The 56200-nt window shown below is 54.9% G+C and carries 57 protein-coding genes and 1 tRNA gene; 35 read left to right on the forward strand and 23 right to left on the reverse strand.

The window, feature by feature from the left end; genetic code table 11:
* Positions 1 to 210: hypothetical protein (locus tag ACESYO_RS11805; protein WP_373210135.1), on the forward strand; the 210-nt coding region annotated here is incomplete at its 5' end.
* Position 211: 1 nt separating this feature from the next.
* Here the strand turns inward: ACESYO_RS11805 and ACESYO_RS11810 are convergent.
* A complete protein-coding gene (locus ACESYO_RS11810; protein ID WP_276871916.1) occupies positions 212 to 541 on the reverse strand; it encodes a hypothetical protein in 330 nt (109 codons plus the stop codon).
* Positions 542 to 646: 105 nt separating this feature from the next.
* Positions 647 to 1231 carry a helix-turn-helix domain-containing protein gene (locus ACESYO_RS11815; RefSeq protein ID WP_276871923.1) on the reverse strand — a complete coding sequence of 195 codons (585 nt, stop codon included), beginning with the start codon at positions 1229 to 1231 and terminating at the stop codon, positions 647 to 649.
* 173 nt (positions 1232 to 1404) lie between these two features.
* Between ACESYO_RS11815 and ACESYO_RS11820 the strand changes: the two genes are divergently transcribed.
* The 6 genes from ACESYO_RS11820 to ACESYO_RS11845 all read left to right on the forward strand — a co-directional run bounded on the left by ACESYO_RS11820 (position 1405) and on the right by ACESYO_RS11845 (position 8889).
* A complete protein-coding gene (locus ACESYO_RS11820; protein ID WP_058964248.1) occupies positions 1405 to 2439 on the forward strand; it encodes an alcohol dehydrogenase in 1035 nt (344 codons plus the stop codon).
* A gap of 337 nt (positions 2440 to 2776) precedes the next feature.
* Entirely contained in the window at positions 2777 to 4531 is a 1755-nt protein-coding gene (locus ACESYO_RS11825; protein ID WP_187120501.1) for an ammonium transporter, read from the forward strand.
* A gap of 92 nt (positions 4532 to 4623) precedes the next feature.
* Positions 4624 to 5613, forward strand: coding sequence for a Gfo/Idh/MocA family protein (locus ACESYO_RS11830; protein WP_058964249.1), 990 nt, complete (start codon positions 4624 to 4626; stop codon positions 5611 to 5613).
* A gap of 147 nt (positions 5614 to 5760) precedes the next feature.
* Positions 5761 to 7269 carry a Y-family DNA polymerase gene (locus ACESYO_RS11835; RefSeq protein WP_058964250.1) on the forward strand — a complete coding sequence of 503 codons (1509 nt, stop codon included), beginning with the start codon at positions 5761 to 5763 and terminating at the stop codon, positions 7267 to 7269.
* The gene (locus ACESYO_RS11840) at positions 7266 to 7685 is read left to right on the forward strand and encodes a hypothetical protein (protein ID WP_058964251.1); all 420 of its coding nucleotides are present in this window, start codon (positions 7266 to 7268) and stop codon (positions 7683 to 7685) included. The genes ACESYO_RS11835 and ACESYO_RS11840 overlap by 4 nt, the downstream gene beginning before the upstream one ends.
* Positions 7686 to 7929: 244 nt before the next feature.
* Positions 7930 to 8889: a tocopherol cyclase family protein gene (locus ACESYO_RS11845; protein ID WP_242868378.1), complete on the forward strand. Its 960-nt coding sequence runs from the start codon at positions 7930 to 7932 to the stop codon at positions 8887 to 8889.
* An 83-nt stretch (positions 8890 to 8972) separates the two neighbouring features.
* On the opposite strand, the gene ACESYO_RS11850 is transcribed toward ACESYO_RS11845, so the two are convergent.
* Positions 8973 to 9710, reverse strand: coding sequence for a YoaK family protein (locus ACESYO_RS11850; RefSeq protein WP_058964252.1), 738 nt, complete (start codon positions 9708 to 9710; stop codon positions 8973 to 8975).
* Between the two features lie 203 nt (positions 9711 to 9913).
* On the opposite strand from ACESYO_RS11850, the gene ACESYO_RS11855 reads away from it, so the two are divergent.
* Positions 9914 to 10366 (forward strand): YaiI/YqxD family protein, encoded by a 453-nt coding sequence (locus ACESYO_RS11855; protein ID WP_373210126.1) that lies wholly within the window; start codon positions 9914 to 9916, stop codon positions 10364 to 10366.
* A 45-nt stretch (positions 10367 to 10411) separates the two neighbouring features.
* Here the strand turns inward: ACESYO_RS11855 and ACESYO_RS11860 are convergent, their stop codons facing one another.
* Positions 10412 to 11731, reverse strand: a complete 1320-nt coding sequence (locus ACESYO_RS11860; protein ID WP_373210124.1) for a permease prefix domain 1-containing protein — start codon at positions 11729 to 11731, stop codon at positions 10412 to 10414.
* Complete coding sequence (locus ACESYO_RS11865; protein WP_373210122.1) at positions 11718 to 12065, reverse strand: PadR family transcriptional regulator; 348 nt, start codon at positions 12063 to 12065, stop codon at positions 11718 to 11720. Before ACESYO_RS11865 ends, ACESYO_RS11860 begins: the two co-directional genes overlap by 14 nt.
* A gap of 174 nt (positions 12066 to 12239) precedes the next feature.
* Between ACESYO_RS11865 and ACESYO_RS11870 the strand changes: the two genes are divergently transcribed.
* The 4 genes from ACESYO_RS11870 (at position 12240) to ACESYO_RS11885 (ending at position 16222) form a co-directional block, all read left to right on the forward strand.
* Complete coding sequence (locus ACESYO_RS11870) at positions 12240 to 12671, forward strand: GNAT family N-acetyltransferase (RefSeq protein WP_373210120.1); 432 nt, start codon at positions 12240 to 12242, stop codon at positions 12669 to 12671.
* Between the two features lie 475 nt (positions 12672 to 13146).
* Positions 13147 to 15036: an alpha-amylase family protein gene (locus ACESYO_RS11875; RefSeq protein ID WP_373210117.1), complete on the forward strand. Its 1890-nt coding sequence runs from the start codon at positions 13147 to 13149 to the stop codon at positions 15034 to 15036.
* Positions 15037 to 15271: 235 nt separating this feature from the next.
* Positions 15272 to 15832 carry a DUF308 domain-containing protein gene (locus ACESYO_RS11880; protein ID WP_373210115.1) on the forward strand — a complete coding sequence of 187 codons (561 nt, stop codon included), beginning with the start codon at positions 15272 to 15274 and terminating at the stop codon, positions 15830 to 15832.
* A gap of 15 nt (positions 15833 to 15847) precedes the next feature.
* A complete protein-coding gene (locus tag ACESYO_RS11885; protein WP_291244236.1) occupies positions 15848 to 16222 on the forward strand; it encodes a desulfoferrodoxin family protein in 375 nt (124 codons plus the stop codon).
* An 85-nt stretch (positions 16223 to 16307) separates the two neighbouring features.
* Here ACESYO_RS11885 and ACESYO_RS11890 read toward each other — a convergent pair whose 3' ends face one another.
* On the reverse strand, positions 16308 to 17165 hold the full coding sequence (locus tag ACESYO_RS11890; protein ID WP_373211287.1) for a DMT family transporter: 858 nt from the start codon (positions 17163 to 17165) through the stop codon (positions 16308 to 16310).
* Positions 17166 to 17377: 212 nt separating this feature from the next.
* Here ACESYO_RS11890 and ACESYO_RS11895 point away from each other — a divergent pair, with 212 nt between their 5' ends.
* Genes ACESYO_RS11895 through ACESYO_RS11905 form a run of 3 tightly spaced genes read left to right on the forward strand, consistent with a single transcriptional unit; the run spans position 17378 to position 19244 of the window.
* Positions 17378 to 17761: a GntR family transcriptional regulator gene (locus tag ACESYO_RS11895; RefSeq protein ID WP_291244234.1), complete on the forward strand. Its 384-nt coding sequence runs from the start codon at positions 17378 to 17380 to the stop codon at positions 17759 to 17761.
* Positions 17758 to 18612 carry an ABC transporter ATP-binding protein gene (locus ACESYO_RS11900; protein WP_373210111.1) on the forward strand — a complete coding sequence of 285 codons (855 nt, stop codon included), beginning with the start codon at positions 17758 to 17760 and terminating at the stop codon, positions 18610 to 18612. The genes ACESYO_RS11895 and ACESYO_RS11900 overlap by 4 nt, the downstream gene beginning before the upstream one ends.
* Entirely contained in the window at positions 18609 to 19244 is a 636-nt protein-coding gene (locus ACESYO_RS11905; RefSeq protein ID WP_373210109.1) for an ABC-2 transporter permease, read from the forward strand. Before ACESYO_RS11900 ends, ACESYO_RS11905 begins: the two co-directional genes overlap by 4 nt.
* A 127-nt stretch (positions 19245 to 19371) precedes the next feature.
* Here the strand turns inward: ACESYO_RS11905 and ACESYO_RS11910 are convergent, their stop codons facing one another.
* Both ACESYO_RS11910 and ACESYO_RS11915 read right to left on the reverse strand, forming a co-directional pair.
* Positions 19372 to 19989: a DUF1349 domain-containing protein gene (locus ACESYO_RS11910; protein WP_373210107.1), complete on the reverse strand. Its 618-nt coding sequence runs from the start codon at positions 19987 to 19989 to the stop codon at positions 19372 to 19374.
* Positions 19986 to 20582, reverse strand: a complete 597-nt coding sequence (locus ACESYO_RS11915; protein ID WP_373210105.1) for a sugar O-acetyltransferase — start codon at positions 20580 to 20582, stop codon at positions 19986 to 19988. The genes ACESYO_RS11910 and ACESYO_RS11915 overlap by 4 nt, the downstream gene beginning before the upstream one ends.
* 200 nt (positions 20583 to 20782) lie before the next feature.
* Here ACESYO_RS11915 and ACESYO_RS11920 point away from each other — a divergent pair, with 200 nt between their 5' ends.
* The 3 genes from ACESYO_RS11920 to ACESYO_RS11930 are packed head-to-tail and all read left to right on the forward strand — an operon-like array spanning position 20783 to position 22988.
* Positions 20783 to 21226, forward strand: coding sequence for a MarR family winged helix-turn-helix transcriptional regulator (locus ACESYO_RS11920; RefSeq protein ID WP_373210104.1), 444 nt, complete (start codon positions 20783 to 20785; stop codon positions 21224 to 21226).
* A 16-nt stretch (positions 21227 to 21242) separates the two neighbouring features.
* Positions 21243 to 22031 carry a DAPG hydrolase family protein gene (locus ACESYO_RS11925; RefSeq protein WP_373210103.1) on the forward strand — a complete coding sequence of 263 codons (789 nt, stop codon included), beginning with the start codon at positions 21243 to 21245 and terminating at the stop codon, positions 22029 to 22031.
* Between the two features lie 27 nt (positions 22032 to 22058).
* Positions 22059 to 22988 carry an AEC family transporter gene (locus tag ACESYO_RS11930; protein WP_373210102.1) on the forward strand — a complete coding sequence of 310 codons (930 nt, stop codon included), beginning with the start codon at positions 22059 to 22061 and terminating at the stop codon, positions 22986 to 22988.
* Positions 22989 to 23102: 114 nt separating this feature from the next.
* Here the strand turns inward: ACESYO_RS11930 and ACESYO_RS11935 are convergent, their stop codons facing one another.
* Entirely contained in the window at positions 23103 to 23546 is a 444-nt protein-coding gene (locus ACESYO_RS11935) for a molybdenum cofactor biosynthesis protein MoaE (protein ID WP_373210101.1), read from the reverse strand.
* An 852-nt stretch (positions 23547 to 24398) separates the two neighbouring features.
* On the opposite strand from ACESYO_RS11935, the gene ACESYO_RS11940 reads away from it, so the two are divergent.
* The 6 genes from ACESYO_RS11940 (at position 24399) to mobL (ending at position 32890) form a co-directional block, all read left to right on the forward strand.
* Entirely contained in the window at positions 24399 to 25901 is a 1503-nt protein-coding gene (locus tag ACESYO_RS11940; protein WP_373210100.1) for a TIGR02677 family protein, read from the forward strand.
* On the forward strand, positions 25894 to 27015 hold the full coding sequence (locus tag ACESYO_RS11945) for a TIGR02678 family protein (RefSeq protein ID WP_373210099.1): 1122 nt from the start codon (positions 25894 to 25896) through the stop codon (positions 27013 to 27015). Before ACESYO_RS11940 ends, ACESYO_RS11945 begins: the two co-directional genes overlap by 8 nt.
* 19 nt (positions 27016 to 27034) lie before the next feature.
* Positions 27035 to 31009, forward strand: coding sequence for a TIGR02680 family protein (locus ACESYO_RS11950; RefSeq protein WP_373210098.1), 3975 nt, complete (start codon positions 27035 to 27037; stop codon positions 31007 to 31009).
* Positions 30967 to 31197, forward strand: coding sequence for a hypothetical protein (locus ACESYO_RS11955; RefSeq protein ID WP_373210097.1), 231 nt, complete (start codon positions 30967 to 30969; stop codon positions 31195 to 31197). Before ACESYO_RS11950 ends, ACESYO_RS11955 begins: the two co-directional genes overlap by 43 nt.
* A gap of 413 nt (positions 31198 to 31610) precedes the next feature.
* Complete coding sequence (locus tag ACESYO_RS11960; protein WP_373211289.1) at positions 31611 to 31751, forward strand: poly(ADP-ribose) glycohydrolase domain-containing protein; 141 nt, start codon at positions 31611 to 31613, stop codon at positions 31749 to 31751.
* 263 nt (positions 31752 to 32014) lie between these two features.
* Positions 32015 to 32890: a relaxase MobL gene (gene mobL / locus ACESYO_RS11965; protein ID WP_373210096.1), complete on the forward strand. Its 876-nt coding sequence runs from the start codon at positions 32015 to 32017 to the stop codon at positions 32888 to 32890.
* A 341-nt stretch (positions 32891 to 33231) separates the two neighbouring features.
* Here mobL and ACESYO_RS11970 read toward each other — a convergent pair whose 3' ends face one another.
* From ACESYO_RS11970 to ACESYO_RS12025, 12 genes are all read right to left on the reverse strand, one after another.
* Positions 33232 to 34212 (reverse strand): AraC family transcriptional regulator, encoded by a 981-nt coding sequence (locus ACESYO_RS11970; RefSeq protein ID WP_373210095.1) that lies wholly within the window; start codon positions 34210 to 34212, stop codon positions 33232 to 33234.
* 18 nt (positions 34213 to 34230) lie between these two features.
* The gene (locus ACESYO_RS11975; protein WP_058964299.1) at positions 34231 to 35613 is read right to left on the reverse strand and encodes an ABC transporter ATP-binding protein; all 1383 of its coding nucleotides are present in this window, start codon (positions 35611 to 35613) and stop codon (positions 34231 to 34233) included.
* On the reverse strand, positions 35607 to 36302 hold the full coding sequence (locus ACESYO_RS11980) for an energy-coupling factor transporter transmembrane component T (RefSeq protein WP_007712972.1): 696 nt from the start codon (positions 36300 to 36302) through the stop codon (positions 35607 to 35609). Before ACESYO_RS11980 ends, ACESYO_RS11975 begins: the two co-directional genes overlap by 7 nt.
* Before the next feature lies 1 nt (position 36303).
* Complete coding sequence (locus ACESYO_RS11985; protein ID WP_006572695.1) at positions 36304 to 36903, reverse strand: MptD family putative ECF transporter S component; 600 nt, start codon at positions 36901 to 36903, stop codon at positions 36304 to 36306.
* A 128-nt stretch (positions 36904 to 37031) separates the two neighbouring features.
* Positions 37032 to 37865, reverse strand: a complete 834-nt coding sequence (locus tag ACESYO_RS11990) for a class I SAM-dependent methyltransferase (RefSeq protein ID WP_058964300.1) — start codon at positions 37863 to 37865, stop codon at positions 37032 to 37034.
* Positions 37866 to 37889: 24 nt separating this feature from the next.
* On the reverse strand, positions 37890 to 38705 hold the full coding sequence (locus ACESYO_RS11995; RefSeq protein ID WP_058964301.1) for a class I SAM-dependent methyltransferase: 816 nt from the start codon (positions 38703 to 38705) through the stop codon (positions 37890 to 37892).
* A gap of 41 nt (positions 38706 to 38746) precedes the next feature.
* Positions 38747 to 39439, reverse strand: a complete 693-nt coding sequence (locus ACESYO_RS12000) for a class I SAM-dependent methyltransferase (protein ID WP_373210094.1) — start codon at positions 39437 to 39439, stop codon at positions 38747 to 38749.
* Positions 39440 to 39722: 283 nt separating this feature from the next.
* Entirely contained in the window at positions 39723 to 40238 is a 516-nt protein-coding gene (locus tag ACESYO_RS12005; protein WP_373210093.1) for a hypothetical protein, read from the reverse strand.
* Positions 40239 to 40299: 61 nt separating this feature from the next.
* Positions 40300 to 41145, reverse strand: a complete 846-nt coding sequence (locus tag ACESYO_RS12010) for a class I SAM-dependent methyltransferase (RefSeq protein ID WP_058964304.1) — start codon at positions 41143 to 41145, stop codon at positions 40300 to 40302.
* A gap of 444 nt (positions 41146 to 41589) precedes the next feature.
* Entirely contained in the window at positions 41590 to 43320 is a 1731-nt protein-coding gene (locus tag ACESYO_RS12015; protein WP_373210092.1) for an ABC transporter ATP-binding protein, read from the reverse strand.
* Positions 43317 to 45062: an ABC transporter ATP-binding protein gene (locus ACESYO_RS12020; RefSeq protein WP_373210091.1), complete on the reverse strand. Its 1746-nt coding sequence runs from the start codon at positions 45060 to 45062 to the stop codon at positions 43317 to 43319. Before ACESYO_RS12020 ends, ACESYO_RS12015 begins: the two co-directional genes overlap by 4 nt.
* Positions 45063 to 45137: 75 nt before the next feature.
* Entirely contained in the window at positions 45138 to 45767 is a 630-nt protein-coding gene (locus ACESYO_RS12025; protein WP_040412592.1) for a TetR/AcrR family transcriptional regulator, read from the reverse strand.
* A gap of 166 nt (positions 45768 to 45933) precedes the next feature.
* Here ACESYO_RS12025 and ACESYO_RS12030 point away from each other — a divergent pair, with 166 nt between their 5' ends.
* The 6 genes from ACESYO_RS12030 (at position 45934) to ACESYO_RS12055 (ending at position 51422) form a co-directional block, all read left to right on the forward strand.
* Positions 45934 to 46554 (forward strand): TetR/AcrR family transcriptional regulator, encoded by a 621-nt coding sequence (locus ACESYO_RS12030; RefSeq protein ID WP_373210090.1) that lies wholly within the window; start codon positions 45934 to 45936, stop codon positions 46552 to 46554.
* 71 nt (positions 46555 to 46625) lie between these two features.
* On the forward strand, positions 46626 to 48377 hold the full coding sequence (locus ACESYO_RS12035; RefSeq protein WP_058964308.1) for an ABC transporter ATP-binding protein: 1752 nt from the start codon (positions 46626 to 46628) through the stop codon (positions 48375 to 48377).
* Positions 48374 to 50113 carry an ABC transporter ATP-binding protein gene (locus ACESYO_RS12040; protein WP_058964309.1) on the forward strand — a complete coding sequence of 580 codons (1740 nt, stop codon included), beginning with the start codon at positions 48374 to 48376 and terminating at the stop codon, positions 50111 to 50113. Before ACESYO_RS12035 ends, ACESYO_RS12040 begins: the two co-directional genes overlap by 4 nt.
* Positions 50114 to 50302: 189 nt before the next feature.
* Complete coding sequence (locus ACESYO_RS12045; RefSeq protein WP_373210089.1) at positions 50303 to 50989, forward strand: class I SAM-dependent methyltransferase; 687 nt, start codon at positions 50303 to 50305, stop codon at positions 50987 to 50989.
* Positions 50990 to 50995: 6 nt separating this feature from the next.
* Complete coding sequence (locus ACESYO_RS12050) at positions 50996 to 51241, forward strand: heavy-metal-associated domain-containing protein (RefSeq protein ID WP_373210088.1); 246 nt, start codon at positions 50996 to 50998, stop codon at positions 51239 to 51241.
* A gap of 37 nt (positions 51242 to 51278) precedes the next feature.
* On the forward strand, positions 51279 to 51422 hold the full coding sequence (locus ACESYO_RS12055; protein WP_242868380.1) for a hypothetical protein: 144 nt from the start codon (positions 51279 to 51281) through the stop codon (positions 51420 to 51422).
* Between the two features lie 198 nt (positions 51423 to 51620).
* Here the strand turns inward: ACESYO_RS12055 and ACESYO_RS12060 are convergent, their stop codons facing one another.
* Positions 51621 to 52016 carry a metal-dependent transcriptional regulator gene (locus tag ACESYO_RS12060; RefSeq protein ID WP_040411889.1) on the reverse strand — a complete coding sequence of 132 codons (396 nt, stop codon included), beginning with the start codon at positions 52014 to 52016 and terminating at the stop codon, positions 51621 to 51623.
* A 213-nt stretch (positions 52017 to 52229) separates the two neighbouring features.
* On the opposite strand from ACESYO_RS12060, the gene ACESYO_RS12065 reads away from it, so the two are divergent.
* The 3 genes from ACESYO_RS12065 (at position 52230) to ACESYO_RS12075 (ending at position 53831) form a co-directional block, all read left to right on the forward strand.
* Positions 52230 to 52781, forward strand: a complete 552-nt coding sequence (locus tag ACESYO_RS12065) for a DUF3793 family protein (RefSeq protein WP_058964313.1) — start codon at positions 52230 to 52232, stop codon at positions 52779 to 52781.
* Positions 52782 to 52827: 46 nt separating this feature from the next.
* On the forward strand, positions 52828 to 53250 hold the full coding sequence (locus tag ACESYO_RS12070; protein ID WP_058964314.1) for a flavodoxin: 423 nt from the start codon (positions 52828 to 52830) through the stop codon (positions 53248 to 53250).
* A gap of 110 nt (positions 53251 to 53360) precedes the next feature.
* Positions 53361 to 53831: a hypothetical protein gene (locus ACESYO_RS12075; RefSeq protein WP_242868382.1), complete on the forward strand. Its 471-nt coding sequence runs from the start codon at positions 53361 to 53363 to the stop codon at positions 53829 to 53831.
* A gap of 74 nt (positions 53832 to 53905) precedes the next feature.
* Here the strand turns inward: ACESYO_RS12075 and ACESYO_RS12080 are convergent, their stop codons facing one another.
* A complete protein-coding gene (locus ACESYO_RS12080) occupies positions 53906 to 54136 on the reverse strand; it encodes a helix-turn-helix domain-containing protein (RefSeq protein ID WP_040648020.1) in 231 nt (76 codons plus the stop codon).
* Between the two features lie 608 nt (positions 54137 to 54744).
* On the opposite strand from ACESYO_RS12080, the gene ACESYO_RS12085 reads away from it, so the two are divergent.
* Together ACESYO_RS12085 and ACESYO_RS12090 are read left to right on the forward strand one after the other, a co-directional pair.
* Positions 54745 to 55833, forward strand: a complete 1089-nt coding sequence (locus ACESYO_RS12085; RefSeq protein ID WP_373210087.1) for a hypothetical protein — start codon at positions 54745 to 54747, stop codon at positions 55831 to 55833.
* Positions 55834 to 56023: 190 nt separating this feature from the next.
* Positions 56024 to 56090, forward strand: a tRNA-Pro gene (locus ACESYO_RS12090).
* Positions 56091 to 56200: the final 110 nt, after the last annotated feature.

A 56200-nucleotide genomic window follows, 5' to 3' on the forward strand; every position in this document is an offset into this window, starting at 1 on the left:
CGAACCCTCGGTGGGTTTATGGCCCACACACGATTTCCAGTCGTGCGCCTTAGACCAGCTCAGCCATCTTTCCATGTATTTTTTGCCGCGCTTAACGGCGCTTGTATATCATACCGGATTTTTCGGCGCTTGTCAACACCTGAAGTACAAATTTTCAATAAAAAATCCCGCACCGGGGAAACCAGTCCTCCCGGTGCGGGGCGCGAATGAATCAGCAGCTGCCGCAGCCGTTGTTATTGCAGCCGTCATCACAGCCGCAATTGGGATAGTACAGGTTATTGGCCACGAACTCCAGCTTATCCTTCAGAATGTTTTCCAGACCACCGATCACATTGACCATATTGGCCACCGACTCATTGACCTCCATCAGCTGGCAGAAGTCGATGTCCTCCATGGCAATGGCTTTCTGCAGCTTCTCGCCTTCTGCGTTCAGGATGTGGCTCATGGCCGTTTCCTCCAGGGCGATGCTTTCCAGCAGGTCAGTGATTGCCTGATGCATGGTGACGGGATCGGGATTGCGTGCAATACTGGGCATAGACATGGTTCATTACCTCCGTGATGTGTATTCCCCACACCTTGGTGTTGGTTATCCCACTATATGCCCTTCTCTGCTTTTCGTGAAAAGCCTTTCTCTGTGGCCGGAATGTTACAGCCTTTTGCGCATCAGCCCATGCCGGTTACAATACACATACAGGTAACCATGCCCTCTTATGTGCAGCCGGCACTGGGCGTTTCCTTCCGGGTACAGTTTGACCAGCTCTACCCGATCCCCCGACACCCACGCGACAAACGAAATAAAGTGACTTTTGCTCATGGGATGTTCCAATGTAACAAACTGCTCATCCTCCACAGCCTCTATCTGCACCGTATGCTCCCCGCTCATTTCCTCCGGCTCCAGCTGCGGCAGCGGAATACCGCAGCAGCTGATGGCTGCCTGCCCGGCGGCAGGAATCACATTGCCACAAACAGGGCAGACATAAAACACCGTGCGCTGCATGTTCGCCGCCCGGTTATTGTTGCAGATCTGATCCCCGGAAAGCAACTCCATCAGGCTTACCCCCAATGCCGCTGCAAGAGGCTCGAGCAGCGTGATATCCGGCAGACCTTTTCCGGTTTCCCATTTGGATACCGCTTTATCGCTTACATCCAGCTTTTCCGCCAATTGCGCCTGTGTGAGCTTTTTCGCTTCTCGCAGCTTTCGGATGGTGTTCCCGGTGATATATGCATTCATGTCTGTTCTCCTTTTCCTTTTGTCAGGGTTCATTATAACAAACCACTTCTGCTGCAACAACCTACGCTGCGTGGAGCTGCCGGTTTGTTGCCTTTGTATGGAAAAAAGCCGCATTCCGGTGTAAACTGATAACAGGACAAACGAATTTTCCGGCCAGAAAAGGAGTGTTTTACATGCTGGCTTATACTTATGTGCGCCCCGGCGTATTCGAACTAAAAGAAAAGCCCCGCCCGCAGCTTCAGGGCGAACGGGATGCCATTGTAAAGGTAACCCTGTGCAGCATCTGCACCAGTGACCTTCACATCAAGCACGGGTCTGTGCCCCGGGCCGTGCCTGGCATTACCGTAGGCCACGAGATGGTGGGCATCGTGGAGCAGGTGGGCTCCGCCGTGACCAGTGTACGCCCCGGCGACCGGGTGACCGTGAATGTGGAGACCTTCTGCGGCGAGTGCTTTTTCTGCCAAAACGGCTGGGTCAACAATTGCACCGACCCCAATGGCGGCTGGGCGCTGGGCTGCCGCATTGACGGCGGACAGGCGGAATATGTACGAGTGCCCTTTGCGGATCAGGGGCTGAACCGCATACCGGACAACGTGACCGACGAACAGGCCCTCTTTGTGGGCGATGTGCTGGCCACCGGATACTGGGCGGCGCAGATTTCAGAGATCAAACCGGAAGATACCGTGCTGATTCTGGGCGGCGGCCCCACCGGCCTTTGCACCCTGCAGTGCGTGTTACTGGCAGACCCGAAACGGATTATTCTGTGCGATATTGATCCATCACGGCTGGCTTTTGTGAAAGAACATTATCCCGATGTACTTACGGCCGGATCCGAGGATTTGCCGGAATTTGTCCGTGCCAACAGCGATCACGGCGGTGCGGATGTGGTATTGGAGGTGGCAGGGGCACCGGAAACCTTCCGCCTTGCCTGGGAATGCGCCCGTCCCAATGCCATTGTGACCATTGTAGCGCTCTATGACGGACCGCAGACGCTGCCGCTGCCCGACATGTACGGCAAAAACCTGATCTTCAAAACCGGCGGTGTGGACGGCTGCAACTGCCGTGAAACACTTGAGCTGATCGCTCAGGGCAAGCTGGACACCACGCCGCTGATCACCCACATCTATCCTTTGGCAGATATCGAAGCTGCCTATGACCTGTTTGAGCACCGAAAGGACGGGGTCATCAAGGTGGCGGTACGCTGCTGAAAGCCAACACGCATCGGCTGATTTCACAGAGTACAAAAGACGCGGTGAACACATTTTATTTATTTTAACGCTTTATCGCTTTCTCTTGATATTTGCTTAAATTTCTTCTTGACTTTCCCCTTTTCCGGGGCTAGAATAAGGGCAGCAAAGGCGCTTTGATGGGAATCCGTTTCCCGCAAAGCGCCTTTGTCGTTTTATCCGTTCCCCCTGCCGGAGATTTCGACAGGTGGGCTACACATCCATACAGGCAGCACAACGGCGTGCTGCGCGGTTTTGAGCCTGACCGCGCGGCCCGCCGTTTTTGTTTTGTCTGCACTGAGTATGAGGAGGGAAAGTTATGACACAGGAACTCACAAGTATGATCACGCAAAGCGTGAACGATCAGGTCTTTGGGATCTGGTTTCTGATCGGTGCGGCGCTGGTGTTCTGGATGCAGGCCGGCTTCGCCATGGTGGAGACCGGCTTCACCCGTGCCAAAAATGCCGGTAACATCATCATGAAAAATCTGATGGATTTTTGCATCGGCACGGTGGTGTTCATTTTTCTGGGCTTTGGCCTGCTGCTGGGCGAAGATGCTCTGGGCGGATTCATTGGTCTGCCCACTTTGGGAATCTTCACCGACTATGCGAACTTCGACTGGTCCAACTTTGTGTTCAATCTGGTATTCTGTGCCACCGCGGCAACCATCGTTTCCGGCGCAATGGCAGAGCGCACCAAATTTCTGGCCTACTGTGTTTATTCCGCAGTGATCTCGGCGGTAATTTACCCCATTGAGGCACACTGGATCTGGGGCGGTGGCTGGCTGAGCCGGCTTGGCTTCCACGACTTTGCCGGGTCCTGCGCCATTCATTTCTGCGGCGGCCTCACCGCGCTGATCGGTGCTGCCATGCTGGGCGGTCGAATTGGCAAATTCAGCCGCGATAAGAACGGAAAGGTCACCAGAGTTCACGCCTTCCCCGGCCACAATCTGGTCATCGGCGCACTGGGCTGCTTTATCCTCTGGTTCGGCTGGTATGGCTTCAATGGAGCTGCCGCCACCACCGGCCCCCAGCTGGCCTCCATCTTCATGACCACCACCATCGCTCCCGCGGTGGCTACCGTGGCCTGCATGATCTTCACCTGGGTTCGTTACGGCAAGCCGGATGTGTCCATGTGCCTGAACGCTTCGCTGGCCGGCCTGGTGGCCATCACCGCTTCCTGTGACGTGACCGACGCTTTCGGCGCTTTCATCATCGGTCTGGTGGCTGGCCTTCTGGTTGTTTTTGGCGTATGGTTCTGTGACTATGTTCTGCATGTGGACGATCCTGTTGGCGCGGTTGCCGTCCACTTCATGAACGGTGCCTGGGGCACCATTGCGGTCGGCCTGTTCGCCACCAGCACCGCCCCCGAATCCACTCTGGACGGCGTATTCTACGGCGGCGGCTTCGGGCTGCTGGGCATTCAGTTGCTCGGTGTTGCGGCGGTTGGCATCTGGACCGCTGTCACCATGTTCATTGTTTTCAAGATCATTGACCATACCATCGGCCTGCGGGTCAGCCAGGAGGAAGAAATTGAAGGTCTGGACTCCAAAGAGCATGGCCTTGCTTCCGCTTATGCAGGCTTCAGCATTATGGATGCCACTGCCGGCGGCATGGTGGAAAACGAGAATACCGATCTGGGCACTTCGGACTATCACGTTGCCAGCGAGGCACAGAAAGCCGCTGCTGTTCCGGTGGTAAAGAACGCCGATCTGAACACCGGCATCCACAAGGTTGTTATCATTGCCCGCCTGTCCCGGTATGAACGACTGAAAACCGCCCTGAACGATCTGGGGGTAACCGGCATGACCGTTACTCAGGTTATGGGCTGCGGTATTCAGAAAGGCGCGGGTGAAAAGTACCGCGGCGTTGAGATGGACGTAACTGTTCTGCCCAAGGTAAAGGTGGAGGTTGTTGTGGCACACATCCCGGTGGCGGATGTAATCGACACTGCCAAAAAAGTACTGTATACCGGCCATGTGGGCGATGGCAAGATCTTTGTTTACAGTGTGGATCAGGTGGTGAAGGTTCGCACCGGCGAAGAGGGTGTGCAGGCGTTGCAGGACGTGGAATAACCGCTTTTCCCTTTGACTGATTTTTTGACAGATTCCCTCCCTTCGGGTATACTGAAACCATTCCGCATCAGTAACCCGTAGGGAGGGATTTTATGAATTTTGGTATTCTGGGCGCTGGTTCCATCGCCGGCATCATGGCCGAAACCATTCAAATGCTTAACAAATCCGGGTGTAAAGACATTTCGCTTTACGCTGTTGCCGCCCGGGAATTGCCCCGTGCGCAGAGCTTTTCTGCCCGGTATGGCGTGCAGAAGGCATTCGGTTCCTATGAAGAAATGCTGGCCGACCCGGCGCTGGATCTGGTTTACATCGCAACGCCCCATTCCCACCATTACCAGCACATCAAACTTTGTGCCGCCCACGGAAAGCATGTTCTGTGCGAAAAGGCGTTCACCGTGAATGCCCGTCAGGCAGCGGAAGCTCTTCGCTACGCAAAGGAGCAGGGCGTACTGGTAACCGAAGCCATCTGGACCCGATACCAGCCCATGCGTCAGATGATCCGTCAGATGCTGGACGAAGGGTTGATCGGCACGCCCGGTCTGCTTACCGCAAATCTGTGTTATCCGGTCAGCGACCGGCCACGGATTGTAACCCCGGCACTGGCGGGCGGCGCACTGCTGGATGTGGGTGTTTATACCCTGAATTTTGCCGAGATGGTGTTTGGCCCCGCCGATGAGGCCCATGCCAGCTGCACCAGAAACGAGCTGGGTGTGGACATGACCGACCAGATTGTTCTGACCTGGAAGGATGGCCGGGCCGCTCACCTGACTGCCGGCGTCACCGTTGCATCCGACCGCTGCGGCTGCATCTATGGCGATCGGGGCTATCTGGTAGTGGAGAACATCAACAACCCCCAGAGCATTTCGATCTTTGACGCCGACCACCGGTTGACGCAAAAAATCGACTGCCCCATTCAGCTTACCGGTTACGAATACGAGGTGCTGGAAACCATGCGATGCATTCAGGAGGGCAAGCTGGAATGCCCCTCCATGCCTCACAATGAAACCATTCACATCATGGAACTGATGGATAAAATCCGTACCCAGATGGGGATAAGCTACCCCTGCGAGGAACTGGACTGAGCCCCAGCTGCAGTAACCTTTTGACCCTCTCTGACCCAGACGGAGTGAAGCCATGGCTTCACTCCGTTTTTCTGTTGCACCCCACGAGGATATTTATGATATAATTTTTTACAGATTACAGCCCCGGCGAAAGGAGATGTTCCGTGTTTGCAGTCCCGCACCTATATTGCAATTGATCTGAAATCCTTCTACGCTTCCGTGGAATGCCGGGAGCGCGGGCTGGATCCCATGAACACCAATCTGGTGGTGGCGGATGAAAGCCGCACGGAAAAGACGATCTGTCTGGCCGTGACGCCCTCGTTGAAAGCATACGGCATTCCCGGCCGAGCCCGCCTGTTTGAGGTGATCCAGCACGTCAACACGGAAAATGCCCGGCGCCGTCTGGCTGCCCCGGGCCATCAGCTGACCGGAAGCTCCTGCTTTGCATCGGAGCTGAAGGCCTCCCCCGCCTTGGCGGTGGACTACATTGTTGCTCCGCCCCGTATGGCCTATTACATGGAATACAGCACACGGATCTACAACATTTACCTGAAATACATAGCACCGGAAGATATTGTGGTTTATTCCATTGACGAGGTCTTTATGGACGTGACCGGCTATCTGGATACTTATGGTCTGTCTGCCCGGGAGCTGGCCCGAACAATGATTCTGGATGTTTTGCAGACCACCGGCATCACCGCCACAGCCGGAATCGGCCCCAATCTCTTTCTGAGCAAGGTGGCAATGGACATTGGCGCAAAGCACATCCAGCCGGATGAAAACGGCGTTCGCATTGCCGAGCTGGACGAGATGAGCTACCGGAAAAAGCTATGGAATCACCGTCCCCTCACGGATTTCTGGCGGGTGGGCCCGGGTTATGCCCGCAAGCTGGAGCGGTGCGGCCTGTTCACCATGGGTGATGTGGCCCGCTGCTCCGTTCAAAACGAAGATCTGCTTTACAGTCTGTTCGGCAAGAACGCCGAGCTTCTGATTGACCATGCCTGGGGCTGGGAGCCCTGCACCATCGCGGCCATCAAGGCTTATAAGCCCCAAAGCAACAGCCTGGGCTCCGGCCAGGTATTGCAGTGCCCCTATCCCCACGAAAAGGCCCGGCTGGTGTTGCGTGAGATGGCAGAACAGCTGGCGCTGGATCTGGTGGACAAGGGGCTCGTGACCGACCAGCTAGTGCTCACGGCGGCATTTGATATTGAAAACCTGACCGATCCTGCCCGCCGAAAACTCTACCGGGGCCCGGTGGTGACCGACCATTACGGCCGCCAGATTCCCAAACATGGCCACGGCAGTGAAAATCTGGGCGAACACACCTCTTCCGGCAAACAGCTTCTGGAAGCAGCCACCGCTCTTTTCGAGCGAATTGCGCCGCAGGAGCTTCTGATCCGCAAGCTGAGTCTTTCGGCCAACCATGTGATTCCGGAAGCGGAAGCCATTCGTAAGACCAGCGCCCCGGAACAACTGGATCTGTTCACCGATTACTCATCTCTGGAAAAGGAAGAAGCAACCCGGAAAGCCGAGCTGGAAAAAGAACGGCGCATGCAGCAGACCATGATGTCCATCAAAAAGAAATTCGGCAAAAATGCAATTTTGAAGGGCATGAGTCTGGAGGAAGGCGCCACCGCCCGGGAACGCAACGCACAGATCGGAGGACATAAGGCATGACCAGTTCCTACGAAGATATTCTTCATCTTCCCCATCACGTTTCTCCCACCCGGCCCCAGATGCCCATGGAGGATCGGGCGGCTCAGTTTTCGCCCTTTGCAGCACTGGTAGGCTATGACGATGCCATTGACGAAACTGCACGTCAGACTGAAGCGCAGATTACACTGACCGAGGACCGGAAAGCTGAACTGGACCAGACCATGCAGCAGCTGCTTCGCCAGCTGGACCGGCAGCCCATGGTTCGACTTCGCTATTTCGTGCCGGATGAACGGAAGGCAGGCGGAGCGTATGTGACCGCTGCCAAGCAGATCCGAACATTTAACCCGACTGCCCGCCTCCTGTTTTTCACCGATGGCACCCATATTTCTCTGGATCAAATTGTAGAGCTGGAGCAGGCAGACAATGAGGCCTTCTGAATCGCTTCCATTGTTTCCCTGCGCGGAACCGCCAGAACAACATACCCATACCAAATGTGAGGAATGAAACGATGAATAAAAGCGACATTACCCGGGATTACTGCATGCTCAAGGGACCTCTGGCCAAAAAAGGCTACGACTGGTGGTGGCATTCCTTCACCGCCGAGCATGTTCAGGCCGGGCAGAAAAAACCTTTTACATCGAATATTTTCTGTGCAACCCCGCTCTGGCACAGCCGGAACCGATGCTGGTCTGGAATGATCCCGAAAAGCAAAAGGCCGGCATGCGTCCTTCCTACTGCATGGTGAATGCGGGCTTCTGGGGCAAGGAAAAAGGACAGCTGCATCGCTTTTTCCCCTGGAGCCAGGTGAGCATCCCGATGAATGAGCCGCTTCACCTGACGGCCGGAGACTGCACCTGTACCGAAACCCGCCTGACCGGAAGCATTCGGGTTACCCGGGAACAGGTTGCCGCCCATCCGGAGTGGATGAGCGATGCGGGCGAAATGGAGTGGGATCTGAGGGTTCACAAGCTTGTAGCATATCATGTGGGCTATGGCGCTTCCCGCTTTTTCCGTGCGCTGAACGCTTTCGAGATGTTCTGGCATGCCGAAGGCATGAAAACTGCCTTTGAGGGCTGGGTTCGCCTGAACGGTGAGGAATACCGGGTACGCCCGGAAACCTGCTATGGTTATGCAGACAAAAACTGGGGCGGCGATTTCACATCGCCCTGGGTATGGCTGTCGTCCAGTGATCTGGTGAGCCGCCGGACGGGAAAACGCTTGCAAAACAGTGTGTTCGAGGTGGGCGGCGGACGCCCCAAGGTATTCGGTTTCGCACTGAACCGCAAACTTCTGGGCCAGTTCTATTACGAAGGCAAGGATTACGAATTCAATTTCAGCAAATTCTGGACCGGAAGCCGCACCTTCTTTGACTGCACCGAAACCGACACCCAAATCCTTTGGAAGGTCACGCAGACCACCTTCCGTGCCAAAATGGAAGCAGAAATCGCGTGCAACAAGGAGGAGATGCTGCTCATCCACTACGAATCTCCCGATGGCTTCAAGCGTCATACCCGCCTTTGGAACTGTGGAAACGGCTTTGGCTCTGTACGCCTATACGAAAAGCGGCAGGGCCGCTGGCACCTCATTGACGACATGAAAGCCGGAAGTGTCGGATGCGAGTACGGGGAGTACGGCGCATAATGGCGCTGTTTCCTCGGTTTTAAGCAACACACCCCCGCAGCGTTTTGTGCTGCGGGGGTGTGTTGCTTAGCTGCTTTATCCGGTCAATGCCCGGCCGGTTTTTGTTCCATGCGGTTCTTTTCTTCCCCCAGATCTGCCTTGAGCAGCGCCGCAAAGACCACCACCAACGGAATCAGCGTAAGCCAGATGGATCGACCGCCCATCCAGTGCCCAAACAGACTGCCCAATGATGCACCTGCAAAGAAAAAGAGCAGCATGTACAGATGAACAAACAACTCTTCCCGGTGGGAATGATTCCCGGTATGCCGGTGCTTCACTTCCCTTGCCAGTCCGATGCCGATCTGCCGGATATGATTGGTGGCGAAGGTGGTGGCGACCGGGACACCCTCTGCCTGACGGAAGGTATTGTACTGCATGGAGGCCACAAAGTTGATAATCACCTGCGTGATCTGTACCGGGGCGGAGTCCGGCAAAAAGCCCAGAAACAGCACCGCCAGAATCTCCACCAGGATCAGCATCGTATCCCATCGGATGGCCAGCCGATGCTTGACCGGATTCGGTACCAGCTCAGACAAAAACGCTCCCATCATATACGCGGAAATAGGGATCACATAATACAGTGTCGCCTTCCATTCCCCTGCGCCCAGAGCAAGACCCATGAGCACCACGTTGCCGGTTTGCGCATTGCAGAATACATTGCCCCGCAGCAGGTAGGTATACGCTCCCCAAAAGCCCGCCACGGTGATCAACGCAAAATAGATCCAGCGTTTTTCACAGGTCAGATAAACCGGCTCACTCCATTTTGATTCCGTTGTTTTCATGCAATTTGATTCCTCGATTCCAGAAAAACGCCGCCACCTTGCGGCAGATTTGCGTGATGCAGTATGACGCATCACTCCTTTAGCATGATAGCACAATTCCTTTGTCAATTCAAATCGCTGTATTCTGTGGTATACTGAATATCAGGTGTTCCGTATGCGTACCTGCGGCCGGTTCACCGGTAATTTCCCCGGGAGGAATAACAATGCCCACTGTTTTGATTGATGCCGATGGCTGCCCCGTGGTAAACTGCGCCCTGCGCATCTGCCAACAACTGCAGATTCCGGTACTGATTTTATGTGATACTGCCCACCAGATTCAGCGGGAGGGCGCGCAGACGCTCGTTTTTGACAAGGGAGCCGACAGTGTGGACTTTGCACTGGTAAACCGGGTTCGCCCCGGCGACATTGTCATCACGCAGGATTACGGGCTTGCCAGTATGTGCCTTGCCCGCAGAGCCCGTGTACTCAACCAGAACGGGCTGGAGTACACCGCGGACAACATCGACCTGCTGCTTGACCGGCGCTGGCAGAACAAAAAGCTGCTTCGGGCGGGCAAGCATCCCAAAGGGCCTGCCAAACGCACCCGGGAACAGGATGCGGAATTTGCCCGGGTATTTGAATCCATCCTGCGGGAGTGTATTTTGCCTGAAAAATAGAAAATCCGGCTTTCCTCACTTATGTGGAGAAAGCCGGATTTTCTTTTATCTTTTCTCAATTCCCAAAAGCTTTATGCCATACTTCTGCGGTTCAGTGTCCCGAAGCCACACACCCGTTCGCAGCACGGACAACATACAGCCTAACAGCAGGGAATCCAGCAGCAGAGCCGTGTTTCCTCGGGACAGAAACGGAAAAGAAAGCGCGTCCCAAAGCCCATACCCAAGATTTGCGTAGGCATACGCGAAGGCCTGCAACACAAAGGTAAGCGCAGCCGCCAGTACCAGCAAGGTTCCCAGCATGGTTCGCTGCTGCATCCCCCGTACAATACAGAACATGCCAATCCCCAGTATCAGCAGCATCAGAACCGCAAATGCACCCAACCCGAATCTCTGAATTCCGTACAAAAGCACATAATTTTCCGAAAGAGTCGGAATTACAGAAAGGTCTGCCCGGCCCTCTCCCCTAAGCGCGGCCTGCGCAACTGCATCCCGCAAAAGGCAGTAGACCCGGCCTGTATCCACGGAGTCCTGCCACGGACTCAAAAACACCTGCAAGCGTGTACCTTTCACGGAAAGGAAAGCCCCTGTTAGTGCAAAAGCCGGGAATATTACCGGCACAAAGATATTCCAAATACGGTTACGCCCCGGAACGGAAAACCAGTTCTTTCTTATGGTTACCGCAAGCATCGCCCATGCTGCAAAGGTATAGATCAGCAGCCCGGACATGGTTGGGACAGCCAGAAGGATAAGTGCAAACGGAAAATAAGCCAAAGCGCCATACACCATTCCACGGGTTCCCAAGCCCTTCATTCCATAGAGGAACAGCCCATAAACCACCGGAAAAACAAGCGCCAGATAACAGAGCTGCAGCTGCATGGGAGAGAGCTGAAAAACCGCAGCTCCGTCCACAGGTTCTGACCCAATCAGCATAACCGTCGAAAACGCCAGAACCCCCAGATAAATTTCCATTGCATGCTTGCCCAGCCAGGAGATATTGCAGAAATAGCCAGCGGAAAACAGCACAGCTGCCACAGCATAGGAGATCAGCGGCATCGGCTGCTGCGCCAGTGTGGTCTGGAGCAGTGCGCCCATCAGCAGCAGTCCAACTGTTGCGACCAGGGGAAACCAAGGCGTTTGCGGGCGATGCGCCCGATTCAGCGCCTGCCCCACCTGCCGGGCATCTCCCATCTGCTCCACCGCCATCCGGGCTGCTTCCTCCTCACCATATCCCTGATCCAGGTAAGCCTCCTGCTGATCAAGCAGATGTTGCTCCAGTTCCTGCACAACTGCGGGACATGCCCGCTTCCATCGGATCTGCTCCGCTACCTGCCTGCAATAATCCGGGATTTGTTTATTGGATGGCATGTGCAGCACCTCCCTTCAGGATCTTTTCCATGGCGGCCACAAAGCTAGTCCATTCCTGCTGCTTTTCCGCTAACCGCAACCGCCCGGCATCCGTCAGGTGGTAATATTTCCGAATACGGTCCTGCGGTGCACGCTGCTCGTAGGATTCCACCAGTGCCTGCTTCTCCAGTGTGTGCAGAATGGGATAAAGCGTACCGGCTTTGAAGTCAAAAGTATGGTCGGAACGTTGGGCCAATGTTTCGATCATTTCATAGCCATACATATCCCGCTCTTCCAGAAGTTTCAAAATCAAAGTGGTGGTGCTACCAGTCAGCAGACTTTTTTCAATCGCCATATCTTGCACTCCTTTATATATCGATTATCTATATATGTTATATTCCTGATTTTCTCAACTGTCAAGTGTTGTTCTGCCGGTCATACTCATCCTCTCTCTTCGAAGGCACTTGCAGCGCCGTCCTTACTTATGATACATTAGTATGGTACTATGTTTTAAGGCGGAGGAACTGCAATGACAATATGCCGACAATACGAATCTCTTCCCCCGGAGGCCGCGATGATCCGGCAGGAAGTGTTTGTGGAGGAACAGGGCTTTGTGGTGGAATTCGATGAAATCGACGATATTGCAAAGCATATCGTTCTGTTCAAGAACGAAACACCGGTGGGAACCTGCCGATTTTACTGGAGCAAGGAAAAAGCTTCCCATGTCCTCGGAAGAGTTGCAGTGCGCAAGGCATTCCGAGGACAGTGCTTTGGGCAGGCATTGCTGCAGGAAGCGGAACAGCAGGTGCGCGCACTGCAGGGGCAGTCACTCTGCCTGGCTGCGCAGGTGCGGGCCAAACCCTTTTACGAAAAGCAGGGCTATCTTGCTGCCGGAGATGAATTTTTGGATGAAGGCTGCCCACATATCTGGATGTACAAAAGCCTTTGTGAAGATGCGTAAGTCATATCAGCCGACCGGTCTTTTCATAAGACCGGTCGTTTTTTGTAGCTGCTACGACTGCCCTCTTTGCCTGAACAGCTTGCATGCAGCAGAGCCTTTCCCGAGTTAAAAGAACCCCATGCAAAATCTTGCTTCAAGGTATTTGAAACCCTTACACGGGAAATCGATTTTCTCAGGAAAAATTGTGGAAACCGGAGCACAGGAAATTGCCAAAAAGAATTGTCAATCGTTTTAACTTATGCTATCATACAACTCGAAACACTTTTGTTTGCAATAATACTTTTCGCAACGGTTCAGGAGAGTTGTCCGCCAGCAGCATATATCGTGATCCCCGGCTATGGCCGCTTCGGAAAAGACTGGAACGAATCATCACAGCGGATCCTTTCAGCCTTCCCGCACAAGCTACCATCATATACTTTCAAAGCGGTGCAATCTCCGCACGTCACATTGGATGAATGGAAGGAAGGAACAGCACATGGGAAGAAGCACAAAAAAGGGCACCAAATCGCAGCAGGGGGCCCAGCAAACCACTCTCTTTGATCAGCGGCTGGCGCGGTACTACGATGAACTGAAATGGCTGTATTGCGAACTTTACAATGGCGATACTGCCGCATTTGATTATTTTCTGAACATGCTCCGCCGTTGCTGGGATGAGCGGAAAGAGGATCTGCGTGCTCAGGACGCACGCCGGGAAGCTGATCCCAACTGGTACCGCCAGCGGGAGCTTTTGGGCATGATGCTCTACACCGGAGCCTTTGCCGGCACGCTGGAGGGCGTAAAGGAAAAGCTGCCCTATCTGGAGGAATGCGGCGTCAACTATCTGCATCTGATGCCCCTGTTGGAAAGCCCGAAAGGCCGGAGCGACGGCGGCTATGCTGTGGCAAATTTCCGCCGGGTTCAACCTGAATTGGGCACCATGGAAGATATGGAAGCTTTGGCGGACGCCTGCCGCGCCAAGGGCATGAGCCTGTGCCTGGACTTTGTGATGAACCACACCAGCGAGGATCACGAGTGGGCCAGAAAGGCCCGGGCTGGTGAGCCCGGCTACCGGGAACGGTATTTCTTCTATGATAATTGGGACATTCCCAACCAGTTTGAGAAAACCGTTCCTCAGGTGTTCCCCACCACCGCTCCCGGCAGCTTCACCTGGCTGCCGGACTGCAATCAGGTGGTCATGACTTCCTTCTACCCCTACCAGTGGGACCTCAACTACGCCAATCCCATGGTGTTTAACGACATGACGGAAAACCTGCTCTACCTCACCAACCGGGGCATTGATGTGATCCGTCTGGATGCTGTTCCCTACATCTGGAAACAGCTGGGCACCAGCTGCCGTAATCTGCCGCAGGTTCACACGCTGGTTCGCATGATGCGCATTGTGTGCGAGATCGTCTGCCCCGGTGTTCTGCTGCTGGGCGAAGTGGTCATGGAGCCCGCCAAGGTGGTTCCCTACTTCGGCACCCCGGAAAAGCCCGAGTGCCACATGCTCTACAATGTGACCACCATGGCCACTACCTGGCACACACTGGCTACCGGCGACGTTTCGCTGCTGCGCCACCAGATGGACACTGTGTGTGCTTTGCCCCGGGAGTTTTTGTTCCTCAACTACCTGCGCTGCCACGACGACATCGGCTGGGGTCTGGATTACGCCTGGCTGGGCGGCCGCTTCGGATCCAATGAGGTTGCCCACAAGAAGTACCTGAACGACTGGTTCACCGGCAAGTGGCCCGGCAGCGACAGCCGGGGCGAGCTGTACAACGACGATCCTCGCCTGGGTGACGCCCGGCTTTGCGGCACCACCGCCTCCCTGTGCAGTGTGGAGGCTGCGGACTATGAGAAGGACCCCTTCAAGCTGGAACGCGCGGTGGCCTGCGATCTGATGCTGCACGCATGGATGCTCGTCCAGAGCGGTATCCCTGTGCTGTACAGCGGCGACGAAGTGGGGCAGCTCAATGACTACTCCTACCATCAGGACCCCGAGCGCTGGGACGACAGCCGCTACATTCACCGGGGCAATTTCCAGTGGGTGCTGGCCGAGCTGCGCCACGACAGCTCCACCCGCCAGGGCAAACAGTTCATGGGCCTGCGTAAGCTGGAAATGATCCGGGCCGCCGAGCCCGCCTTCGACAGCCGGGCAGACGTGTGGACCTTTGAGACCGGATCTGAGCACGTGCTGGGCGTGGGCCGCTGGTATCAGGGCCACAAGCTGATCGCCTTCTTCAACTTCAGCAATCAGTTTGTCACCGTTTCCAGCCCCGAGCAGGGCACCTTTGAGGAGCTGGTATACGGCGGGACCCGCACCAACCTGCAGAACGTGGAGCTGTATCCCTTCGGCTTTGCCTGGTTCCTGAACCGACAGGACTAATCGGGCCGTTTTTAAATTTACATCCTTACGAAAAGAGCCCCGGCATCCAGGATGCCGGGGCCTTTTTGTCATATAAACCGATATTTCCGGTAAATTTGCCTGAATAGCGAATCCCGTTGTTTGGCACACCGATTCCCGGGGCTGCAAATGGTACGATGATAACAACAAAACAGCAGACGCCGAATCAATCCCACGTCTTCTGTTCCCTTCCATTCTCACTTTTAGGAGGCACTTTATGTTTCAATTTTTCTGGACTCGTACCGCTTCTGTCTGGGTGGCTGCACTGTATATCCTGATGGGCGTTCTGCTCTTTGTGTTCCCTGCCGCCAGCAGCACCCTTTTCATTTGGGCACTTGCCGCCGGAGCCGGTGCATACGGACTCATCCATCTGATTCGCTATCTGCAGGCCCGCAAAATGGGCTGCGGCAACCCGGGCGACGTATTCCTCACCGTTCTTCCCACCGCATTCGCCGTCTTTTCTCTAATCTGGCCGCAGGCCGTGCTGTCGGTTCTGCCGCTCGTACTCGGTTCCCTGCTTCTGGTGGACGGCGTCGGCAAGCTTCCCCTGGCCTACATGGGCGTTCGGGAACAGCACCCCGGCATGGTTCCCATGCTGCTTTCCTCCATCGTCCCGATCCTTCTGGGCGGGCTGATCATCATCAATCCCTTCACCACCATGCAGCTCGTCGTAATGGTATTCGGCGCAGCACTTGCCGCAGACGGCATCAGCGATCTGGTCACCGTCATTCTGGAAAAGCGTTCCGCGCAGACCGTTCAACACCACTCATCCATCTGAACAAAGGAGTTCTTCATGAAATTTTATCAATGCGAACATTGCGGTAACCTTGCCGTTAAACTGACCGATTCCGGCGTTCCGCTGGTGTGCTGCGGCTCTCCCATGACGGAAGTGATCCCCGGAACCCGCGACGCCGCGGTGGAAAAGCACGTTCCCATCCTTCACCAAAACGGACTGGACATCCTGATCGAGGTGGGGCAGATCTCGCACCCCATGAGTCCGGAACACCGAATCCTGTGGATTGTACTGGAAACCAATCTGGGTTTCCATGTCCACTACCTCTCCGCCGGGGACAGCCCCTCCACCACCTTCCGTTTGGATAAGTACGAAAGCATCCGCGGTGTATACGCCGCCTGCAACCTGCACGGGATTTGGGAATCCGTGCTCTGAACCAGCAGCCGCTTCCATCTTTTAGAAAGAGCCGCCCTTCCGGGAAAACTTCCGAAAGGGTGGCTCTTTTCTGTCACAAATTGATTCAGCCGTTGACTTTTGCTTTCGGCGTTACTTCATTCCACAGGGTGAAGCCCAGGATCAGCAGACCGCCGACCATCTGTATGGGAGTCAGGCTTTCCCGCAGAAGCAGCACCGACACCAGGACCGCCACCAGCGGGTCGATGTAGCTCAGGATTGCCGCCTTTTGCCCCGGCAATTCCTTGAGCGAGGAGAAGTACAGGCAGTAGGTGACACCCGTGTGCACCAGACCCACCACAAGCAGGCAAACCCAACCGGTGGTATCCAGCTTGGAAAGGGTCACGCCGCTGGTAAGCCCCACATACGGGATCAGCACCAGAATCGCCGCGAGGAACTGCAGGAAGGTGCGGTGGATGCCCTCCACATTCCGGATGAATTTGTTCAGCAGAATCACCGCCGCATAGAAGCAGGCCGCGCCAAGTCCGAAGGCGATTCCCAGTAGGTGGTTGCTCCCGGACGCCATATCCCCAACCCCGGTAATCAGCACGATTCCCAGGGTAGACATGGCAAAGCAAATCCACTGCTTGCCGGTCATCTTCTCCTTGAAGAGAATCGGACAGGCCACCGTTACGATCACCGGTGCGAAATAATAGCTCAGGGTCGCCACCGATACAGTGGTGTACTTATATGCCTCAAACAGCAAGATCCAGTTAAACCCCATAGCCACGCCGGACAGCAGCAACAGCGGGAGCTCTCTTTGTATTTTGCGGAACGGGATCGCTTGCTTTGTTACCACGAAATACACCAAAAGCAGCAGCGCCGCCAGGATTGCCCGGTACAGAGCCAGCTCCCCCGATGATACCGGGATGTTCCGTACAAACAATCCCAGGGTACCGAACACGACCATGGAACTGACAAGCATAAATTGCGGACTGATGGATTGCTTCATTGCGGTATGCTCCTTGATGTGATGATTGCGTGCAGGCACAAGGGTGTTTTTGTTATTGTATCAAATTCCAGTAATAAAGTGAACAAGTAAAACAGATTTCTCTCGTTGTGCTTGACAGCTGTTTTATTGCGTATTATACTGTACTTGTCATAGTAATACAGTTGCGGTGAAACGGTGGTGAGCATTTGGATATCGTTGTAAGCAATAAAGCAAGCCGGCCTTTGTATGAGCAGATTTCTTCTCAAATCAAGGCGGCCATTATGAGCGGTGAGCTGAAGGCGGGAGACGCCATTCCTTCTGTCCGTTCTCTGGCCAAGTCCCTGCACATCAGCATCCTTACCGTACAAAAGGCATACGCCAGCCTGCAGGAGGATGGTTTCATTGAAACGACCGCTGGAAAAGGCTGCTATGTATCCGCCCAAAATCAGGATTTCTATCTGGAAGAACAGCAGAAAAAAATCGAGGAAAAATTCGCCGAGGCAATCGAGATTGCCCGCACAAGCGGCATTTCCCTTGAACGGCTGACTGGCTTGCTCACACTCATGTATCAGGAGGATGACAGAGAATGAACGACGCGTTGACCATTTCGGGTTTGAAGAAAACCTATCCGGATTTTGTACTGGACAGTATTTCCTTTTCTGTGCCCAGCGGTTCCATTGTGGGACTGATCGGCGAAAACGGAGCCGGAAAAAGCACCACCATCAGCGCCGCGCTGGGTCTGGTTCAAAAAGAGTCGGGCAGCGTTTCCGTTCTGGGCAAGGAGGAACTGGATAACGAAATCCGAGAACAGATCGGCGTGGTATTTGACGGCAACAATTTCCCGGAAAATCTGTCTCCCCGCAAGATCAGCCATGTAATGCGGGACATTTACCGTTCCTGGAACGACCAGATCTTTCTGGAGCTTTTGAAGAAGTTTTCTGTGCCTGCCGATAAGTCCGTCAAGCAGTTCTCCAAGGGAATGAAAATGAAGCTGGCGATTGCCGTTGCCCTGTCCCACAATTCCAAGTTGCTGATTCTGGACGAAGCAACCAGCGGTCTTGACCCGGTGGTACGGGACGATATTCTCGATCTGCTTCTGGATTTTGTTCAGGACGAAGACCATTCCATTCTGCTTTCCTCCCACATCACCAGCGACCTGGAAAAAATCGCTGATTACATCGTGTTCCTGCATGAGGGCAAGGTCGTATTTTCCAAGCCCAAGGATGAACTGGTCGAACAGTACGGAATCATCAAATGCGGAGCGGCACAATTTGATGCGCTGGACAAATCGGATCTTATTGTATACCGGAAAATGGATTATGAATGGCAGGCACTGGTTGCCGACCGGGACAAAGTGCAGAAAAAGTATCCGAACGCACTGGTCGTTCCCGCTTCCATTGATGAAATCATGCTTCTTTACGTGAAAGGAGAGGCCGCATGAGAGGGCTCATTCGAAACAATCTCTATTCTATGGAGAGTAACATCATCCTGGCGCTTGCTTTATCCGCTTTTCTGGCGGTTTCCTCCCTGTTTATCAGCCCTGCGGCCACTCCGTTCATCATCGCTGTGCAGATTTTTCTGTTCGTTGTGAACATCGGCGCTTCCCTTCGGGCGGACGAAATCTCCAAGTGGAGTAAATATGAGATCACCTTGCCGGTAAGCAGAGGCAATCTGGTTTTGGCAAAGTACATCACTATTGTAATCTTGCTGCTGGTGGGCATCCTCATGGGCGCCATCACCATTCTGCTCTCGCTCATCAACGGACATTCTATGAGTCTGCCCACCCTGCTCCGCGGCTTCGAGGTCGGGCTTACCTTATCCTTCTTTTCCATTGCGGTGATGTACCCGCTCGTTCTGAAACTGGGCACAGAGAAAAACGAGCTGATCCTGCTCTTATCCACATTCGGCGCCATCGGAATGCAGCTGCTGCTTGCCGCAGGTTTATCCAAATGGACCGGTGGCATGAACATGCGGCATCCGCTTGTGGAAGCAGTCGGAACCATTGCCGCGATCCTGCTCTTCTTTGTCTCCTATTTCGTTTCCGTGATGATTCACAAGGGCAAAGAGTTTTAAATCATTTCCTAAACCTGTCAAAAAGCCGGTAACACACAAGGGATTTTCCCCTGTGGTTACCGGCTCTTCTATTTTGCATACTGCAACTTACCCAGGCGCTTTTCTTTGCAGGTATGCCACATTTCGTTTATTCTTCGGATTCGTCCGGCGCCTGTCCATCGTGGGCCAGCCACTTGCATTCGGTCAGCTCCATGTTCGTGAATACCGCACGGAAAGAGGAATCCTCCGGGCTGCAGGCGTACACGCCGAACCGAATTTCGCCCTTCGCTTCGTGCAGGTGGCAGACGCGCATCTGGTGGAATACCACGCCATCCTCCGAGCACTCAATGCAGAAATCGTCTTCCCGGCGGCTCAGCCGGTACCACATGGATTTTACGCTGGCGGGAATCTCGGTCGTTGCCCAATCCGAATAGCCATGGTTGGTGACAACACTGCCCAGGTGTTGGAACTTCTCATTTTCATATTCGATGGAGCCCTTCAGCCAGTTTTCGCTGTCCAGATAGAGCACCACACCGCATTGGTCAAAGCGATGATGACTTTCGGAAAATTCGGTTTTTACCACGAAGGAAAAGAACTTCTCCTCGGTGGACATCTGCAGCACCGGGGCGTTGTCGTTTCGGAAATGGTAGTAGGTCCGCTGCCACAAATCGGTATGCGGTTTGGTGACGATCTCGATTCGATCCGGAGCAATCACACTGCTTTCCGGCTGCCTTGTCCATTGAAGGGCGTTTACGTCAAATTTCATTTGTTTTCCCCTTTCCAGTATTTCTTCTTATCCTCTTCGGTGATCTTCCGCAGTACCCGGCAGGGATTGCCCACGGCCACCACTCCATCCGGAATGTCCCGGTTGACAACGCTTCCCGCACCGATTATCGTGTTGCTTCCGATGGTCACGCCGGGCAGCACCGTCACAGATGCACCGATCCACACATTGTCGCCCACCGTGATGGGATAGGCATACTCCAACCCCTGGTTGCGCTGCTCTGCATCCAGCGGATGCCCCGCGGTGGAAAAGACGCAGTTCGGTGCGATGAACACATGATCTCCGAAGGTCACCTTGGCTCCGTCCAGAATGGTGCAGTTGTGGTTGGTGTAAAAATCCTCCCCAATCTCGATGTTATTTCCGTAGTCGCACCAAAAGGGTGCGGTGATGTAAAACCGTTTGCCGGTTTTTCCGAACAACTGGCGAATGATCTTTTCTTGCTCACCGACAAGCGAGGGCCGCAGCTGGTTGTATGCAAAGCAAAGGTCCTTGCAGCGCTCCCGCTCTTTCAGCAGTTCCTCGTCGTAATTAGCATCATAGAGCAGGCCTTGCAGCATCTTTTCCCGTTCTGTCATTTCAAGAATCCCCTTCCTATTCACAGCCGCTCGGACTCCCCCCTTTTGACGGAACAGGCGCCGGGCTGCATACTTTTCTTCATTATAACACCATAACAAAGACCGCAAAAGCCTGCATCTCCTGCTGTCAGCCGCCCATTAACATTCGCCAAAACAGGAATAAAATAAGTAGTGTACTACCTATTCAGGAGGAGCACATCATGGCGGAATACATCCCCTTGGGCAGACGGTTTGCCATCATCGACCGGGCATTCAAGCAGCATCTCAATAAAAAAGCGGATCAGCTGGGGCTCACCGCTGTACAGCTGCGAGTCCTTGGCGAGCTGAGCCGTCTGGAAGCTTTCGGCGTGCCGGAAGTAAACCAGCGGGATCTGGAGCAGGCCGAGCAGGTGACCCATCCGACCATGACCGAGATGATCAAGCGGCTGGAGAAAAAAGGCTTTGTGACCTGTACCACCAGTACCACCGACCGCCGGTACAAAAAGATCAGCTGCACCGAGCGCTCCAGAAATTTATATCTGGAGCTGGCGCAGGCGGACGAGGCAATCACCAAAACGATTTGCGAAGGCCTTTCGGCAGAGGAAAGGGCGGAGCTGATTCGGTTCACCGACCGCATGCTGGACAACATCGGGTATCATTTGTAGCGAGCAAGGAAATAACATGACAGACTATCAGGCAACTGCCGGGCAAACCTACATGCCCGCCCAGGAAAACACCGAAATCGACGTTTTGCCCTATGAGCGGCTAAGCCGACCTCAACCGGAATATCCTCCGCTGGAGCTGAACGCCATGGCGCAGGAAAAAAAGTGGGTGCTGCAATCCCAAACACAGCATTTTCTTCCCGGCGTAACCGCAAAGATGCTGGACTGGTTCTGGGCCAACATGGAGCAGGGCTATTATCTTTGGGCGCCCGATTCTCACAAACGGTTCAGCTGGGTAAAAGCCCCTTGGGAATACGGGTTTGGCAACTCGGTACACATGATCTCCGAATCCGTGGGCAAGGGCTGCCCGGTGTTCGGCGGCGAGGGTGTGGAAATCCATCGTCTGGGTCTGGAGTATTTCCCCTTCACCTATGCGCTGAGCCATGTCCTCGTGGAGGGCGTATTCAATGACAAAAAGGAATTTGTGGACATGACCGTCCACATGTGGCAGGACTGCGAGGGCGGCTGCAATCACATCACCGCGGCGGTGGCAAGCACCACAGCGTCTGAACCGCCTCATTTTGTGAAGGAGATTCTTGCCAAAGACCCTGGCGCCAGATTACAGTCTCCCAGCACCACAGATCATGCGGAATACGAGGCCAGCCGGTGGCCGAAGTTTCTGCCCCAGCTTTACCAGCTGTGGGAAGGTCACCCGGACCCCTCGCAGAACGTTGTGTGCGACCTGACCGTTCGCAAAACCGGTGAGGAGCAGTGGGAATACTGCTGCCCGCACAAAGGTCTGAAATAATCCAATCGCAAAGGCAGAGGAACAATCATGGACATTCTTACAATCATTCTGGAACAAATCGGTCTGTTTGTCATTTACATCATTGTGGGCGTTTTGCTGGTCAAGGCGAAGGTGTTTAACGCCACTACACTGGAGACTCTGTCCCGCTTTGTGTTGAAGCTTGGCCTGCCCGTAATGATTTTCATCAATACGGTAAGCGGCGTGGACCGGGCGGCTCTGATCCGCTCGCTGCCGGTGCTGGGGCTGGCAGTGGTGTTCTATTTCTGCACCTTCTTCCTGGGCAAGGGTTTGGCTCGCCTATTTCATCTGCAGGGCAGCCGGGCACAGGTGTATCGGGCGCTGAGCATGTTCGGCAATGTGGGCTTTATGGGCATCCCCATCGTTTCCAGCATCTTTCCGGAACAGGGTATGCTGTATATCTCGGTGTTCACCATTGTGGACCAGCTGGTCCTCTGGACGCTGGGCGTTCAGCTGACCGGGTCCGGCGAAAAGAGCTCGTTCCAGCTGAAAAAGATGATCAACCCCTGTACCGTGGCCATTGTTGCTTCGGTGCTGCTGGTGGTGACCGGCATTCCCCTGCCGCAACTTCTGAACACCGCACTGAGCAAGATCGGCGCCACCGCCACCCCCATGGCCATGATCTATCTGGGCGGCGTGTTCGCCTGCATGGACATCCGGAGCTATCTGCGGGTAAAGGAATTCTATGGGATCGTGCTGGTAAAGATGGTCGTGTTTTCGGTTCTCTTCTATCTGGCGACCAGCCTGCTTCCCATTGACGAGAGCATCCACCTGACGGTTTCCCTGCTGGCAGCCATGCCCGCCATGTCCTCTCTGGTCATGATGGCAAAGGCCTCCGGTACAGAAGGCGATTACGTCATGGGCGGCATCTTCGTTACGACAGTCTGTTCCATCGTGACCATTCCGCTGGCCTACTGGCTGCTTCAGCTGGTGGGATAACTGGGTCATCACTTTTCATTCTTAAACCAAATGTTAGCCCTGTAAAAGAACGCGGCAGCAAAGCCTTCCGAAAAAGGCCTTGCTGCCGCGTTTCTTTGATTTTTAGAGAACTTCTTATTCGTAATGCTCCTGTTCCTTCACGCAGATGGATTTCAGCTCGTCCAGAAGGGCCTGCAGGGCATCCACCACATGGGGGCGGATATCGCCGCCCACCAGAAGCAGCATCAGGTCGTCGCCCACCTGCATTGTTCCGCTGTTCAGCCATGCCCGCACATGGAAAATGCCCGGCATCTTTTTGATGCGCTGCACCGCTGCATCCACCTTCTTCTGATCAAAGGAAAACTGCATTCCCGTCACCCGCGGCGAGTTCTCGCCATGGCGCACCTGTGCTTTGGCAGTGCCCCGTACCACCCCGTTGTGAAACAGGTACATCCCGCACTGGTCCGCATCGGGCTGTTGCTTTGCCTCCTTCAGCCACTGCTCGATGGAAGGCACGTTTTGCTTTTGTGCATTGTTCCGTTCCGCCGGGCTGGTAACGGCGGTTGTTTCGTTCTTCATCTTGCTTCTCCTCCCTGAAAAGAACCACCGTGTTCTTTTCGGATTTTCTCTGCGGGCAGTAAATTACAAACTGCCCTGCCTTGTTTTATGGATACTATTCTAGCACACAGCCGCCCAAATCAACAGGCTATTTTTGAGAGTTTGATAGAACCTCTCTCTGAACTCTTAAAGGAATCACCCGGTCAGAATGATTTCTTCCGTTCCATTGAGCATTTCCAGCTAGAACCCACCCTGAAAACGCCCAGCTACAACTGCTTCCAAAACAGTTCGCGGCCGGGCATTTTTGGTATAAATTTTACCTCCCGACGCACCGCTCTAAATAGCCCTAATGAACTCACGTTCTCTTCACCCTGTTTGTGGTATACGCTTCTCACTGTTTTCCGGTATAAAATTTTCTCTCCAAAGCCTTATCACAAGCGGGTTTGTCCCCGGGTTGCCGTCTATTAATCCGTATGCGCTTGCGAACGAAACGGCTCCAAAACCGGTATGCCGTTTGGGCAAAAACAGAACACAGAAAAACCTTCCCCAAAACAGGCCTTTCCGCGAACTGATTTTTCCGCAAAACCGGTATGCGCCTGTCCCCCTTCTTTTGGCCTGTTTTTCTATACCACTTTTCCCGCAATGTAATGGAGTGCAGTCTCGTTTTTCCGTTCCATGATCTGGGCGTCTTGGATGCTTTTGGAAGTATTTCACAATTCATTCGCCACTTGTTTTATCTTTCCGACAAAAATCTTCCGATTGCTTGAAATCCCTTTTTATCGGACATATCATCCGTTACACTATTAGTAAAGCCCTTTATCCCATTACCCAAAAGAAGCGGCCCTGATTTTTGCAAAACGGACGGTGAACGCCATGCAATTCCGAGCAATTACACTGAGCGATATTCCGGAGGCAAGTTACCTCACAGTAGCGAACGCATCCAGATATCGCGCTATTATGCGGATCTTCTATCTGGAATCCCAGAAAGCAAACATCCGCTTGAACAAGCAGCAGCTGCTGGCTTTGCTTCGCTCCGATTCCCACTTCACCCAATACACCGCAGAGGAACTGGAACAGGATCTCAGTGCCTTGTGCCAATGGCGGAATCTGGTTCCCATCCAGGACCCTCATCGCCCCGGCAGCATCGCTGAATACAAAAACAAACAGTTCAGCTATTCCATGTCTCAAGCTGCCACGGAAATCGAGCGGATGACCCTTTCGCTGGAAAGCCTGAACCTGCGCACCGCTGTGCTGTCCTCTCAGCTGTTTGAGCGAATTCTTGATACCGTGGATCGGATGTCTGCGCTTTCCATCCAGAACAGCGATGCGATCAGTCAGTCATGGGATCTGCTGCAGCAGGATTTTCGCCAGCTTACCAATCGATATCAAGACTATCTGCGGGATTTCTATTCCTCGCAGGCAGAACATATCCTGCAGACCTCCGAATTTTTACCTTATAAGGATAAGGTGATTCGCTATCTGCAGGAGTTTGTTCTGGAACTGCAACGCCATGCGGAGAAAATCCGCCGGCTTCTTCTGCGCCTACCCGATGAACGGATCGGGGAAATTCTGGAACAGGTATATGCGGCCCAGAAGCGCGAAGGCGAAGGACGTCTGATCCAGCGGGATGACAACTATGACCAACAGCTGCGTGATCAGGTCTACGGCTTCTGGAACAGCTTTTACCACTGGTTTGTCCCGACGGAAAACAGCCAGAGCGACAGCCAGCATGTACTGGATCTGGCCAACGATATTATTCAGCGGATCCTGATGAATGCCGAGCTGATTCTGCAGGCTCACAGCGGCGGCGCCAACCGAAAAAACGAGTACAAAAAGTTTCTGGAGCTTTTTTCCGCCTGTTCCACACTGGCAGATGCCCATCGCCTTTCCGGCATGGTGTTTGGTGCTCAGCAGGCAGTTCATCTGACAGGAATCAACGCGGAAACCATTTATGAAACCGACGCCTGTCTGGATGCACAGCCCTTTCTCTACCCTCTGCGCAACCGGCGGCGACCAGGCCGCCCACCCCGGGAAAAGAGCTTTTTCTCCGACAAGGGACTGGAAAAAGCCGCTCAACGGCAGGCCTATCTGCAGCAGAAACAAGAACTGCACAATCAGCTGCAGCGTCTCATCCGGAACGGCCGGCTGGATTTCGCATCCGTCCAAGAGCCCGTCTCTCCTCAGGTCCGGCAAACACTTTTATCCTGGGTCGTGAAGGCAAACGCCAATGCCAGCAAACGTGCCCGAACGGAATATGGTCAGATTTACACCATAACCTGTCCACAAGGAAAGACCTGCGTCCTTCCCTGCACCGACGGAAATCTGACCATGCCCGCATATTGTCTTATTTTCGAGGAGGTGCACTTCCATGGATGAATTTCGCACCCTTTTGAATCAGTTCTGGATTCGCAGAGAGGATGACCGGGAACTGTTTTATCGGATTCGGCGCAAACTTCCTGATCTGCGGCGCACCCTGCGCGATCAGTTCGGGTGGGAAGTTGTCAGAACCGAAACATTGATTCGACTGGTCAAGGAGCCGGGCAAGGCTGATGCAGCATTCGGAATTTCCGACTTTACCGAAATCAGCGACTATTGCCTTTTGTGCGGTGTTTTGCTGATGCTGGAGGACAAGGACGACGGTCAGCGCTTTTTGCTGTCTGAGCTCACACAGGCACTGAGCGCTTATGTAAAGCCTTATTGGCCCGAACTGAGCTGGGAGCGGTATCAGTGCCGCGCCTCTCTGGTTCGCGTACTGCAATATTCGGAACGAATTGGTCTGCTGCACAGCTGCGAGGGGGAAAGCAACGCCTTTGCATCCCACCAGGAGCAGGAAGTGCTGTACGAGAATACCGGCCTTTGCCGCTATTTCAGTGTGAATTTTCACCGGGATATTTCCGGCTATACTTCGCTTTCGGATTTTGAAAATCCTCCTGTGGACGGGCCGGATTCCGACCGGGGTACTTTCCGTACCTATCGGGCATATCGCCAGCTGGCGCTGGCGCCCGCTGTGTACTGGACAGACCCGGCAGACCCGGTATATGCCTACATCAAAAATCAGCGCGGTATGGTGGAACACAATCTGGACGAAACCATCGGCGGAACGCTGCAGATCTATCATAACGGGGCATTTTTCCTTCCGGAAGAAGGAGTCCCCTGCGGCGACTGCTTTCCACGGGATCAGATGCTCAGCGACATCATTCTGTTGCTTTTTGAGCGTTTGAGTGAAAAAACCGCCTGCGGCACTTTTGACCGAACTGCGGACGACCGGATTCATCTGACCTATCAGGCTTTCTTTGATGAGTTGGACGCACTTCGCAGGGAACATCAGGCTCAGTGGGGAAAAACCGCTGCGGAAAAAGAGCTTTCCGCACTGGCACAGGATGTGCTGGAGGAATTGTCTTACTGGGGATTTGCATTCGTCGATCAGGACATCATTACATTCAATCCAGGGTTCAGTCTCTGGCAGGGAATTTATCTGAAAAAACAGTGACGGGAGGGTTTATATTCGTATGCAGGAACGCTGGCAGATGAACAAATTGGGGTTTGTCAATTTTTGGCTGTATGACTGGGAGGAATTTTCCTTCAGCGATGGGCGGCTTTTGCTTCGTGGCGAAAACGGCGCGGGCAAATCCGTCACCACCCAAAGCTTTATTCCCTTTATGCTGGATGGCGATCTTCGTCCGTATCGACTGGATGCCTTCGGCAGTAAGGACCGTAATATGAAATACTATCTTTTGGGCGACGAGAAAGAGGAAAGCACCGGGTATCTTTATCTGGAATTTGTGAAACCGCAATCCCAGCTCTATCGCACCCTTGTGGTGGGACTGCGCGCCCGGCGGGATAAGCCCGTGGAGTTCTGGGGGTTCTGCCTGAGCGACGGACGGCGGATCGGAACTGGCGAACGCGATTTTCCCCTTTTTGAGACCAAAGGTTCGCAGCATATCTCACTGAGCCGTCAGGAAGTCCACAACCGGCTGGGGCCAAACGAAAACTGGGCAGAACGAAGCAGCGACTACAAAGAGATGGTCAACCGCATGTTGTTTGGATGCGCCGAGCTGGAACAGTATGAGCGGCTTCTTCGGCTGCTGATCCAGATCCGAAAACCAAAACTGAGCAAGGATTTCTCGCCCCGTCTGGTGCGGGAAATTCTGAATTCCTCGTTGCAGCCCCTCAGTGAAGACGATATTGCCCCGATGGTCAACTCCATGGAGCGGATGGACAATATTCAGGTTCAGCTGGACGAGCTGCAGCGAAGCTTGCAGGCGGCCCGCCAGCTGCGCAAGGAATACATCCGCTACAATCAGTTTATGCTGGGCAAAAAAGCAGAAACCTATCTCACTGCCCGCCATCTTGTCCAAAAACAGCAGCTGGAAGTTCAGGAAAAGGAGGATTTCATCTTACGGACACAACGCCGTCTTCAACAGGCGCAGACCGATGTCAAAAACTTTTCCCAGCGGGAGAGCGAACTCACCGGACAACTGAATACTCTGCAGGCGGACAGCCGTCTGGAGAGCAGTGTTCAGCGACTGGAACAGCTGCAAGAGGAAAAGCGCCAGCATCAGGCTCAGATCGAGCAGGAACAAGCGAAGGAACGCCAAAAGCAGGCCACTCTTTCCGGCAAGGAACTCCAGCAGCGCCAGGCCCGGAAGGAGGTTCAGGATCATCAGGACAATTTAGAGCAGCAGTTCCAGCAGCTGAATTTGCTGAACGTGGAGCTGCGCTGGACGCATCACCCCTCTTCCCTGTCGGCCTTTGATTTCAATGTTCAGTTACCCTTGCTGGCACAGTATGCAAAGCGGCTGCGCAGTGCCGCAAATCTTTTGCAGCAACACAAATCCGCTTTGGATCTGCTGGACGGCTACGAGCGGGATCTGGATGCGGCCAATCTGGAACTGCAGCATGCCCGCAGTCAGATGGAAGCAGCAGAACAGCTTGTGGTGCGGGAACGCGACAGCCTGTGTGCAGCCTTTGCCCAGCTGGAAACTCCCGCTCTCCCCTTCCGGCTGAACCGGGATGAGGTGCAGGAGCTGTTCCGGCTGGTGAACGGATATGAAGGTCTTTGTCAGGAACAGGCCATCCAGGAACTGCTGCGCACAGCCCGTGAAGCCCTCGCCCGTCCCCTTCAGGGCGAATTTTATCGACTCAAGCAGCTCTCTTCTCAACAGCAGGCGGCGCTCAATGACCTTGCGGCCAAACGCAGAGAACTGGAACAGCAGGAAGAACTTCCTCCTCCCCGCTCCAAAGCAGTTCAGCAGACCCGTGATCTGCTGAAGGAGCGCGGCATTCCTCACGCCGCTTTTTACGAACTGGTGGATTTTGATGACCAGCTCTCACCGGAGCAACAGGCACTTTTGGAAACCCAGCTGATGGAAACCGGCCTTCTGGATGCGCTGGTGCTGCCGGAATCCGCCAAAGAGGATGTCGCCGTGATTCTGGCAGAGCACCCCGACCATTTTCTGAATCTGGAAAACACCCCAAAGGCCACCGCTCCTGTTGCGCTGCGCCCTGCATCCGAAGCGCCTGCCTGGGCCAATGTGGCCGACCTTCTGAGTCGGATCTCTTCTCTGCCCGAGGGCACAGTCTATTTTTCCTCCGACGGACGCTACCGGCAGGGCGCTATTCAGGGCCGCAGTGTGGCGCTGCAGCCCGCCGGTTACATCGGTGCATCCACCCGCCGGGAAAATCGGCGCCGCCAGATTGCCGCCCTTTCTTTGCAGATCGAGGAACAGCAACAGCAGATTCATGCCACACTGGATCAGATTCATCGGGTAGAAACGGACCTGTCCCTTTTGCAAAACGGATACGAGCAGCGCCCCACCACCGCCGATCTGGCGGCCTGTCTGCAGCTTGCATCCACCCAGCGGGCTGAAATGGAACAAAAGGAACGCATCCATGAGGATCGACGGCAGCGTTTTTTGCATCAGCAGGAACAGGCAAACGCGCTCCGGGCCCAGCTGCTTCCGCTGACCAAGGACCTGCCGTATGAACGAAATGCCGATACCTATGAAGCCATGGCAGGCTGCTGTGACGAGTACCGAAGCCTGTTTCAGGATATTTCCGCCGACAAACGGAAGCTGGAACTCACCGAAGGCCGCCTGAACGATCTGGAACAGCAGCTGGATGAACTGAATGACGAACTTTTGGAATGCACTGACCGAATCCGTTTTCACGAGGCAAATCTGCGCAAAACACAGGTCTCGATTGACGCATTGGAGGAGTACCTGAACCAGCCGGAAACCCGGGCTCTGGCCGAAAAGCTGGAGTCGCTGCGCCAGGAGCTGGCACAGGTGCACGAGCGCCTGGATGGTGCGAAAATGGAACTTGCACTGAGCCAGAACGATCTGCAGCACGATCTGCCGGATCTGTCTCAGCGCAAAGAGCGGCTACAGCGGGACATGCTGGATGAGGAACGCAAGCGCCAGATTTTTGAGGAAGAGCTCTGCCATGGGCCGGGTCAGCCGGGACGCAATGACAACGAACTCTGGAAGCAGGCGGAAACCGCAAAGAATGCCATCCGGCAGAACGACCGGAATCTGGGACTGGACCGGCTGCGCACCTCCCTTGAAAAGAATGTTCGTGATGCCAGCGTGTTGAACTCCTATCGCATTACCCTGAACCCCCTGTTCGAGAATGAAGACAACCTGCTGCGCACCCGCGCCTGCATTGACCTGTATCCCAACGGGCAGCGGATGGATCTTCTGGATTTCATTCAGTACACCGAACGCCACATTGAAGACGACCAGCAGCTTCTTTCCATGGAGGACCGGCGTCTGTTTGAAACCATCCTGAACCAGACCATCACCACCAAGCTGAGTCATCGCATCAACAACAGTCAGGACTGGACCCGCCGCATGAGCGGAATTATGGAACAGCTGAATACTTCCATGGGTCTGCGGTTCAGCCTGAACTGGAAGGGAAAACCCGCCGATCAGCAGGAAGAGCTGGCCACCCGCGAGCTCATCGATCTTCTGCGCAAAGATCCCGCTGTGATGGGCGATGCAGACCGGGATAAGATCACCAGTCATTTCCGCGCCAAAATCGCCAAGGCCCGGGAGCTGTCCCGCCAGAGTGCTGCGCCTGCCACCTATTCCGAACTGATGCGGCAGGCACTGGATTTCCGCAACTGGTTCGAGTTCCAGCTCTATTATCAGAAGGGCAATTCCGCCAACCCGGCACCCACGAAACGGGAACTGACGGATTCCGCTTTTAACAGCTTCAGCGGCGGCGAAAAAGCCATGGCCATGTATGTGCCGCTGTTCGCCGCATTGTCCGCCCAATATGCTGCGGCCAGCGAGGATGCCCCCCAGCTCATGGCTCTGGATGAAGCCTTTGCCGGCGTGGACGAAACCAACATTGAGAGCATGTTCGCTCTGGTTCATCAGCTGGGGCTGAACTATATGCAGGGGATTTTGATCCGGAGGGGCTGGCCATTGCCGACCGGTTGTGGCAAACCTATGGCGACCAGTTCCACCTCTGGCACATGACCTTGCAAAACTACCAGATTGCCCTTTCCGCAAAGCCCATCTCATCCTCTTCCCGGCTCAGCCAGCTGGAAAAGGTTCAGTGCCCCTTCCTGCAGCCGGTGGCACAGGCAATCCTGCATCGGAAACGGGCGGGATACCAGGAGGCACTGGTGGAACGCTATCGGTCCGATTTGGTACAGCCCGGGTAATCTGTTCTGCAAAAGCGCATGGTTTCGTGATGCTTTTTCGGATTGCTCTCGCACAAAAAGCGGAATTTTTGCCCGTGTTTTATCCCCAATCCGAAAAATTCAGCGGATTTTGCGCATACCTTTTTATACCAGTTTTAGAGAATTTGATTTTCGTTTGCGCATACCGATTTCATTTCTCTGATTTGTAAGGCTCTGTGATGGCAAGGCTGCGTAAAATTCCAGATGAGGGAGTGTGCCGGAATCCCTTGGGCGGGAGTTTCAGGCAATGTCCTCTTATGTAAATCCTACTTTAGCAGACCTGACTCTGTATTCTACGGTTTCAGTCCGGTTTCCCCTGATGCTGAACTACCGGAGTGGTTTGAGCAATCCACCCGAATTGCATCCCGGGATCTGACTCTGCAGGCAGTCGGAAAATCCGGCAGAGCGGTTGCCGGATTAAAGTTGCATCGGCAACCAATCCGGACGGCGGCATCCCCTCTGGCCGCTCCGCACAGGAGGAAGCACTTTGCCGCTGCAGTCCCCTATCCCTCTGCCTGCTGAAGGATACGCTTTGAAAAACAAAAATGCATCGTGACCGGCACCATGTCATTTATATGGATGCCCGCATCTATACCCCGGAGGGATATCGACGCCGCTAATGTAAACGAAGCCCGGAAGGCCTGATGCAGACAGGCATTCCGGGCTTCGTATGTAACTAAAGTAATCGTTCCATGGATTGTTCCAATCCGATTGCTTCGTCACAGTGTCGGATTGGCCGAAAAGATACTGCCGATCGTTTCCCCACCAGCTCGGCAAGTTCCGCCACATAGTCAATCGTTTGGTTGGTAATTTCAAAAGGAGACCTCAGCTCTGCGACAACCCCGTCATCGAGAAGCAGATGCGCCAGCTGGTGCAGGCCCTGGAAACCACCACCGGGAAAAAGCAGTATGGCTATCTGAAGAAGCCGCTGAAGGCGTTGGTGGACGCCATCGTAGATGAGCTGGCCCGGCAGCCGGAAGTGGCGAAGTGCTATGAGACCTGGAATCAGATCCGGGATGAGTTGAACGAGTGCTATGGCAGCCGTACACCGCGGGAGCATCTCCCGCTCTCTCAGCAAAAAGAGTTCCGCCGGATCAAAAACGATATCATCCGGGAGGCCGAGAATATTCGTCTCGGCCTCCTGACTTTTGAAGATGAGAAGATGCAAGATGAGCCGGAGACGGCACATGAGGAGCAGCGATCCAACAGCGTATATGAACAGGCTCGACGCTATCGTGCCGCCAAAGCGATCCTGCGGGATGTCTATGCGTTGGACGAGGAACACGCCGAAGCCGTCCGAGTGCTGGAACAGCTCTGGGCGGAAGGATACACGGTGGCGGCGCATCAGATCGGCAAGTTTTATCGGGATGATCTCTCCACCATGCGGGACCACGAAAAAGCGGAGCAGTGGTTTCGCTTATCTGCAGAGGCCGGAAATGACTTTTCAGAATACGCTCTCGGAAAACTGCTCCTTTCCCAGAAGCGCACAGCGGAGGCCATGCGCTGGCTGGACAGGGCCGCCGGGCATGGAAACCAGTTTGCCCAATACTGTCTGGGGAAACTCTATCTCACCGGTGAGTCTGTGACAAAGAATGTGGCAAAGGCTCTGGAGTATGGGCCACTTGACGGCGCAGGCCCTCCAAAATGGTGTAGGCAGACACATGAGCCAGCATAGTAGAAAAGGCGTAAAAAGCCACCTTGACCGTATATCCCGCCAGACACACTCCAGCCCATCGGAGAAGCTCCGTTCCGGAGGCCGACTGATGGATAAACAGGCGAAGGATCTCATAGACCCCCAGATACGGCACAAAGCCCCCCACCACGCTGATAATTGCGCATATAACAGACAAGACCAGCTTTCCCCGGCAGGGACCGGCAAAGGAGAGCAGGATGGCCAGCCAGCTGCGTTGTTTCACAAAACCACTCCTCTCAAAAAAAATTGGCATGGTGAGATGTCTCTCACCATGCCCTATTGTATCGGTTCTTGCCCATGCTTGCCGCTCCGCCCGGCCGGCATCACTCCGTTTCGTCAGGAAAAGAGAGAACGGGATTCCCGCCGCCTCGCCGGTATTCCAGCGGAGTTTGTCCCTTCACCGCCCGAAAAGCCGCGGCAAATTTGCTGGAGCTGTCATAGCCCACCGCTCCGGCGATCTCTGTAACGCTGGCCTCCGGTTCTTTCCGAAGCAGCAGAGCCGCCCGATCCATCCGCAGTGCCCGCATATAGGTGTTCACCGGACTGCCATATACACTTTTGAAACAAGCCTTCATGGTGGTCAAAGGTATCTGGTACTGTCTGGACAGAGCCTCCAATGTGATATGCTGCTCCAGATGCTCCACCAGATAGGAGCGGATGGCCTTTACCGTTTCCACCTGGGAACGGTAAAAATACGGTTTTTCCGTTCCGCTTCCCAATTCCAGGGCGTCGAGATACAGCAGCAGCTCCAGAATCTTTACCCGGAAGTAGGGCATTTTGATCCGCTCCGGTACGGCACAAAGCTCCTGAAAAATGTGATCCACCGAGGGTGCTCCGTGAATGACCTGCGGCCGGGCATCCGGGCAGAATTTCCGCTGAATGGCGGCCAGATTCAAAGGATAGTCTCCCGCCAGACGAGCCAGTTCCACGGGTGCCATGGACAGGTCAAAGCACATGGAGATGCCATGATAGTGGGACAACGGGAGGGAAAAATATCCTTTGTGCTTCAGACGGCGATCCACTTTCAGGTCACCTGCCTCCACATAGGAGAACGCATCGTTACCCACAGCGTATTCCATCCGGCCCTCCCGGCAATAGTCGATGCAGAGGAGATCCTGTCGGGTTTCAAAAGAGGAGTCGCAATAGGCCATGTGGAAATCGTTATACAGGATGGTAGCGCCGGGGAACACCTCATAGACGGTCATGGTTCCCTCGCCGCTCTCATTTCGCAGCTGATAAACGCTGCACCCACCACTCTTGGCCAAGAGGCACAGATCCGGTTGGCTGTCCTGTAAAAATGCCACTGCGGCTCAGCTCCTTTCTCAAAGTTCCAGGACTCGATCACAGGCGCACTGGAGAAATTCGCGGTCATGTGTCACCACCAGAACCACCCGGCCCTCGTCCGCCAGTTCCCGTGCGCAGCGGGCCACTTCCTGCATTCTTGCATAGTCCAGACCACTGGTGGGCTCGTCGAATACCAGCAGCGGCTTTTGGGACAGCATGGCGGTAGCCACCGCCAAACGCTGTTTCTGGCCGCCGGAGAGAGACATAGGGTGCTTTTCCCGGAACGCAAGCAAATGGAGCCGCTCCAACACCTCCTGGATGCGCTGGTCAGAGAGTCCTTCCATAGCCAACTGACACTCTCCCCATACGCTGTCGGAAAAGAGCTGATGGTTCACATCCTGCATGACGCAGTAGGCAATCCGCTGCCGCTGCTTCGCACCAAGGATGCGGCCGTTGAGGCGGATCGTTCCGGCACTCTCCCGCATCAGGCCGCACAAGCAGCGGGAAAGGGTGCTTTTTCCCACGCCATTGTCACCCGTGACGGCCAGCACCTCTCCCGGGCGGGCGGAGAAGGAAAGGTTTTGAAATACCGGCGGCTCCCGCTTGTACCGGCAGCACAGTCCCTCCACAGACAGTCCATCCTGTTCCCCCGCGGCGCGGGAGGGCGGCAGAGTCACCTGAGTAGGCGTGAGTGTGCGAAGGCCCAGAGCGATCCGTTCTGTCTCAGCCAGCCGCCGGAATTCTGCTCCGCTCCAGATCCGCTCCACGATCCCGTCCCGCAGATAGACAGCCCGATCTATGAGATCCGCCAGAAAGTACAACCGATGCTCCGCAATGAGAATGGTGTGTCCCCGACTTTTCAGGTATGCGATTTGATCATGGAGTCTTTCGATGGTTTCCCGATCCAAATTGGCCGTAGGCTCATCCAGAATGTAGAGCTTCGGCCCCATGGCATAGACCGAGGCAAAGGCCAGCAGCTGCTTTTCTCCGCCCGACATGGCGAAGATGTTCCGCCCCCTCAACCGCTTCAGATGCAGGCGGTCGGTGGTATCATCCAGCCGACGGAGGATCTCACCCCGGGTCATACCCTGATTTTCCAGGCCAAAAGCCAGCTCGCTGTCGGAATCCATGTTGAAAAACTGACTTTTGGGGTTCTGGAAAACAGACCCCACCTGCCGGGCCAGCTGGTAAAGAGGTTGTTCCCGCACCGGCGCGCCGTGGAGCAGGACCTGTCCGGTCAGCGTGCAGTCCTCCGTAAATGCCGGGATCAGGCCGTTGACCAACTTGGTGATGGTGGTCTTTCCGCAGCCGGAAGCGCCGCAGAGCAAGACACACTCGCCCGGTCGGATGGTCAGATCCACATGGGTGAGGGTGCCCACTTCTTTTGTATAGGAAAAGGACACATCTTGCAGCTCTACCATGGAAACACCCCCAATTTGGCCGCCAGAAGGGCAGCAGTCAACCCCACGCCCACGACAAATGCGGCGCTGTCCACCGGCGAGGCCCGCAGCTCCACCAGACTGGTCTTAGGCGCCGGGTCCTCGATTCCCCGGGTTACTGCCGCTGCGGACAGCTCCTCCGCAGTGCCGGTAGCGGAGACCATCAGGGGAACCATGATTCCCTCCAGCTTTGCCAATCCCCGGATGCCCCGCAATCGCATCGCATCCCGGATATAGCCTGTCTCTTCCCGAATGGCTGGGAAGTACCGCAGCGTCACCGAGACGGCTACGATCAGCCGCTGAGGGAAATGGATCTTCCGCATTCCAGCCACCAGATAAGGCATAGGCGTCCGGCGAAGCATCAGAAAGCCGAGCATCAGGCAAGGCATCATTCGGCGGGCATAGTTGGCAAAAATAGAGAAGCTGGTAGCAACCCATCCCGGCGCAGCCGGCAGAATCCAGTATTGCAGGCACAGGATTCCTCCGAAGATCAAGAGGCTTTTCCCCACCATGGCAAAGCAGCGATGGAGCAGCATCAGGAGCAGGAGAAAACCGATCCATATCATTTCCATCCAAAAAGGTTGCTCACTAAAGGCTGCCAGATTGGCGAAAACCAGCAGAGCAAGACCCACCCTGGGGTCGAACACCAAACAGCGCCGTGCCTCCTCCATGTTACAGAATCCCCGCCTTCTCAAAGTGCTTGCGGAACATTCCTTTGGCCAGCAGGATACCCAGAATAGCTCCCACGATAGGCGCCCCCACCAGAACCACGATCATACCCGGGGAAGTCAATGCCGCCAAGGTGGAGACATAGGCTTCCGGCATTCCCTGCTGGCTGATCTGCGCCAGAAAACTGTCCCGCATGATCCAGACAGGCAGCGGGGAGCCGATCATCCCCAGCGAGAAAAACACGTAGGCCAGAGCATTACCACGGAAAGACCGGTAATGGCTACAGATCCGGCAAAGCTCCGCCAGGATGCAGCTCACCGCAAAAGCAATGAGAATCACCACCGTAAATTGGCCAGTAACAAAGTAGATCAAGGCCGTAATAAAGCCCATCAGGACCACTGCGCCGGTCTTTGGCACCTTAGTACACATCATCAGGAATGGGATACCCGCAAATACGGCGATCAGGCCAGGCATCAAGATCCAAAGCAGGGGATGCAGACCGCTGAGAAGCATAAAAGCAAAGTTGATGACAAAGTAGATGGCGGAGAAAATTCCCACCGTAATGATGTCCTTTCCCGTCATCCCTTTTTTCTGCGTATTCATGATGTACCGCTCTCCATTCATGTGGTTAGATTATGCTAACCATTATTTCTGAGAAAAGGCGCTCAGCGCGCCCCTCCTTACTGAGTATAGCGGCACATCGCAGTTCTTTCCGCTCCGATTGGACGACTTTATCCTGTTTGGTCATGGAATTTAGCGCTGTGACAGAGATGTACCATCTTCACCATACAGAATCGGTCCGAAACTGCCATGCTGACCTTGGTGGACAGCTTCAATCCGGTTCGGGTGATATGGCGGTAATAAGGCTCCTCAGCCAGCACCCTGACCCCACTGCCAATTTTTCCGGCCAGCACCGATGCGGAATCCACATAGAAAAACATCTGCGCATCTCCGTGGCCCACTTGCTTCATGTACTTTTTCCGCATCATGGCCATACCGCTTTTGCTCACGGTATCAAAGACGATTTCAATCTCTCCAAACCCCGTGAGCATCCGCAGGAGTCCCACAACCTTGCTTTCCTCAAAATAGTGGAACAGGCCGCCAGCGGTGACCAGAATAGGAGCATCCGGCACATCAGCGCGGATCTGCTTGATCCAGTCCTCGGCAAAGGCGTCTCCGGCGAGATAGGTCTCCCGCTCCGGCTCCAGCAGCAGCTCTCGCCGGTACTCCACCACATGGGGCAGATCCACGGTATACCAGTGCGACCTTCCATTGTCGCAGCGGTAATAGGCCGTCTCCAGGCCACAGCCGAGCTGGACGATCACACCGTCCGGCCTGCGCTCCAGAAAGGCCCGGATGATCCGGTCCAGATTGGCAGACCGAGCGGTGGAAGCCAGCAGGGTATACTGACTCAGGCGGCCCTGCGACAGCAGCTCGGGCGGCAGCTTCTCCTTCAGCTCCAGCGCCTTCCCATCGTATAAGATCTGCGGGCAGTGCTCGCTGGCATAGAGCCTGCCCAGCATGGGGACAAACAATGTGTCCTCCACAACGCCCAACTTGGACATGGTCAGCCCTCCCGTTTTGACGAATTACTTTCTGCCGACAAGCAGCTGGGAAGATCCCAGCATCATCATGGCAGCCCGGCGGTGGGAGCCGAAGGCTTCTTCTGCGGTATCAATGAGCCGGACATCCTGATAGCCCATCTCCCGCAGCTTTTGCGCAAAGGCATCCATATCGCCGTACAGCTTGGGCTTCATATCATCGTTCAGAGCAAAGACGCCTCCTTTTTTCAGCACCCGCAGGCTCTCCAGCAGCAGCTTGTGCATATCGGCTCCCATGACATTGTGGTAGACATAGTTGCTGATGACCGCATCAAAACTCTCATCGGGGAAATCCAGATGATTGGCGTCGCCATGCTGGAATACACACCGGGAGGCCACACCTTCACTTGCGGCGTTTTTCTCACAGAGGGCCTTGCTGTAATTGTAAACAGCTCCCCAGTAGTCCATGCCAGTGACCTTTGTCTCCGGCCAGGTTAGGGCCGCACGGATCGACAGGGCCCCGGAACCGCATCCGACCTCCAAGAGACTGCCCTGGCCGTCATAGTCCAGGTGAGAGAGAACGACCCGGTGAACCTGTTCCATGATCCCGCCACCGCCAAAGGCATACTGACGCCTGATCCATGTGATCCAGACCAGCAGGGCCACCAGCGCCGCCGCAACAACAGAGAACAGAACACCGAGAACCGTGATGTGGAACACCAAAAAGGAGAGTACGGCCAAAACTACGGCCAGAGCCGTGATACCGCCAATAATATAGAACACGGGATTGGACATCCAGCTTCCGTAGTCTTCGCCATGGCTACCGAGACGAATTTCTGCTTGTTGATTACGCTTTTGCTGCATTTGATTTTCCTCCTGTTGTTCAATATTTGTGTACAATTCGTTTACGGGTGTTTCTCCTTCGCCTTCCGGCAGACAAAAGAGGCTATGCCCTGAACGGTGCGAACCTTTGCCGGCCCGAATGTTTCCTCCAGACGATGCCACAGGCTCTCCGCCGTCTCAAAGGGCGGGGTGAAATAGCCCTTTGGCACATACAGCCTGCGGATTATCCAGTCGGTGCGGCGGTTTTGCCCCCTCACATAGAAGCAGCCGCAGAAGATCCCGCCTGGCCGCAGTACACGAAAGATCTCACGCCAGGCGGCCTCCTTATCCGGAAACGCATGAAACCCGTTGAGCGAGAGCACGATGTCGAAACTGCCATCCCCAAAAGGCAGCGCCCCAACATCCCCCTGCTGAAAGCACACATAGGAAAGTCCCTCGCCCCGGGATTTTGCCCGCTCCAGCATCTCCGGCGAGTAATCCAGGCAGGTGATCTCCGCCTCCGGCATTTCCCGATAGAGGGGCATGGTCAGTATGCCGGTACCCACGGGGACTTCCAGCAGTCTTCCGGAAAACCCCTCCGGTATTCCGGAAAGGGCGGCGGAAAGGTAGTCCTGGGTTTCCGCCCGATCCATTCCCCATATCAGGCGGCACACCGCCCGGCCTGACAGGGCGGAACAGGTGATCATGCCATCATAAAATGTCCGTTTGCCTCCCAATCCCCGGTAGGCGTTTTGAATCCGCTCTTCTTGTCCCATTTTTTCACCTTCACTCACTCAAGCACCCAGCGCCACATCCAGCGTCATCATGAGGGCAGAGCTGGTACCAAACAGTGTGGGTCCCACATTGGAGCGCTTGTTTACTGATATCTTCGGAGTCATTTCATCTAATGCCGCTGAAAGCCACACTCTTCATCTTTTTGCTTCCTCCATCGGGCCCTCTGGGGGTATGAAAAACAATTTTTGCATCCCCATCATCTTGACTGCCGGACTGACGATTTGAAAAGGGACACTCATGCGGCACATCTTGTTTTCTTACCGTTCACCAAAATATTTCGATGAGCAGCCCCAGCCCTGCCTGAGCCGCCGCCAGGATGGGGCACATCAAAAACGGCCACTGGAGCAGGTGCTCCGGCAGAGCGTAGTCCTTCATCCACGCGTTGAACCCGTAGCCGGGGTGCCCTTCGGTTCCCGGGATGATAAACCGGCTTTTCGCCTTCCTCTGAATCAGCCAGAAATCCAGAAAGAACAGGTCGCAGAAATTGACCATCATCCACTGGATATACCCGGTCAGGGCCAGAGGCCAGAACCCTGGTGTCCCGCCCTCCATGGTACTGACCGCGCCATAAAGCAAAAGGGGCAGCAGCTCCCCAAAACAGATCCAAAGCCAGCAAAAGCGGTTTTCCGCACTGGTGGGCGGATCTTTCGCCGCCTTGATGATGGCGGGCGGATAACAGGGGAACATCAGCCGGGGTTTATACAGCGCCACCAGTCCGGCAAACAGGTTAAAGTAGGCCGCCATAGCAAACCCGTCCAAAACGGTGCGCGTCCAGTTCATACACATCCCCTATCACGATCATTTGCTCGTATTCCGGGTGGAAAAAGTCGGTTAGGTATCATCATTCTGCAAAGTCGATCCGGACGATCTGCAGATGCATCGGTCCGTCGGCCAGCTTCGCCAGCAGCCGGTGGACGGGCCGAACCGCCGGATCATGAAGTGATTGATAGCCCAGCATATAGCCCCGGCTGGAAACAGAAAAAAGCGGCGACCATGGCTCCAGCTCCCGCCTGGCGTCCTTGACGGAAAAATAGGCGCCCACATCCCGGATGCCCGCCTGCTTCACCCAGGTTTTCAGCATCAGCCGGACAGCCGTTTTCCCGGCCGCGTCAAAGACAAGCCGCCCTCTTGGGAAGCGTTTTGCGATGCCTGTGGCCAGAGATTTGACATCTTCCGTCGTGAAGTAGTAGAAGACCCCGGCGGCAAACAGCACCGCTCCATCCTCAGGATCAGTGCGGACGGCATCCATCCAGCGCGGGTCTTTCAGATCAAAGGCCAGGTTTTTCTCCCGCTCCCCGGCGGGAAGCAGGCGATCCCGCAGCTCGATCACATCCGGCAGATCGATGTTCCAGATGCTGCACCGGCCGTTGTCGCAGGCCCGCCCGGTGTTGTCCAGACCGCAGCCCAGATTGATGACAGCGGCTCTGGGATGGGCATTCAGATAGTCCCGCACCTCCCAGGCGAGGTCATTCTGGCGCATGGCGACCTCCAGCGCGCCGAAGGTCTGCATCAGACCGTTTGCCTGCCGCTCCAAAGGGGAGAAGTCGTAGTCCACCTTCTCCATCAGCATGGCCGCCGTGGTATCCTGATACAGTCCGGGGAACCGCCACGAGCAGAGCCGCCGGCCATACAGCGGGATGATGAGCGTCTCCTGCACGGAGTCCTTCTCGATTTTGTACTTCTCCATAGGCCCTCCTCAAAAGACACGGTACTCTACGCTTGATTATAGTTAGCATTCGCTAACCAGTCAAGTCATTTTCCATTTGCAGCAGCAATTGCCCCTTCAAGCGCAATCTCCCGCGCACAATCAAAACCACCGGCTTAGCCGGTGGTTTGAGTAAGCCCTATAAGGGCATTATACTAGCAAAGCCCCTTAAGGGGCCACGAAAAATTCTGCCATCTGCATTTCTTGCCCTACGGCTCGTAAACGAGCAAAATCCCAAAACCATATTTTCTCTCTATATGGTAGGCAATTAGTTTGTCATCTCGCTTCGCTCGCAAACTAAATGCTAAAGCAAGTAATTCGCACCAGCGTAGCTGGTGGTTGCTTTACACTCAACAAGAGTGCCGCCGCCGGAATATACCCGGTGACGGCACTTCTCTTTTCATAATGGTTTGGGCGTTTCCTCGCTCAGAGTTTCCACTGGCCGGACTCTTTACGGCCAGATACGAACGCTCGATACAGGCCCTCCTGGGCCATGAGCTGGCTGTGTGTGCCTCGCTGAACGATCTGTCCGCCGTCCAGCACCAGGATCTGGTCGGCGTTACGGACTGTCTTCAGCCGGTGCGCGATCATCAGAATGGTCTTGTCCCGGGTCAGGGCTTCGATGGCCTTTTGCAGTCGGTCCTCATTCTCCGGGTCTACATTGGCGGTGGCTTCATCCAGAATCACGATGGGAGCATCCTTCAGGATAGCCCGTGCGATGGAGATGCGCTGCTTCTCGCCGCCGGAAAGACTGGAACCACCCTCGCCGATGACGGTGTCATAGCCCTTGGGCAGGGTGAGAATAAAGTCGTGGCAGCAGGCTTTCTTTGCCGCGGCCACCACCTCCTCGTGGGTGGCGCCCGGGCATCCAAACTTGATGTTGTTTTCCACCGTGTCGGCAAAGAGATAGACCTTCTGGAATACCATGGAGATCTGATCCATCAGGCTCTCCAGAGTATAGTCTTTCACATTCTGACCGCCCACCAGGACGGCGCCGCTCTCCACATCCCAGAACCGGGCGATGAGATTGCACAGCGTGGTTTTCCCGGAGCCGCTGGGGCCCACGATGGCGGTGGTGGTTCTGTCCGGGATGGCGAAGGATACATCCCGCAGGATAGGCCGCTGGTCATAAGAGAACGAAACATGGTCGAAGGTGATGCCGTGCTCCCTGGGCGTGCCGGCCCGACCGGTCTCTGCCAGCTGGGGCATGGCGTCCGTCTCATCGGCATGGGCCATGCAGCTGCTGACGATACGCAGCAGGGACATGCCGCTGCCCGCCGAGGAGATCTGGGCAAAGACCAGGAAGGACATGATGACCACCATCAGAGCATTGGTCAGAATCATCGTTCCGGAGAGATAGAACCATACCGCCGCAAGCATCATGGCCACGCTTCCCAGCTGGAGCGCGATCCCCTGCGCCATAATATAAGGGGTGAACATCTTTTCGATGTTCAGGTTGCTGCGGCAGTTGTATTCCAGTGCTTCCTGCAAGGTGCGGTCACCCCGTCCGGTGAGGTTGAAGGACTTCACCACGCTCATGCCCTGTACATACTCCAGTACCGCCTCCACCAGCTTGGCCTCGGATTTCTGACGGTGCGGGGCGAGGGCGGCGGATTTTTTCTCCATGGCAGAGGTGATGAACAGATAAACCACGGTGGCCGCCACCACAATGAGACCGATCCTCCAGTCAAAAATCAGGATCATCACCGTAAAGACCAGAGCGTTGAGCAATCCTCCCAACATGGTCACCAACACCATGGGAGCCACAGTCTCCACATTGTCCAGTACAGTGGTGCAGACCCCGGTGAGCTCTCCCAGGCTGTTGTCGTTGAAGTAGCCCATGGGGACGGATTTCATCCGCTGCCCGATGGCCACGCGCTTATTGGCCGCCATGAAGTACCCGGCGTGGGTCTGCTGGAGTTGGGAGAAATACTTGGTCACGGCGCTGCCCAGAATACTGACTGCCAACAGACCCAGCGCCTGCCACGCCGTGGCAGGGCCGGTTTTTCCATCCAGCAGAGCCAGGATGGTGTAGTAGATGGCGGCAATCTCAAACATATGGAATACCGCATTGAAAAAGCAGGCGATCACCGAGCGCCGGATGTTGCGCTGTTCCTCACCGGCAAACCGCCAGATACCTCTGAATGTCTCGATCATACCGTTTCTCCCTCCTTTACACCCATGTGAGCCTGCCACAGATCGGCGTACAACGGGCAATGGCGCAACAGTTCTTCATGTCTGCCCTGTGCCTCGATGCTTCCATCCTTCACCACCACGATCTGATCTGCGCCGGTGATGGTGGACAGGCGGTGGGCAATGACGATGACCGTCTTACCCTCCACCAGTTTTGCCACTGCCCGCTGGACCACCGCTTCATTCTCCGGATCAATGTAGGCGGTGGCCTCGTCCAGAATCACCACAGGGGCGTTTTTCAGCATGGCCCGGGCGATAGCGATACGCTGCCGCTCTCCTCCGGAGAGATGGGCGCCTCCGCCGCCCACCCGGGTGTCATAGCCATGATCCAACTGGCAGATGAAACCGTCGCATCCGGCGGCTTTGGCGACTTGTTCCACTTCTTGATCCGTGGCATTTACCCGTCCCATACGGATATTTTCCCGGATGGTATCGTCAAAGAGGTAATTGTCCTGAGAAACAAAGGCCACTTGGTCGTAGAGTTGTTCCAGCGGGATACGGCTTTCCTCCACGCCGCCCAGGGTAATGCGGCCCTCGGTCACATCCCAGAAACCGGCGATGAGCTTGGCAATGGTGGACTTGCCCGAACCGGAGGGTCCAACCAAAGCGGTGAGGCTGCCGGCCGGAATGGTGAGGGAGATGTTGTGGAGGATCTCCTTGTCCTGAGCATATCCAAAGGAAACATGATCCAAGGCGATATCCGGTTTTCCCAGCTGTGCCGGCTGTGTTCCGTGATCCTGCTCCGGCTTCAGGAGGATCTCGTCCACCGAGCCCACGATGGTACCTACCTTGGCAAGATTATCCACAAAGCCCATGGCGGCAATGAGAGGTCCCACAATACTCATGGACAGGATGATGGTGGTGAGAAATACCTCTGCGGACAAACTGCCGTCCGTGTAGAAGATCCAGCCCACAGGCAGCACCGTAATAAGCGTGGTGGGAGCGATGGCATAGGCCAGCGCCATTCCAAACTGGCATTTCTTCATCCAGTTGTAGTAGTAGGCAGCATTGGCCCGTACCCGGGAGGAGAACTTCTCATAGGAGTTCTTTCCCTGATTGAAGGCCTTGATGACCTCAATGCCGCCGATGTACTCCACAATGGTCTCGTTCATAGCCTGGGTCGTCTCCACCGCACCCTGATAGTCCTTGCCATAGCTGCCCATAATGGCCATCATAAAAGCCATGCCCACAGGAATGGACACCAGACTCAGCAATGCCATACGCCAGTCCAGCGTAAACAGATACACGAGAACGCATACCGGCGCCAGCAGATTGGAGGTCATCTCTGGCAGCAGGTGAGCCAGCGTCGTCTCCATACTCTCCACCTGATCTACCACGATCTGTTTGAGCCGTCCGCTGGAGGTATCCAGAATATCTCCCAAGGGTAAGCGGGGCATTTTGGACAGAACCATCTTCCGGATGTCCCGCAGGATCTGGAAGGTGGCCTTGTGGGAGAGGGAAAGTGCCAGATTGTAAAGCAGGGTTTTGGCCAGATAGCCCCCCAGGGCCACCATACACCACAGAAGATAGAAGTTCCAGTCCTGCTGCCCGGTCAGAAGCGCTACCAGGATGTGCCCCGCTGAGAGATACGGCAGCAGCCCCAGCAGGACACCCGCCACCGCGCAGAAGATGGCGGCAATCAGGCCGCCGTGATGTTCCCTGCCCAGCTGCCACAACCGCAGCAACGGGCTTTGCGTTTTCTGCATAAATAAGCCTCCTTTAGTTAGTTATTGCTAACCTTTGGTTCTATGAAAAGGCCGCCGGGAAAGCGGCCTTTTGCACTACCGGAAGTTTTCGGGATGAAAGATCGTCTCAAATCCTGCCATGTGATAGCGGTTGAGCTGGCGGATATAGTGGAGCGCCCGGGCCTTATCCATGCGGTGCCGCACCGGCTCAAACATTCCGTTGAAGTAGGCGGTGGTAACGATATGGATCAAGTCCTCGGTGACCTGACCGGAGCGGACGCTCTCACAGCCGATGACCTCCATGTATTTGTAGGTGTAACTGACTTCGATCTCCACCAACTCGTCAATATAGTGGGCATATTCCGTCCCGGCGGCCCGGCGGAGCAGCAGTTCAAACTCCGGCAGGTGCTCATAGATGTAATCAAACAGTCCCTCCTGGGCATGGGCAGTGTAACGCCCCATCTCCTCCTGCTGGGTTTGGCCGTCAAACCGGTGAAAAGACTCCTGAATCTCCAAAAAACGGCGCTTCAGCTCTCCGGCAGCAGGCTCCACCAGGGCGCGGAACAATCCAGCCTTGTCGGTAAAGCGGGTATAGATGGAGCCGGTGCTGGTTCCCGCCGCCTTGGCGATGTCCCGCAGGGAGGCCAGAGCAAAGCCTTTTTCCAAAAATTCCCGACGGGCGCAGCGGAGTACATTTTCATAGACCCCTTCGATCTGCTTTGCCATGGTATCACCTCTCAATTCAAAACACTGTTTCATAACGATGTTTTGAATATACAACCAAAAAGCGAGTTTGTCAAGAGAGGATTTCCCCTTGACAGGGATAGAAAGGGATGTTATATTGATAATTAGATTATCGATAATTAAATTATCAATCATTGGGAGGGATGTTATGGCAAAACCGGATACTTCCATTGACCCTCGGATCATGGACAGCGCCAAAGAGGAGTTCCGGACGCTGGGCTTTGAGAAGGCTTCCCTGAAATCCATCTGCCAGCGGGCTGGGGTGACAACCGGCGCCCTTTATAAGCGTTACGCCGGAAAAGAGGAGCTGTTTCGCGCTGTGGTGGCGGATACGGTGGCGGATTTGGATGCTGTTTATGAGGAGCGGACGGCGGTGCCGGCATCCGCTCTCTCCGACGAAGATCTGATCCGGGCGTGGTATATGGATGAGGAATATATGCTGTGGTGGTTCCGCTTTCTCAATGAGCGGCGGGATGGCTTTGTGCTGCTGCTCACCGGAGCGGAGGGCACCGCCTACGCCAACTTCCAACACGACTGGGTGGAGAAAATGACGGAAGGCACCTGGACCTACTACGCCGAGGCCAGACGCCGGGGCTTGTGTACGGTGGATATGACGCGGGAGGAGCTTCATGTGGTCCTGTCCGCCTTCTGGACCACCATTTACGAGCCCTTTATCCACGACTTCACCTGGCCGGAGATCCAGCGCCACTGCACTTTGGTCTGCCGTCTCTTTGACTGGTACGCTGCCCTGGGATTCCCCAAGGGGTGAAAAACGCCTCTGCGGAGGCCTTTTTCTCGCTAATAAGTTAGCAATAACTAACCAAAAAAAGGAGTGATACTGTGTTTCAAAAAGTCCTGCGCTACACCGGACGCCACCGGAAGACGACTTATGCCTCCATTCTGGTACTGGTGGCCGGCGTGGCCATGAGCGTGCTGCCCTATTTCTTCCTCTACCGCCTGCTGAGACCCCTGCTGACTGGGGGCAGTCTCACGTTGGAGGAAACCCTGTTCAACGCCGGGGCCATGGCTCTGTGCATGGTCCTCTACAGCCTTCTTTATGTGGAGGGGCTGGCTCTGTCTCATCGCTCCGCCTATCATACTTTGGAAAACCTCCGGCTCCATCTCCAGAGCAAGCTGGAAAAGCAGCCCCTGGGCGCGATCCAGGAGAAGGGCGTTGGAGTCTGGAAGAAGATGTTCATTGACGACATTGAGAGCATGGAACTTCTGCTGGCCCACGCCCTGCCGGAAGGGCTGTCCAATCTGGCGGTGCCGGTGGTGGTATTTGCGGCCATGTTCCTCACGGACTGGAAGCTGGGTCTGCTTTCCCTCTGCTCCCTTCCGCTGGGCGTGCTGGCCATGGGCATGATGTACCGCTCCGGCATGAGCAAGATGGGAGACTACTACGCCGCCGGGCAGAAAATGAACAACACCATCGTGGAGTACATCAACGGCATGGAAGTCGTGAAAGTCTTCAACCGGGACGGAGAGTCATATCACCGCTTTGAGACCGATGTAAAAAACTACCGTGATTTTACGCTGGATTGGTTCCGGGCCTGCTGGCTGTGGATGGCCCTCTACACCAGCATTTTGCCCTGCGTGGCGCTGGTGCTGCTGCCAGCCGGCGGCTATCTGGTACTCACCGGCGCCTCCACCTTGCCGGATTACGCGCTGGTATTGTGCATGTCTTTTTCCGTGGGACCGCCTCTGATCCGAGCCATGAACTTTATGTCGGTGCTGCCCCAGCTGAGCTACAAGATTGACCAAATGGAATCTCTGTTCAATATTCCGCCCCTGAAAGAAGGAAAAACGGATTTCAACGGAAACGATTTGCAGATCCGCTTTGAGAATGTGCGGTTTTCTTATGAAAAGGACGAAGTCCTCCACGGCATCTCCTTCTCTGTCCCACAGGGGAGCCTCACTGCTTTGGTGGGAGAATCCGGCAGCGGGAAGTCGACCCTTGCCAAGCTGCTGGTCCACTTTTACGATGTGACGGGCGGACGCATCACGCTGGGCGGGCAAGACCTGCGAGAGATGTCCCTCGCCTCTCTGAATGAGCAGATCTCCTTCGTCGCGCAGGAGCAGTTCCTGTTCAACACCAGCCTGTTGGAGAACATCCGGCTGGGAAGACCCGGCGCCACCGACGAGGAGGTGCTGGCGGCGGCGGAACGGGCTCAATGCGGAGAGTTTCTGAAACGGCTGGAAAAAGGAATCTATACCATGGCCGGTGACGGAGGCAAGGGGCTTTCCGGCGGGGAGCGGCAGCGGATCGCCCTGGCCCGGGCGATTTTGAAGGACGCTCCCATCGTGGTGCTGGATGAGGCCACCGCTTTTTTGGACCCGGAGAATGAGGAGAAAATGAACGCCGCCATTGCCGAGGTGATCCGGGGCAAGACGGTCATCGTCATCGCCCACCGGCTTCAGTCCATTGCAGGTGCCGATCAGATCGTGGTGCTGGATCAGGGCAATGTGGCAGGGATTGGCCGCCACGATACATTGCGAAAGACTTGCCCCGCCTATGAAAAACTGTGGCGGGCTGCCGAGGGAGCCGCTGCCTGGCGTGTCTCTGCGGAGAAAGGAGGCGACGAGGCATGATCGCGCTGATGAAACGAATCCTGTCCGTATCCGGCCCCTATCAGGGGCGGATCAAGCTGGCCTTTGTCTTTGCGTTCCTGAAGGCCATGCTGTCCAAGGCCCCCATCGGTCTGTCCTTCTTGGCCCTGAGCGCTTTTCTCCAGAGAACCATGACGGCACGGCTGTGCCTGTGGCTGGCGGTGGGCACGGTGGGCTGCGTTCTGCTGGAGTGCCTGTGCCAGAACATCGCCGACCGGCTCCAGGCCGCGGCGGGCTATATGGTATTCGCCGATCTGCGCATGGAGCTGGGACGGCATCTGCGCCGCCTGCCCATGGGCTATTTCACAGAGGGCAACATCGGCAAAATCAGTTCCGTTCTGTCCACCGACATGGTGTTCATTGAGGAGAACTGTATGCACGACATTGCCAACATGATGAGCTATACCTTTGCCCAGGCTATTCTGGTGCTGTGGCTGGCCTTCCTGAATCCCTGGCTGGGACTGGCCGCCTTGGTGGTGGTGCTGATTATCTGGCAGCTGGGCCGCGCATCTCTGGGGAGCACCCTGGCCCACTCCGACATCCGACAGGAGCAGAGCGAGGCGCTCACACGGGCGGTGCTGGACTATGTGGAGGGCATCGGCATCGCCAAGACCTTCAACCTGCTGGGAGAGCGTTCCGCGCAGCTCACCGAGAATTTCGCCCGGAGCCGCAAGGTCAGCATCGAGTTCGAGGAGAGTCAGGCCCCCTGGATGCGGGCCCTTTATCTGGTGTGCGGTCTGGGCTCGGTGCTGATGATCCCCCTGTCTCTCTGGCTCTATGGCCGGGGGCAGCTCTCCATCACCTTCCTGCTGGGTGTCCTGCTCTTCGTCTTTGACCTCTTCGGTCCCATTAAAGCGCTCTATAGTCAAGCCACCCGCCTGACGGTGATGAACGCCTGCATGGACCGGATCGAGGCGGTACTGGCCCAGCCAGAACTACCTGACCGGGGCCGGGAGACCTTACCCAAAGCCGGCGGTGCCCCGGAGGTGGAGTTCCGAAATGTCACCTTCGCCTACGGGGAGAAAGAGGTACTGCATGATGTCTCTTTCACACTGGAGAAAAACCGGATGCTGGCCCTGGTGGGGCCCTCTGGCGGCGGCAAGAGTACGGTAGTCAACCTGCTTTCCCGGTTCTGGGATGTGAAACAGGGGCAGGTTCTGGTACGGGGCAGGGACATCCGTGATATTCCTCTCTCTGATCTGATGGATCAGATCTCCATGGTGTTCCAGCGGGTCTATCTTTTCCAGGATACCGTCTATAACAATATCGCCATGGGACGGACAGACGCCACACGGGAGGAGGTCTATGAGGCAGCCAGGAAAGCCCGATGCTATGACTTCATCATGGAACTGCCCGACGGCTTTGACACTGTTATCGGCGAAGGTGGAGCCAGCCTATCCGGCGGAGAGCGGCAGCGGATCTCCATTGCCCGCTGCATTCTGAAGGATGCTCCCATCGTCATTCTGGATGAGGCCACTGCCAGCGTGGACGCCGACAATGAGAGCTACATCCAGGAGGCCATCACCCAACTGTGCCGGGGCAAGACCCTGCTGGTCATTGCCCACCGGCTCAATACCATTCGCCACGCCGATGAGATCCTGGTTATCGACCAGGGGCGCATCGTTCAGGCCGGCGACCACGACAAACTTATGGCGGAGGAGGGCATTTACCGCCGCTTCATCACCGCCCGCTCCAATCCCACCGGCTGGTGCCGGTAAACACAGTGAGCCGAACGAAACGGAAAGAATGGCCGGGAGATGTATCCCGGTCATTCTTCGTTCTCGCTTCTTCCCTTGATTTATCCCAGAGAACATGCAAAACCAATATGGCGGCATCTTGCAATTTCGTGTGACAAAGAGTATGATGTAGTTAGCAATCGCTAACCATCATTGAGGTGACCATATTGTATGGATGACAACAAGCAGTTTTGGGAGCGGTTTTCACGGCATTACTCCGGTTTCATGCGCCGCTCCCAGGCAACCTATCAGCAGATATGCAAAGCAATGCGCCCTTTTCTGAAACGGGACATGGATGTGCTGGAGTTGGCCTGCGGAACAGGCCAGCTGTCCGTGCCGCTGTCTCCATGTGTCCGGAGCTGGGAGGCAACCGACTTTTCAGCTGAAATGATCCGTCAGGCCAAAAAGCAGGTGCACTCGTCCCGGCTCCATTTCTCCGTCCAGGACGCTACCCAGCTGCCCTATGGCCCGGAGAGCTTCGATGCGGTTGTGATCTCCAACGCCCTCCATGTCATGCCTCACCCGGAAAAAGCTCTGGCGGAAGCCTGGCGGGTTCTGAAGCCATGGGGATGGCTGTTCGCCCCAACCTTTGTCTGGGGCAAAAGTCGAAGCGCCAGACTCCGGCTCTGGTTCATGGGGCTGTCCGGCTTTCGGGTGTACCATGTCTGGACTGCCGGGGAGCTGATGGCATACCTGTCCGAGTGCGGCTATTCCATCGTTCGCCATCAGCTTCTCGGAAGTTCGTTGGTGCCGCTGTGCTGTCTGATAGCCAGGAAGATCCCGGATGAACGGACTGCGGCACGGCAGACCACCGTCCGGTCCGCGCAGCTCGATGATCCAAAAGTCAAGAAGGAGTGAGAGAACATGTGGAAGTACACAGTGGAAGTCAACGGAATGATGTGCGGGATGTGCGAGGCTCATGTCAATGACGCCGTACGCAAAGCCTGCCCGGTCAAAAAGGTAAACTCCTCCCGCAGCAAAAACCAGACTGTAATCCTCTCTGAAACAGATCTGGACACGGAGGCTCTTATGAATGCTATTCGCAGCACAGGGTATGAGGTCGGCACGATCCAGAAGGAGCCGTACAAAAAAAGAGGATTGTTCGGTTGAGCTCGTTGGCGGCAGCGGTCAGAAAAGAGGCGTGAATATGAACACGGCAATGCAGTCGTTTGGATATGGATTAGTGGCTCTGCTGTTTTGCATCGCTATTTTTAGCGTGTGCCATAAAATCAAAAAAGCCACCCGAAAGGTTTTGAAAAGCCAGCAGACACATAAGGATGAGCTGCCGTAAGCGTTTGGAGCTATGGAGCAGGTACGCTTGGCGGTGAACTTACACAGCAGGTCGCTCCTGATTTAAAAGCGCAGATCACATAAAAATGAGGTGGAGGCCATATCAAGGCTCCACCTCATTTGATATCCCGTGCCAAATGGCAGGTATTCACTTATCGCGTTGCCGCTCGATAGCAAAGTCCGCCAAATTTGCATAGCCTCATTGCCCGTGCGCATCTTCCCGCATTTTCGTTACCTGCTCCAAGTGCGCCTGCACAGCCGCAAAGGATTTTTCGCTGATCACATGCTCGATCCGGCAGGCATCTTCGGTCGCAGTCTCCTCGTCCACGCCCAATTCCATCAGCATCTGGCTCAACACCGTGTGGCGGGTGTACATCGTCTTAGCAATGGCAAGCCCGGTCTCCGTCAGGGTAATTGCTCCGTCAGCGTCCACATTCACATATCCGTCCTTTTTCAGAATGGACATGGCTCTGCTGACACTGGGCTTGGTAAAGCCCAACTGCTCTCCCACATCGATAGCCCGAACAAAGGCGCTGTTCTGAGAGAGAATATAAATAGTTTCCAGATACATCTGGCCAGATTCGTGAATCGCCATAGGACCCTCCCCAAAACGGACATTTTGCTTATTATAACACAGGCGTCCAAAATGCGCTATTTTTTTGTCAACAGATTCCATCCGTCCTCTTGACAAGCGGATTTGCCCTGTATATAATTGCATTAGTTAGCTACCGCTAACCACATTTACTGTCCGTTTTTTCATTTTGCCGTACAGTCTTCGCATGGACATGATTTTGTGAGGGAAACGCCTATGTCAGAGGATCTGCTGATTCGCCATTGTTCTCCCACCCTGGCCGGGATCAAGACGGGAAACCTCTTTTCCTGCGCCTGCCCCAGCCGGAAGGATCTGACGCGAGACTTGTGCCGGCTGAACAAGAAACTGGTGCCCAAGGGCATCCGCGTTCTGCCGCTCCGGGTTTGCAAAGGCCGCGCTTTGATTTACGCCTACCGGCCCAATGCGCTGGAGAGCGATCTGACCGATCACCGCGCCAGAGCCTTGCTTCTCAAATACGGCTATGTGCCGGAAAACCCCAACGGCTGCGTGGTTCACCTCATCCACCGGCTCCGGAGCGAGGGGGAATTTCCCCATGAGATCGGCCTGTTTTTGAGCTATCCCCCTGAGGATGTGCTGGGCTTCATCTGCAATCGGGCATGCAATCACAAGTGCGTGGGCTGCTGGAAGGTCTACGGCGACGAGCAGGCCGCCAGAAACATCTTTGAGAAATACGAGATGTGCAGCAAAATCTACTCCCGGCAGTGGCAGCAAGGGAAATCCATCGAGCAGCTCACCGTGGCTGGTTGATGTTTCTACCATAACAAATCCAGAAAAGAAAGGTCGCTAAAGTCTTATGAGTAAAGTTGCAGTTGTGTATTGGAGCGGCACGGGAAACACCGAGGCCATGGCCATGGCGGTGGCTGAAGGCGCCAAGGGCAAGGGCGCCGAGGTATCTGTGATCACCGCCGCAGAGTTCTCACCGGAGCAGGTCGGCGAGTATTCCGCCATCGCTTTCGGCTGCCCCTCCATGGGGTCGGAGCAGCTGGAGGAGAGCGAGTTCGAGCCTATGTTCACCGCCTGTGAGGGCAGGCTGAGCGGGAAGAACATCGCTCTGTTCGGCTCCTACGGCTGGGGGGACGGCGAATGGATGCGCAGCTGGGAGTCCCGCTGCAACGACGACGGCGCCAATCTGGCCTGTGAGAGCGTGATCTGCAACGAGGCTCCGGACGATGACGCTCTGGTAGCCTGCCGCGAGCTGGGCGCATCTCTGGCCTGACAAAAACACCGCAGAAGGCAGGAGGATCTCGTCTCCTGCCTTCTCTCTGTATCCCCAGCCAGCATAGGCGAAACCAATTTCGAACTCAGAGAAACAGGTCGTGAGAAATCATGCTGAAGGAATATTTATTGAGCCAGGGCTCCGGCACGGGCCGCTGGAGCCACGGTATGCCGGGGGTGCAGATCTGCCGCTTTTCCCTGCCGGAGCCGGTGCAGGAGCCCTTGCGGCCCATCCCGGTGTGCGGCGCACCGCTCCAGTTTGAAGTGCTGTTCTGCCTGACCGGCCGCCTTACTGTCCGAGCGTTGCAGGGTACTTCCTACACGGTGGAGGCTCCGGGGATCTTCCTCCTCTCCGACAGCTCCGCTCTCCGCTCGTGTCAGTATAGCGGAAATCTGGGCGGCATTTTGATCGCCGTAGACGCCAAAGCCGCAAAAGAAAGCCTTGTGACGGTCTGCTCCACCCTGGGGATGAGGTTGGACACCAGGATCGTCAAGGAGAAGATGACGGCAAGTATAAAGAATGGCTGTGGTGGTCTTAGTTCCGCCACAGCCATTCTTTTAAAGCTGCTATTACGCCCATAAATAATAATCCATTAATAGGCAGAGAATTAAGAACACAAAGGGTTAGGGAGAAAAGTACATTCCTCTTTCGAGCCTCATTTTTCTATCTTTTCTGGTGGTATAAATTCTAATAGATCGCCGATCTCACAATTCAACACCGTACAAAGCCTTGCGAGGACATCTATATCTAAACGAGTAATTTGGTTTTTACAATAATTATTGATCTGCGTCCGCTGCATCTCAGCCCGATGGCTCAGCATGTTCTTGCTAAGACCGGATGCCTTCAACAGCTCGTCCAGCTTAATCCGAATAGTTCCATATTCCACTTGCCAACCCTCCGACCACAAGAAATATGTTGACAAGTTTAGTGTACCCTTGGTAGAATAGAAAAATTAGATGTAGAAAATCTTGTCAGACTAATTGCACATATAGAATGCACAGTTTTGACTGGTTCTTTTGGGCCAATATGAATATATAATAATACAAAAAGCGGATAATCTTCAAATTTCAGCAAAACTGCCTAAAACCTAAGCGATTTCTAAGAAACCCCTAAAAATTCCCTATTATAATACCCCCATCGAAACGGTGAGGGGAAACGCACTTTTTGTCTGTTATCCCCGCAAGGGGAGAATATGGCAGGAAAGCGTATAGGGAGCAATGAACACCCGCCGGGGGTCAGGGAAAAAAGAGTAACATTACATACCGCAATCCTCCAAGGGGTTGCGGTTCTTTTTTATTCGACACCATTTGTCCTTACTCACTATATACCGCTAAACTGATTCCTCATCTGGATGGTATCAACGCGCTTACAATCAACGATGAGATTTATACCGCTGTTTTCGAGTCCATCTGCGATGCTGCACGCAAAGCGACAAAAGTCAAACAGGATGATCCGTATCAGGAGGTGCCATCTGCGGCACAGAAGCGTTACGGTTTGCTGAAACAGCTGATCAGTTACCTGATTGAAGAGGATGACATACAGATTGACTGTCTTCCCCCGGACCTCGACGGCAAAACATCCCACCTGTCATCGATTATGTCTCAGGTGGATGGGGTTCGCAGCTTGCCGCCTGACGAGCTGCTCGCATTGTGCAAAAACTCCCCGCTTGCCGATGTGATCAGCATTCTCACCGATACCGGACTTCGAATCGGCGAGTTTACCGGTCTGCTGTTTTGCTCGCTGGGCTATCTGGATGGATCGCAGGGACGGATGTATTATCTGCGTGTTTCCGGCCAGCTGCTGCCAGACGGCAAGCGCACCGAAATGCCCAAAACTCTGCCGTCCTATCGCATCATCCCATTATGCCCAGATGTAGGCGAAGCCATGTATCAACGGGTGATGACTTTGAGTGCAATCCATGGAGACCTCTCCCTGCAGCTGCTTTGCGGTCAATCGGAAGGTGACGCCTTCCTCACCGATCCCGCAACGATGCGCATTTATCGGGATCATCTGTCGAACGCTATTACTGATTTGCTGCGCAATGAGGGTATGCTCCAGTCCTTGTACGCTGCCAGACAGTTTGTATTCAATATCAAACAGCAAAACGATCACGTATACCGTCGACTGACCGGTCACTCGGAACGACGCAACTTCTGCACCTTCCTTTATTGTCACAGCGGTTTCGATGCTCCGGAAATCCCCAAACTGATGGGACATGCAGACAAAACCCGCAAACAACCGTCCACTTCATACGGGGCGACTCCCAGCGAGATATACCGCATGTGCCTGAGACGATATGTCTCTCAATCCTTGCTGCATTCTGCACAGCCTTTGCGCTACCAGGCGGATAACTTCAAACGCAGCGAAGTGCCTTCCTGCGCCCTGGAATTGACCCTGCCTCCTCACAGCAGTTATGACCTGATTGTTGATGATATGGATCCGGAAAACGAGCTGCATTTCTCCGGCACCCTTACCGCACAGAAGGTGCGTCAGGATGATTTCACGCCCGGTCCCTATCCCTATGCCCTTTTGGCGGATCCCGACATGTACATGGTGCGCAAAAAGAGCAAGCTCTTTTCTTGATGGCTGGTTTTTGATTCAGCATTAAAGAGCTGCTGATTCCGGAAGCTTCTTATGTCCTTTTTCAGATTCACTGCGGGATGGTCCGACCAACCGATCAGGGCCGCCCTGCTTTTTTATGTTCCAGAAATTGTTCGGGACAGAATACGCATTCTTTGGGAGGATACGCCCGGACCATTCTACGACTTTATATCCGGGCGTAGCGCAGTTGGTAGCGCGCCTGCTTTGGGAGCAAGATGGTGCCAGTTCTGTCGCTCGGACCTCCTTTCTTAGGAAAACCACCTTTTTAGGTGTCAGCCTGTCGAAAAAGGCCACCTATCGGTGGTCTTTTTCTCGTATAAGGAAAGGGAATGCGGTATAATGGTGTGGG

It is taken from the genome of Allofournierella massiliensis, from assembly GCF_964241245.1.
Lineage (GTDB): Bacteria > Bacillota > Clostridia > Oscillospirales > Ruminococcaceae > Allofournierella > Allofournierella massiliensis.

Coding starts and splice junctions, on each gene's coding strand:
- ACESYO_RS11810 (WP_276871916.1), bottom strand. CDS start 541: ATGTCTATGCCCAGTATTGCACGCAATCCCGATCCCGTCACCATGCAT.
- ACESYO_RS11815 (WP_276871923.1), bottom strand. CDS start 1,231: ATGAATGCATATATCACCGGGAACACCATCCGAAAGCTGCGAGAAGCG.
- ACESYO_RS11820 (WP_058964248.1), top strand. CDS start 1,405: ATGCTGGCTTATACTTATGTGCGCCCCGGCGTATTCGAACTAAAAGAA.
- ACESYO_RS11825 (WP_187120501.1), top strand. CDS start 2,777: ATGACACAGGAACTCACAAGTATGATCACGCAAAGCGTGAACGATCAG.
- ACESYO_RS11830 (WP_058964249.1), top strand. CDS start 4,624: ATGAATTTTGGTATTCTGGGCGCTGGTTCCATCGCCGGCATCATGGCC.
- ACESYO_RS11840 (WP_058964251.1), top strand. CDS start 7,266: ATGACCAGTTCCTACGAAGATATTCTTCATCTTCCCCATCACGTTTCT.
- ACESYO_RS11845 (WP_242868378.1), top strand. CDS start 7,930: ATGCTGGTCTGGAATGATCCCGAAAAGCAAAAGGCCGGCATGCGTCCT.
- ACESYO_RS11850 (WP_058964252.1), bottom strand. CDS start 9,710: ATGAAAACAACGGAATCAAAATGGAGTGAGCCGGTTTATCTGACCTGT.
- ACESYO_RS11855 (WP_373210126.1), top strand. CDS start 9,914: ATGCCCACTGTTTTGATTGATGCCGATGGCTGCCCCGTGGTAAACTGC.
- ACESYO_RS11860 (WP_373210124.1), bottom strand. CDS start 11,731: ATGCCATCCAATAAACAAATCCCGGATTATTGCAGGCAGGTAGCGGAG.
- ACESYO_RS11865 (WP_373210122.1), bottom strand. CDS start 12,065: ATGGCGATTGAAAAAAGTCTGCTGACTGGTAGCACCACCACTTTGATT.
- ACESYO_RS11870 (WP_373210120.1), top strand. CDS start 12,240: ATGACAATATGCCGACAATACGAATCTCTTCCCCCGGAGGCCGCGATG.
- ACESYO_RS11875 (WP_373210117.1), top strand. CDS start 13,147: ATGGGAAGAAGCACAAAAAAGGGCACCAAATCGCAGCAGGGGGCCCAG.
- ACESYO_RS11880 (WP_373210115.1), top strand. CDS start 15,272: ATGTTTCAATTTTTCTGGACTCGTACCGCTTCTGTCTGGGTGGCTGCA.
- ACESYO_RS11885 (WP_291244236.1), top strand. CDS start 15,848: ATGAAATTTTATCAATGCGAACATTGCGGTAACCTTGCCGTTAAACTG.
- ACESYO_RS11890 (WP_373211287.1), bottom strand. CDS start 17,165: ATGCTTGTCAGTTCCATGGTCGTGTTCGGTACCCTGGGATTGTTTGTA.
- ACESYO_RS11900 (WP_373210111.1), top strand. CDS start 17,758: ATGAACGACGCGTTGACCATTTCGGGTTTGAAGAAAACCTATCCGGAT.
- ACESYO_RS11905 (WP_373210109.1), top strand. CDS start 18,609: ATGAGAGGGCTCATTCGAAACAATCTCTATTCTATGGAGAGTAACATC.
- ACESYO_RS11910 (WP_373210107.1), bottom strand. CDS start 19,989: ATGAAATTTGACGTAAACGCCCTTCAATGGACAAGGCAGCCGGAAAGC.
- ACESYO_RS11915 (WP_373210105.1), bottom strand. CDS start 20,582: ATGACAGAACGGGAAAAGATGCTGCAAGGCCTGCTCTATGATGCTAAT.
- ACESYO_RS11920 (WP_373210104.1), top strand. CDS start 20,783: ATGGCGGAATACATCCCCTTGGGCAGACGGTTTGCCATCATCGACCGG.
- ACESYO_RS11925 (WP_373210103.1), top strand. CDS start 21,243: ATGACAGACTATCAGGCAACTGCCGGGCAAACCTACATGCCCGCCCAG.
- ACESYO_RS11930 (WP_373210102.1), top strand. CDS start 22,059: ATGGACATTCTTACAATCATTCTGGAACAAATCGGTCTGTTTGTCATT.
- ACESYO_RS11935 (WP_373210101.1), bottom strand. CDS start 23,546: ATGAAGAACGAAACAACCGCCGTTACCAGCCCGGCGGAACGGAACAAT.
- ACESYO_RS11940 (WP_373210100.1), top strand. CDS start 24,399: ATGCAATTCCGAGCAATTACACTGAGCGATATTCCGGAGGCAAGTTAC.
- ACESYO_RS11945 (WP_373210099.1), top strand. CDS start 25,894: ATGGATGAATTTCGCACCCTTTTGAATCAGTTCTGGATTCGCAGAGAG.
- ACESYO_RS11950 (WP_373210098.1), top strand. CDS start 27,035: ATGCAGGAACGCTGGCAGATGAACAAATTGGGGTTTGTCAATTTTTGG.
- ACESYO_RS11975 (WP_058964299.1), bottom strand. CDS start 35,613: ATGGTAGAGCTGCAAGATGTGTCCTTTTCCTATACAAAAGAAGTGGGC.
- ACESYO_RS11980 (WP_007712972.1), bottom strand. CDS start 36,302: ATGGAGGAGGCACGGCGCTGTTTGGTGTTCGACCCCAGGGTGGGTCTT.
- ACESYO_RS11985 (WP_006572695.1), bottom strand. CDS start 36,903: ATGAATACGCAGAAAAAAGGGATGACGGGAAAGGACATCATTACGGTG.
- ACESYO_RS11990 (WP_058964300.1), bottom strand. CDS start 37,865: ATGTCCAAGTTGGGCGTTGTGGAGGACACATTGTTTGTCCCCATGCTG.
- ACESYO_RS11995 (WP_058964301.1), bottom strand. CDS start 38,705: ATGCAGCAAAAGCGTAATCAACAAGCAGAAATTCGTCTCGGTAGCCAT.
- ACESYO_RS12000 (WP_373210094.1), bottom strand. CDS start 39,439: ATGGGACAAGAAGAGCGGATTCAAAACGCCTACCGGGGATTGGGAGGC.
- ACESYO_RS12005 (WP_373210093.1), bottom strand. CDS start 40,238: ATGAACTGGACGCGCACCGTTTTGGACGGGTTTGCTATGGCGGCCTAC.
- ACESYO_RS12010 (WP_058964304.1), bottom strand. CDS start 41,145: ATGGAGAAGTACAAAATCGAGAAGGACTCCGTGCAGGAGACGCTCATC.
- ACESYO_RS12015 (WP_373210092.1), bottom strand. CDS start 43,320: ATGATCGAGACATTCAGAGGTATCTGGCGGTTTGCCGGTGAGGAACAG.
- ACESYO_RS12020 (WP_373210091.1), bottom strand. CDS start 45,062: ATGCAGAAAACGCAAAGCCCGTTGCTGCGGTTGTGGCAGCTGGGCAGG.
- ACESYO_RS12025 (WP_040412592.1), bottom strand. CDS start 45,767: ATGGCAAAGCAGATCGAAGGGGTCTATGAAAATGTACTCCGCTGCGCC.
- ACESYO_RS12030 (WP_373210090.1), top strand. CDS start 45,934: ATGGCAAAACCGGATACTTCCATTGACCCTCGGATCATGGACAGCGCC.
- ACESYO_RS12040 (WP_058964309.1), top strand. CDS start 48,374: ATGATCGCGCTGATGAAACGAATCCTGTCCGTATCCGGCCCCTATCAG.
- ACESYO_RS12045 (WP_373210089.1), top strand. CDS start 50,303: ATGGATGACAACAAGCAGTTTTGGGAGCGGTTTTCACGGCATTACTCC.
- ACESYO_RS12050 (WP_373210088.1), top strand. CDS start 50,996: ATGTGGAAGTACACAGTGGAAGTCAACGGAATGATGTGCGGGATGTGC.
- ACESYO_RS12055 (WP_242868380.1), top strand. CDS start 51,279: ATGAACACGGCAATGCAGTCGTTTGGATATGGATTAGTGGCTCTGCTG.
- ACESYO_RS12060 (WP_040411889.1), bottom strand. CDS start 52,016: ATGGCGATTCACGAATCTGGCCAGATGTATCTGGAAACTATTTATATT.
- ACESYO_RS12065 (WP_058964313.1), top strand. CDS start 52,230: ATGTCAGAGGATCTGCTGATTCGCCATTGTTCTCCCACCCTGGCCGGG.
- ACESYO_RS12070 (WP_058964314.1), top strand. CDS start 52,828: ATGAGTAAAGTTGCAGTTGTGTATTGGAGCGGCACGGGAAACACCGAG.
- ACESYO_RS12075 (WP_242868382.1), top strand. CDS start 53,361: ATGCTGAAGGAATATTTATTGAGCCAGGGCTCCGGCACGGGCCGCTGG.